Here is a 57399-nt window from a genome sequence, read left to right on the forward strand (position 1 = left end):
GCTACTGCTGTTCTGCTACATCCAGCTGCGATTCTGGGGCAAATTGGGTCCTCGCCCGCTTCCTGGGCAATTGATCGGGGAATTTCTCATCGCCTATTCAATAGTGCGCATTGGCTGCGAGTTTTTCCGCGAGCCGGATGCCTCGCTGATCCTGGGATTTTCCCGAGGTCAGTTCTATTCCATCGGAACCCTGATCGCAGGAGTGATCGTCATCGGCGTTCTTGTCATCCGCAAGCGATCAATCTCCGGTCAGTAGCCGCGCTGTCCTGCAGCAATGGGACGCTCAATGGGGTTCCACCCCCTCTCTCAGTCGCGGCTTTGACAGAGCAGGATGGGGATGCGACAGTCCCGAATAATGGATTTTCCAATGGGTGTACCCAACCCGTGAAACAAGTGACCACCCCGACTCGCACCAATGACAAGGAGATCTGCCCGGATTCGTTGAACAGCCTCAATGACCGTTTCATCTTTCGAACCCTGGAGTTTCTCAATCAGAACCTCGGCACCTGCCCGCTGCAACCCCGGAACACTGGCTTCGATTTCACCCGGAATCCCATCTTCGAAGGTGTGCATCAGGTGAACCTGAAGGCCAGTCGGATCGAGATCACGCTGAAACACATCCATTACAAATCTCCATTTCTGGTCATCGGCGAGCACACAGGCAACCTTACGAATGGGTTCCCATCGGCGTGATGAAAGCAGACAGGGTACCTGTGCATGCCGGAGAAAACGTCCCAGGTTTGCACCAAGGTGCTCCTGATCGTAGGAGAAACTGTCACCACGCTTGCCAAAAACCACATGAGAATAGCCTACTCCGCTGGGGTTCAATGCTTCCGAGGGACGTCCTCGCCCGACGACAAAATCAAATCGGTCCCGCCACGGGGTTTCCTGAAGCACCTGCTTCACACGTCGTTCCAACTCTTCCAGGAGATCCTGCTCCTGTTTGTGGATCTCACTGAACAATCCATTGCAAGGTTGCAAACCGATTCCAGCACCCAGCTCATTCACCACAGGAACTTGATACTTCGAAACATCCGCAATATGAGTCACGATCAGGCGCTGAGCACCCACCCTGTCTCCCAGCCAGACAGCATGCATGAGCGACGGTTCAGTGTAGTCGGACCCATCAACACAAACCAGGATGTTCGCAGCTTTGGAACTCGGCGGTTTCACAACAGGACGGGATTCGGCAGGGTTCTCAGAAGTGGGTGTTTGCGGGCACGATTGCGTCCTTCGCAACCATCAGAATGCCATCGCGAATGGTGATCCCATTCGGATATTGCCCATCATCTTTCCCCTCAGGACTCAATATCACATTATCCCCCAGTCGCGCATTTTTGTCGATGATCGCATTCGTGATCACACAGTTGTTGCCAACCCCCAGCCGAGGAATTCCGCGCACAGCCTTGCCTTCATAATCCGACTCGTCTTCATAGCTGTCATTGCCCATCATCACAACATTGGTGAACTTCACATTCTCCCCCACAATACTGCGAACACCGACTACACTGCGCCGAATCTCTGCACCACGGATGATGCAACCGTCTGCAATCATGGCTCGGTCCACAGTGCTGTTGATGATCACCGATGCAGGCAAAAACCGCGCACGTGTGAAAATGCGGTCATGCGGATCAAAAAAATCGAAAGGCGGATTTTCATCCGTAAGCTTGAGATTTGCCTCAAAAAACGCCGCTACAGTTCCGATGTCTTCCCAGTACCCATCAAAGATGAAACTCCGCAGTTTTTTCTTCCCCAACAGATCCGGGATGATTTCCTTCCCAAAATCCGTGTGCTCCGAGTCGAGTGCATCGATCAATACCGGAGCATTGAAGAGATAGATCCCCATTGAGGCCAGGCAAGCGCGCTCGGATGAATCCCGACCCACGGTTTGCAGTAATTTCTGGCTTACGAGATACTCATTGATCACTGCAGGATCGGTCGGTTTTTCGACAAATGAACTGATGCTGAAATCATCGTTCGATTTCATCAGGCCAAACCCCGATACTTCTGCTTCGGGAATCGGAGTTGCTGCGATCGTCGCATCCGCACCACATGCGCGGTGGTGTTCGATCAATTCGCGAAAATCCATGCGGTAGAGCTGGTCACCGGATAGAATCAGGATCAGGTCCTTCTTGCCCGCACCAAAGTGGATCAGATTCTGTCGCACCGCATCAGCTGTCCCTTGATACCAGTTGTCCCCCTTTTCCGTTTGCTCTGCCGACAGGATGTCCACCAAACCACCGCTAAACGGATCAAAGGAGTAGGTCGCCTGAATGTGACGGTGCAGCGAAGCCGTATTAAACTGCGTCAACACGTAAATTTCATTCAGTCCCGAGTTCAGGCAATTGCTGATCGGTATATCCACCAACCGGTATTTCCCGGCAAGCGGCACCGCAGGTTTACAACGGGGCTGGGTGAGAGGGTATAGCCGCGTGCCACGTCCGCCTCCAAGAACGATACTGATGATGCGAGATCTCATATTGGGATAATTGGGTTGATGGGTTTAAAGGAACCTCGGGGACCGCTGCCAACACCCGGCAGCCACATTCAAGCATGGGTCAAGCCTGGCAAATCTTCAACCCATTTTGTCGCGTTTGCAGTAACAATTGCTCTTCCGTTCCCCTCTTTCACATCTGGTGATTACGACACGGGGCAACGCCCTTCATCAACTTCATGTTCCACAGGGGCAAACAGTCCATTTATTCACAAAAATAGATTGCTTTAAACAAATGACAGGCAAAGAGTTAATGTCGTTCTTGACATTTTGCAATGCTACGACATTAGTGAACAACAAGCGGCAGAGCGACAGTGACGCTGCCATTCTTTTTTGGTCTCACCCGATTTCCCTACAATGCGCTTCGATCGACTCATTTCCCAAAACCGAATCATCGACATCAAATCCAAAGATTTGAGGGGAGCATTTACCGAGCTGATCGAGTCTTTCAACATACAGGAGTCCAAAACACTCACGAAGCGGCGCATCTTGAACGATCTGCTCGACCGCGAAAAAACACGCACCACCTATCTCGGTGATGGCGTCGCGATTCCCTACGCCCGCATTAACTGGACGCGCGGTTACGGCGTGGCAATCGGACGCTGTGCGGAGGGTCTCAGCCATGACAGTCCCAGTGAGTATGGAAAAGTCCGCATCATCGTACTCCTTCTCGTGCATGAAAAAGCGCGCAACTATGTGCGCGTTCTCTCAGACTTTGCCCAGATCATCCGAGAGGAATCCATCATCGATTCCCTGCTTTTTGCAGATTCGCTTCAGGAATTCCGCAAGGTCGTCAAACAAGTTTTCAGCGGAGTCACCAAACACCCGCAGATCGAATACTCGCGCATCAACCGCAACATCATGAAAGAAGCGGAAAAGATAGCGCAAATGTCACAGTGCACCTCGATCATGATTTTTGGAGATACCTTCAGTTCTTCCTTTTTTGAATTGGGTGTCGATATCAAGGGCCTCAAAACCGTGCTGATCTCACCCGGAAAATCCGACTACTCGGGAAATCTGCCAAAGATGGACCATATCATCCCCCTGAGAAGCTACTCCAATACCCGGCTTTCCCAGATGCGCAGTGCATTCATTATCGCGCTCGGAAAGGGTGTATTCAACACAGAGGAGGTCGTTTGCTGTGTTGGAGGAGTTCCTAAGAGCAATCTGCTCGATACCATCATTGTTGTGGATGTGGACAAGGAGTTTCAGACACTCATTCCAGGCAAGAGCAATGTGATCCCTCCCGGCGTACAGGTCGAGGTGCTTGAGCGCGTTCTCACCATCGCCACCGAATTGTCCATGGAAGGACGGGAGGGCAAACCTGTTGGCGCGCTATTTGTCATCGGGGATTCAGAGGTGGTCATGGAGCACGCTCAGCCCTTACTGCTCAATCCCTTTTTCGGCTACAGCGAAGACGAACGCAATGTGCTCAATCCGTTTATGGATGAAACCGTCAAGGAGCTTTCCAGTATTGATGGCGCCTTTGTGATTCGCGGAAATGGTGTGCTTGAATCCGCAGGCAGTTTACTGCGACCCACCAAATACCCGCAGAATCTGCCGAGCGGCCTCGGGTCACGCCATGCGGCTGCAGCCGGGATCACGCTCAGCTTCAAGTGTGTCGCGATCGTTGTGTCCTCAAGCACGGGTCACGTCAGTCTGTTCAGTGGCGGTGACATGATCACGCTCACTGAAAAGAAGATCGGAGGCAATTTTTAGATTGAAGTGAACTTGCGATCCCGCTTTTCTCGTTCCTTTTAACCAGAACACAACGATGCCAAGAGAACATGTCATTTTGGAATGCACTGAAGCGCGTGCCGAGGGAAAACCTCCCTCACGCTACATGAGCACCCGCAACAAAAAGCTGACGCCAAACCGGGTCGAAAAGAAGAAATACAACCCGCACCTGCGTCGCCACACGGTGCACAAGGAGATTAAATAACCCGCATTGCGGTTTCTCCACCCTCTCCGATTTTCAGATGAAAGGGCTCGGTTGTCTGCTGATCGATCTGCAGGATTGTTTTCTGAAAGCAATGCCGGATCGCTTCGAACTGACGAACCGGGCTGCTTTCGTTTTGCAGGCCTGCAAACTGCTCGAGATTCCCGTCTATCTATCGGAACAAGTTCCGGAAAAACTGGGCGGTACTTCTGAAGAACTGCTGCGCCACGCACCTGATGCGTATGTCTTTGCAAAGCAAACCTTCTCCTCGTGGACGGATGCAGGCTTTCAGGAGCGCCTTCAGTCCGACGAAATCTCTCATTTGCTGATCGGTGGGATCGAAACACCGATCTGCGTCTACCAGACAGTCATTGCTGCCAGGGCCGATGACATGCCCGTCACCCTGCTTAGTGATGTGATTTCCTGCCGACGCCCACAGGACGCCGCCCCTGTGATCCACACACTGGAACAGCACCATACGCTGCACCTCCCTAGCGAAACCCTGTTTTATTCAATACTGGCGCAGGCCAGCCATCCCGCATTTCGGGAATTTACGAAACTGGTCAAACAATACCAGTAACGAGTCTACCTGCAGAAGGCGCGTTTTGGGGTTTCGCGTCTCCACAGGATACGTTGAGACTCACATCAGCACATTCGTGTCAATAACCGCGCTTCTGTACCTTTTCGAAGTCGGCCTTGACCATGATTTCGCATAGGCGTTCCGCCTTGGTCTCGGCTACCCAGCCCAGTTTTTCCCTCGCCTTACTCGGGTTTCCCAGCAGTTGCTCCACTTCAGTCGGACGGAAATAGGAGGGACTGACCTGCACACGCAGTTTTCCGGTTGCCCGGTCGTAACCTTTTTCCTCCACTCCGCTGCCACGAAACTCAAGATCGATGCCGACGTGCTTGAAGGACCATCGCACAAAATCACGAACGGTGTGCATTTCTCCTGTCGCCAGCACAAAATCCTCCGGCGTATCATGCTGCAAAATCCGCCACATGCCCTCCGTATACTCTGGCGCGTAACCCCAGTCGCGCTGAGCGTCCAGATTGCCAAGCACCAGGGTTTCCTGTTTTCCCAAAGCAATGCGCGCAGCGGCACGTGTGATTTTGCGTGTGACAAAGGTTTCACCCCGACGTGGGGACTCGTGGTTGAAGAGGATCCCATTGACGGCATAGATGCCATAGGCTTCACGGTAATTGACAATGATCCAGTATCCGTAGAGCTTGGCTACCGCATAGGGAGAACGAGGGTAAAACGGAGTGGTTTCAGACTGCGGCACCTCCTGCACCTTTCCATAAAGTTCTGAAGTTGATGCCTGATACAGTCGTGTTTTTGATTTCAATCCAGTCTCCTTGATCGCATCCAAAAACCGCAGCGTGCCAATCGCATCAACCTCGGCCGTGTACTCCGGCACCTCAAACGACACCTTGACGTGACTCTGTGCGCCCAGATTGTAGATTTCGTCAGGCCCAATGTTTTCGAGCAGACGGTTCAGATTGCTCGAATCCGTTAAATCACCGTAGTGCAGGAAGAGCTTCGATCCATGGATCTCCGGGTTGTTGTAGAGGTGATCGATGCGCCCGGTATTGAAAGAACTTGATCGCCGGATCATGCCATGCACGACATACCCTTTTTCAATGAGCTGTTCAGCGAGGTAGGAACCATCCTGCCCGGTGATACCTGTGATAAGTGCGGTTTTCATATAGTTTAGTTAGTTGGATGGGAGAGGTTGAACGTGAGTCCAATCAGGTCCGAACAAGTTGAAGACGAAGGCATTTTTCAATCCCCCTTGGATTCAAGAAATTTCTGCATGATCGGTAGAAGCATTTTTGCCTGCTTCTGCCATGATCGCAGGCGCTTGAGCCGATCTTCCATGATGTCAGGGACCTCATCGGCAGAGGCTGCTACCAACTGTTCCAGATTGTGCAGTCGGTCTTCACCGCTTTCCAGATGTGGATAAATCTGATCCCTGAGGAAGCCTGAAACCAGACGCTTGAGGCTCACCTCCGGAAAGAAATGTTCCCGACGGTCTCCAGGCACAAAAGCCAAACGAACCGCACCCGCTTTACGCAAAAAATTCAGCCCCTGGCTGACTGTGCCTTTGCTCATACCCAGTCGTAGCATGATGGTATCCAGATGCACAGGGTCCTTCTGGCAAAACATAAACCCATAGATCGCACCCACCGATTTGCGGAACCCAAAAAGGTTGGCAACGCTGGTAAACAGCATGACCATCTCGCCCTCCCACGGTTGGATCGCAGGAGTATAAGGTGCATCGTCAATGTCGGTTCCGTTCATTCACAAAAGTAGAGTCAACCCAACCACAGCTGTTCATTTCGGTCAATAAGTTTTGAACAATCTGTGATTTACCGCAATCCCGCGATACACACCTCCAGTCAAAGCTTCAGATAGTGACCCGGAGATACCAGCAACTCCAGAAACGATGCTGCCTCCAGCGCCTGAACCCGCTGTTTGAGCAACTCCGGAGTGTCACTTTTGTCAACTGCACAGCGCTTCTGGATCAAAACCGGCCCACCATCGACTTCTTCGTTGACGAGATGAACACTGCATCCCGTTTCGGCGTCACCTGCGGACAGAACCGCCTCGTGAATCTGTATATCCATCATACCCGCATATTTGGGAAGCAGGGATGGGTGCACATTCACAACCCTGCCCTGCCACTGCTGCACAAACCACGGACTTAGGATGCGCATGTAACCAATCAAGAGGATGAAATCCATGGAGCGTTCTTCCATTTGCGCAGACACCTCGCGGTCATAGTCCTCCCGATCCCTGCCTTGCACGGGCAGCCAAAGCGTCTCAATCCCTGCATCCCGCCCTTTGTCCAATATCCCGGCAGATTTTCTGTTGGAGAACACCAACTCGGGACTGCATTGCAACCTTCCTTGCTTCCATGCAGCCAGAATCGGGACCAGTGACGATCCTCGGGTTGAACCCATGATCGCAAATCGAGGCAGGTTATTATTCATCGTTCATTCTGTTGTGTTGCATTCCCCTTCAACGACAGTTGCAAAATCGCTCAATCGTCAAGGTCCATCTCCCATTCTTCCAAGCTTCCCGATCCCGCAAGTTCCTGATCCAGAAAATCCTGCAGGATCAGTGCAGCTGCACTTGAATCGAGTTTTCCTGAGCGCCGTTGCTCCCGCTTCACCTTTTCGGACCATGCCTGTCCCGCAACCTGCGACGTCAATCGCTCATCCACCCGATGCACCGGCAACTGGGGGAACTGCTCCTTAAAGCTGGCAATGAACGCATCAACCTCCTTTGCCTTAAACCCCACCGATCCATCCATGTTGTAGGGATACCCCACCACGACAGTGTCGATGCGCCTTTGAGCGATGAGCTGCGCAAGCTTTTCCCATTTGGCTTCGCCAGTCGCGTCGGTGATTGCAGGCAGTGGCGTTGCAATGCCAATTTCATCGCCGTAACTCAGCCCCCAGCGTTTGCTTCCCCAATCGATTCCCAGACATCGCATCGCCACCCCTTTCGACGTTCGGCTTCTTCAAAGAAATCCGCGCGTGGAGTCACACTCGCCCAGAGCCTTCACAATGCCCTTGATCTCCTGTGCTTTGCTGCGGTGACACACGAGAGTTGCATCCTCCGTGTGCACGACGATGAGGTCATCCACCCCCAGCAGCGCAGTGATGCGTTTGCCGTCGTTATACACGATATTGTTTGAAGCCTGCTGCACGACTCCCAGCCCCGACAGGAGATTACCCTCGCCATCCTTCGCTCCATGGCGCTCGATGGCTGGCCATTCCCCCACATCATCCCAGTCAAAGGTGGATTGGATCGTGACGACATTCTTCGCCTTTTCCATCACCGCAAAATCGATGGAGATTTTTTCAAGAGTCGGATAAGTCGCCCCTAGCAACTCACTGAGTTCCCTACCGCCCCGAAGTCCTTGAGAAATGCTGTTCACTCCTTCAAGTAAAGCGGGATGGTGCAACTGAAAAGCCTCCGTAATGCTCTCCACGCTCCATACAAACATGCCAGCATTCCAGAAATACTCTCCACTGTGCACATATTCTCTGGCGCGTTCGATTGACGGTTTTTCCACAAACCGTTTCACATCATAGATCCCTTTACCCTCCTGACCGGGCCGCTCCGTTCCGCGATGAATGTAACCGTAGCCCGTCGCGGCATGCGTAGGGGTGATGCCGATGGTAACAAGCACCTTTTGACTCCGAGCCACTTCAAATCCCGAGCGAAGGCATGCTTGAAATTTCTCTGCGTCGTGAATCACATGATCCGCAGGAAGCAACGCAAACACCGCCTTGGGGTTGCGATGACGCACCAGTGCCATGGCCAGACCCACGGCGGGAGCAGTGTCCCTCCCGACTGGCTCGGCAACCACATTATCCGGCGGCAGGTCCGGGCACATTTCACGAATCGCGCTCTGCTGGCTGACATTCGTGATGATCAGAATGTGCTCCCTCGGAACCAAATCTCCAATGCGATCCAGAGTTTGGCGCAGCATCGGACTGGACCCAACGATGGGGAGCAGGTGCTTGGGCCGCTCGAGTCGGCTTTCGGGCCAAAACCGCTCGCCTTTACCTCCCGCCATTATGACAATGAATTGATCCTGCATGTCTACTGATTGCTACTATTGCGTGCTCCAAGGTCAACCCGGAATCCCATGATCAGGCAAATGCTTGCACGATGCAAACAACGGTCTCACACGATCTCCCAAACCGACTGCAACTCCACCGTTGAACCTGCCGGAAGTCCGGATACTGAAACTGCGGTTCGACTGTGGCGCCCCTTGTCTTCAAATACTTCCACAAACAGGTCCGATGCACCATTGATGACCGCAGGAGACTGAGAAAATCCATACACCCCCCAGACAAATCCGGCCAATGATACCATCTGCTTCACCCGGTCGAGTGAGCCTGCGGCTTTTTTGAGAATGGCAAGCTGATTGATCGCACATAGGCGCGCAGCCTCCACTGCTTCCTCTACCGTACGCTCGGCACCTACAGCACCTGTGTAGACCATGGCTCCGTCACGCATACAAATCGATCCCGCTAGGAATATCAGATTTCCGCTGATGCGGAAGGGCAGGTAATTGCCTACGGGGTCCGGTGCGACGGGCAGCGTCAGGTTGAGCGATGCAAGGCGGTTTTCAATGATGGAATCTTGATTCATGATGCAAGGGTAAGGGATTTCATTCAGATTTCATACCCGGTTCGCAGAATTCACAGCGTTCGAGTTTGGTAAAGGAATCCCAGATTAGTATTTCCAAATCCGGGAATTCGATGCATCATGAAACGCAAACCATGTCCGTTCAACAACTCATTCTTCGCGCAAACCGCTACCTGGCTGCATCCCTGCTCGAAAAACGACTCATTACCAGTGCAGATGTTGAGCGGGCCAATTCACGACTGCTTACCCTGCTTCAATCGCAGAGTAACCAGCGCATCTCGGTGCTCAGCATTCTGATCTATGACCTTCAGGCACTGGATGAAGACAGTCTCATCCGATACCTCGTTGAAAACCATCAGGTGGGACTCATGAATCTCGGACATTTTCGTATCGAGCAAGCTCCGCTTGACGACGTTTCCTTCGAAGAATGCAGTGCAACCATGAGCATTCCGTTCGACCGCATCGGAAATGCCGTATGCATCGCTACCTGTTACTTTCTCAGCAAACCCGTCATCGACTATTGGGAAAATCGATTTGACAAAGTTCTATGGTATACAACCTCCGTCGCGTCGCTGACCAACGCACTCGATCAGATTCCAAGGACGCAACCCGAATCGGATACTGGTGTCGACATGGAGTCGAATCCTGGTTAAGTTCCACACAACTTGTCCGATTAACAAAATGATCAATCCATCAAACTCAATTTCCCATGCCCAGCAAAATTCTCATTGTCGATGACGACGACGATTTCCGGGGACTGCTCACCGATGTGTTCTCCCAGGCCGGATATGATGTGACCGCCGTCAACAATCCTCACCAGGCCATCACTACCTTTTGCGAGCAGCCTTTCGACGCAGTGGTCACCGACCACAACATGCCCGAAATGACCGGAGAGGATCTGATCAAACAAATCCGCGAACACGAACCCAACATCCCGGTCATTCTCGTCTCCGGATACCTGAATCAGGATCTCATTCAGAACCTGAAAAACGTGAACACGGAGATCTTCCATAAACCGCTCAATGTGATTTCACTGTTGCGTAAAACTGAAGAGAAACTCAATGTCTCAGCCAAGTCTTAACCCTTGGTGAACACATGAACCATCGCATCCTTATCGTCGACGACGACGACGACTTTCGCTCGCTCCTGTCCGATTTGTACACGCAGGCGGAATATCAGGTCAAATCCGTCGGAAACCCGCTGGATGCGCTCCGTGTGCTTTCAGAAGAGACTTTTTCCCTCTGCGTAACAGATCAGAGCATGCCCGACCTCAAAGGCATCGACTTCATCGAACGATGCCGGGAATCCCGCCCGACGCTTCCCATCATCATGGTGTCAGCCTACCTGAGCGAAGATGTGGTCGCACGCCTGCGCACACACCGCGTCGAGGTTTTCCACAAGCCGCTCAACATCATGTCCCTGTTGCGCAAAACCTCCGAACTCATCAAGAATGCGCACGAGGATGCAAGGGATCCTGCAGATTCTCATACTGGAAGCATGTTTTCGGAAGAAGACAGCAATTCCTCGGTCAAAGCCCCAATCTCTTTATCCAGTCGGTTGCGCTCGTTTCCATTCAAATCCGATGCCAGCAAACGACTCAAAAAGGAAATTGAAGGCATCGGATCTGAAATGCCAAACATGGTATTGGTTGCCGACGAGGGAACCCACTTTGACAAAATCTGCGAAGACATTTCGACAGTGGTGGATACCGAAAACCACCACTTCATGCGCTTCACAAACAAGAAGATCAATGTCTTCGACCTCTCCAAGGCGATCACGGATGTTCCCCAGAACAAGACTCTGGTCTTTGCCCTGACGGAAGCTCAGCACATGGGCTTGGCACACAAGCAGGCACTGATGAAGTTGCACAAGCGGACCGGACCTTTTGTCGACGTCAGCAATGCGATCAAATTCATCTTCTGCCTGAATGAAGATCTCGATACCCAGTTTGCACGAGGAGCCATTGATCAGGATTTCTACCTGATCATGGGTCAGAAGGAGATTTACATCCCGCGCCTCGAGCTGTGTCGTGAGGACTTGCCTGACCTTGCCAAGGGAATCGCACGTGAGTTATGTGACCGTCACGCCAGTGCGGAAAGTTTCGGCGGATTTAGTGCTGATGCGACAGAATTGCTCATGCAAACCGAATGGCCACACAACTACGCCTCGCTCGAGGCTGTGGTGGCGAAGGCACTCAAGCTTGCCCAGGGATCAACGATCACACGGGATCACCTTGAAAAAGCTATTGCGGCACCGGAAGCACCCCAGCACTCAGAGTTCTCGGACATCCAACCCGTTGTTGCGAATATCCCATCCGATCCAGCCGGTGCAACATCCTCCGGCAAGGACGCTGAGCGTCTGTCTGAATCGGTGGATTCTTCACGTGAATCCGCCCTCTCCTCAACCCGACCTTCACCCCGTCCCACACCGACCAAGCTGGGCGAACCCATGATTCAAAGCTTCACCATGCTCGAGCACGAAGAATCGCTCGCGCGTTCCATCCTCTCAGCGCTCTCACAGCGCTAGAGCATTTGTGCAGGTTAATCGCTACGGAAATCTGGAGCATCCAACGCTGCCCAAGCGCATACAACTCCGGGATTAACCGGGCACCCGCCCTACTCGCTGTCGGATGCGGCTTCTTCGGCAGTTTGCCCCGAACGCGCTTCTGTCGGAAGGTTGCGGAAGAATCGCCTTGGATCGAGCAATTCGCGCTTGCGATTGAGGTAGTAGCCCATTTTGTCGGGATCCTCTGGATTGACAACGTCAATGCGTGCCGGACGTCCCGACAGGGGTTGGTTGGGGTTGAAACTGTTCACAACGAACTGATTTCCAACCACAGAAAACGTTTCCTTGACTCCATTTTCCCAATAAATCGAAGCACCATCCGATCCTGGATACCACGTGCCGCTTACACGTCCATAACGGTTGGTCCACGCACGACCAAAACGCTTGAGTTCGATACGGCTGTCCTCGGATGCAGCAGCCCCCACTAACCATGTTCCCCGGAAGAATTTTTTCACCACACTGGTTTGACGCAACACAATGATAGGCATCCGAGTCACATAGTCCGTGCGAAACTCGGTGGCCCACGCTTCGGGTAGATCGTCCTTTCCAATCGGCAAAATGCGACTGGTGTATCCTTTGGCCTCTTCCAGAATATCCCCCGCACGATAGGCAGTCTGCTCAATCCGACGGCCATTGGTCTCAATGTTCGTCATTCCACCATCGTTCCAGTAGATTTGCAGCTTCTCACCGTCTTTTTTCCAAAATCCTACAACATCGGTAAAACCCTCAAACTCATCCTTCATACCCGAAAAGCTGTGGCTAGTTCCCGCTGTGCGGTCTTCGTTAATCTGCAGATAAAACTTTTCGCCTGTGATAAGTTCGCCTTCCCACGCACCGAAGTAGCCTGAACGTTCCTCGTCTTCCTCAGCCGCCTTAGGATCGACGGTCAGGGCTCCGACTGCTTGCCTTTCCACCCGTTTGGCCAGCGAAACGGCCTCACCCGGTTCCACCTTGTGACCAGGAGCCATGATTGCGCGAACATCGGCAATACCAGGTTCAATTTCACCCACACTGAACTTCACGTCATTCTCAAACGTCAACTCAAGCCCCGTAGCAATTTGCTGCACGCTTCCCTCGTGAATGGTGGTATCAATCCCCTTCTCCAGAAAGTAAGTCGCACTGTTATCTGATTTTATCCGGAAAAATACGCCTCCGAGTTCAGGGTGTTCAAACCTCCACATCCCTTCCATTTCTGCATAAAGGGCGACAACACTGGTGGCAATAACAGATAAGATCAGCGAAAAACGGCGAAATTTGGGACAGATGAGCATAGCAAAGTTGGAAATGTGCAAACCTGAAAAGTCGATTCAGACTTGCCAATAATCTACTCGAATCGGGTTAGGCGGGTAAAGTCGATGGGAGCATAACTTATGTGTCCTTCCTTGAGACAATTCAAGTCCGTTTTCATTCGGGAATCCATGTTTTCTCCCAATTGGTACCGAAATTCAAAGACATTTGCCACCCCCCCTACTGCTTGGAAAAGCCCCGCAGCACGGGTCAATGCAACAAATGACCGCTGCACAGCGGTTGCTTCACTGGAATCCGGCGGAAAGTTGTAATTGTGCACCACGACGCGTTCTGGGTGATGCCTGTGTTCCTGCATCGCAGCATCGAGAAATCCGGCGATGCGCGCCCCATCAGTAAATAAACTGCAGCTCAAAGCTTCCGGTATTTCACTGCGATCCATCTGAATCGCTTCAAACCATTCTTTCGGCAACGATTTACTCAACGCGACAGCAGGTTTTCCCATTAGCGCCGCCTCGAGTGCAGCACCCACCGTTCCAGAACTGAGTACCGTGGCGAGCGATGCATTGTATCCGATGTTGATTCCAGATACGACCCCATCGATCTGCTCAGCATCAAACAGATTTCCAAGTGCAAGATTCACACAATCTGCAGGAGTTCCATGCACGGCCCAGGCCGGATGTCCCATGACCTCAGTCACTTCAACTTTCAAAGTCGCACGCCGACTGATTGCTTTTCCAATCCAGCTCTGCTCTGCGGCAGGAGCAACCACCCGAATCTCACAGCTGGCACTTAGCGCATTCACCACAACGGAAAGCAGGGGCGAGTCGATGCCATCGTCGTTGGTGATCAGCACCGTCGGCTTAGCTCCAGCTTTCACGTTGAGCAACTCCGGTTCAGGGGAAGAGCGGTTTCTTCAGCCGTCGCTTTTTTCACCTGATCATGTCGCTTGTGGCGGGCACCAAGGTGCCGCTCATTTCGTTCACGCGCGAGTTTCATCTGCAAATTGCGCTGACTCAGTCGCTCCCGTTTTTCGGATGTGATCTTGTCATGGCAATACGGACAAGACAAGCCCTCCGCATAGTGCGGCGAACGCAGATCATCCGGACTCAGAGGCATGCGACAGGCGTGACACATGGAGTAGCTTCCCGGCTCCAGGTCGTGATTGACGGTAACGCGCTCATCAAACACGAAGCATTCCCCCTTCCAGAGACTCTCCGATGCCGGAACCTGATGCAGATACTCCAAAATGCCTCCCTCCAGGTGGTAAACTTCCTTGAATCCCTTTTCCAAGAGAAATGAGGTCGCCTTTTCACAACGGATGCCACCCGTACAGAACATGGCCACTTTTGGAGTTTTATCGGGGTCTAGATGTTCCTTTACGTATTTGGGAAACTCGCGAAAACTTTGCGTTTTGGGGTTGAGCGCTCCCTCAAAAGTTCCCACCGCGTATTCATAGTCGTTTCGCGTATCCACGAGTACCACATCCTGCTGCCGGATGAGATCGTTCCACTCATCCGGTTTCACGTAGGTTCCCACCTTACGACTGGGATCCACGCCCTCCACTCCAAGTGTGACGATTTCACGTTTCAGGCGGACCTTCATTCGATGAAACGGACGAAAGGGAGCCTCGGCCACCTTGAAGGGCAAGGTTTCGATTCCAAGACATGAAGCCAGAAAATGCAGCAGGGCTTCCACCTCTTGCTCCGGACCGGACACCGTTCCATTGACCCCCTCCCGGGCCACCAAAATGGTGCCCAGCACAGAACGGGACTCCAGAAACGATTCCAGCTGCTGCTTCAGTTCGGCTGGGTCAGACACGGGAATAAATTTGTAAAATGCGGAGACGCGAAACGTCCCATCTTCAGGCCGGTGTTCCATGACGATGTGTATCAAAATGATCAGATGAGGCACACATCAATACAGGTCTGCCTCAAAGCACTACCCATAGTCATCGCCAAATCAGATTCAAGATATTCCAGTGCCCTGCCAAAAACCGAAACCCAAAACCAGAACAAATCCCCATAGGCATTTTTTTCCGAACACCCGCTCAATAAGAATATTTTTCATTGATTATCAACATCTTACAACTCCGGCATCCCCTTTGCTTAGCCCATGCGATCATGGCTGTGGTATCGCAACATTCCAACAAGACTGTTCAATGGGCAAAATTTGCAGCAGTAATCAATGTACGCCGACTGGCAGCTGCTGCCTGCATTGCTCTCACCGCCTGCATACTCCTGTTTCCCACAGGACTTGAAGCTCAAACCCAGCCAGCTTCCGCAACACCGGGAATCAATGTCACGCTTTCGGGTGTCGATGGCGAAGGAGACCTTGGCATCGCGATCCAAATTGTCTTTCTGATGACGTTGCTGACGCTTGCCCCTTCGATCCTGATGCTGATGACCGCGTTCACCCGCATCCTGATTGTCCTGGGATTTGTCCGTAATGCCATCGGCGTGCAGTCTGCCCCTTCGAATCAGATCATCATCGGCATTGCACTATTCCTTACGCTCTTTGTCATGGCGCCCATCCTCGACCGCATCAATGAGGACGCCTTACAACCCTATCTGGAGGAAAGCATTACCTCCACTGAAGCAATCAACGCAGCCACAGGCCACCTGAAGAGCTTCATGCTCGCCCAGACACGCCAAAGCGACATCGAGTTTTTCCTCGGACTATCCGGTATGGGTCCCACCCGTGTGGAGGAGGTACCGATGAAAGTCATGATCCCTTCATTCATTATCAGTGAACTTCGCACTGCCTTTCAGATGGGATTTCTCATCTACCTCCCCTTTGTGCTGATTGATTTCCTGGTCGCCACGACCCTCATGTCCATGGGCATGATGATGATGCCACCGGTCATCGTCTCCCTCCCCTTCAAGATTCTGCTCTTTGTGGTCGTGGATGGGTGGTATCTCGTGATCCGCTCTCTCGCTCAAAGCTTCACCCTGTAGTTCACATCCAACATCACGCATCCCATGAACCCTGAACTCACTCTCGAACTGCTGCACCATTTCATTCGAACAGCCCTGTTGCTGAGTGCACCCTTCCTGGGAACCGCAATCCTCATCGGCACTGGGGTCAGCCTGCTGCAATCCGTCACCAGCATCCAGGAACAAACCATTCCCTTTGTTGCAAAATTGTTTTCCGTCGGCGTGATGTTCCTGATCGCATCACCATGGCTGCTGCGAAGCCTCGTCGAGTTCACCGCGAGTCTCTACAACCAATTTCCGCTCATGGCACAATGAACCTCACGCTGCCATACATCCTGACGTTCTTCCTTGCGTCACTGCGACTCGGTGCCCTGCTGATGATGATTCCGGCGATGGGCGGCAACTTTGTACCCATGCAGATTCGCATCGCACTGGTCTTTGCCATCACGGTGCTCATGATTCCCGCCATTGAGGTCGTCGGCCTGCAAAACAACATCAACATCTGGGAATTATCATTCTGGGCCGTTGGAGAATTGCTGCTCGGCTTTTTCATGGGCATTTGCGTGCGGGCACTGTTTGCCATCATGGAGGTTGCGGGTCACCTGATCTCGCAGGAAATCGGCTTGATGATGGCTGAACAATTTGACCCTGCCAGTGGAGCCAACTCCAACTTGATCGGTGTGCTGCTCTTTTACTTCACGACCATCCTCTTTTTCATCATCGGGGGACACCTTCAGGTCATTCAGTCCCTGGCCACCAGCTTTCAAATCGTGCCCATCATCAAAAACGACTGGGAAGTGAGCAACTTTCAAACCGTAGCCTCCGTGCTCGGGCAGGTATTCTCGCTCGCCGTATCGATCGCAGCACCGTTCATCGCTGTGAACTTCATCATCACCCTGGGGTTTGGCGTTCTGGGAAAGGTGGCTCCCAAAATCAATGTGATGCTGCTGTCGTTCTCATTCCGCATCGTCGGCGGCATGCTTATCTTCTTCATTACCGCCAATCTCATTTTCAACTTCCTGCTGCACTACAGCGAAGAAGTTCCAGCCAGCATGCTCGAATTCCTCCTTCGCTAACCCATTAACGACATCATGGCTGATACCGACAAAGATCAAAAAACCGAGGATCCAACCTCCAAACGTCTCAGTGAAGCGTTCAAGGAGGGGAACTTCGCCAAGGCCGAGGAAATTCAGGTCGCACTGATGCTTGCAGCCTCATTTTTTGCGCTGCTGTTCTACGCGGGTAACGGAGCACGCAACCTCGGGCTGCTCGCCAGTGATATTTTTGCGCGCGTTGGCGAGGTTACCATCAACGCCGAAACTGCTGTCAGTTGGATGCGATTCGCCTATACCGAAGGTCTCGCCATCCTCATCCCGATCATGCTCCCCTGCACAGCTGCCGCTATCATCGGTGCCGGCCTTCAGAGCGGATTTAAGCTCACCCCAAAGGTTCTCGCTTGGAAACCGCAACGGCTGAACCCTGTCACGGGCTTCAAAAATTTGTTTTCCAAGGACAAACTGCGGGCATTCCTGATCGAATTCCTGAAGTTTGCTGCCGTATTGGCGATCATCCTCAACGGCATCATCGCCCTGCTGGAAGACCCGATTTTTCACCATCCGGTCACGGCCATCTATACGCTGATGTTCATTCACCGACTCTTTCTGGTGGTCTTCATTCGCCTGGTCATCGCCATCGGCATCATCGCCGCGATCAACTACTTCTTTCAAAAACGCAAAAACTTTGAAGACCTGAAAATGACCAAGCAGGAGGTCAAGGACGAGCGGAAGAATCAGGAAGGTGACCCCGCCGTGAAAGGTCGCCAGCGCGCACTTGCCCGCAGTCTTCTGCAACGCCAGATGTTTGGCGCAGTACCGGATGCCGATGTGGTGGTCACCAACCCAACCCACTTCGCCATCGCCCTGAAATACGAACGGGGGCAGGATGATGCGCCAGTCATTCTCGCCAAGGGACAAAACCTCATTGCTCAGAAAATCAAGGCCATCGCCCGGGAAAACGATGTGCCCATGGTTGAAAACAAACCCGTCGCTCAGATGCTGTTCAAGATGGGCAAGGTTGGCAGCCCCGTCCCTTACGAACTCTATCAGGTCGTCGCCGAAATCCTCGCACACGTCTACAAGACCCACCGCTACTACTTTCATCAACTGCACGCCCGCCGTCGCGCAAAGAATGGCCAAACGACTGATTCCAAACGTACCCGCTGATTTCCATGTCCCGATTCCCTGCCATTTCCGCACGCGGCAATTCCGCCGCACAACTGTTCAGCAAAAACCCGGACCTGCTCTTTGTCGCCGGACTGTTTGGAGCCATCTTCATTCTGGTACTTCCCATTGCTCCGGGCTTTCTCGATGGACTCCTTTCCATCTCCATCGGCAGCTCCCTGCTCGTGATGCTGCTGATCATCTACATCAGATACCCGCCCGATTTTTCCGTCTTTCCCACGATTCTGCTGTCCATGACCCTGTTCCGCCTGGGGCTGAATGTTGCCTCCACACGGCTCATTCTTCTGGATGGATATGCAGGAAACGTCATCAACTCCTTCGGCGAGTTTGTGGTACGCGGCAATTACGTGGTGGGAGCCGTGGTTTTCCTGATCCTGGTCATTGTCAACTTCATGGTCATCACCAAGGGTGCCGGGCGCATTGCCGAAGTCGCCGCACGCTTTACACTCGATGCCATGCCTGGCAAGCAAATGTCCATCGATGCCGAACTCAATGCAGGAATTATCGACGAACGCACCGCCAGCCAGCGTCGGGAAAAAATCCAGCGTGAGGCCGACTTTTACGGTGCAATGGACGGTGCCAGCAAATTCGTCCGAGGCGATGCGGTAGCAGGGATTCTGATCACCCTGATCAACATCATCGGCGGTTTTGCAATCGGGGTGATGCAAAAACAAATGAGTCTGGTAGAAGCCCTGCAGACCTATACCCTACTCTCGGTTGGTGATGGACTGGTCTCACAGATTCCATCCCTCATCGTTTCGTTTGCCGCCGGCATTCTGGTCACCCGCACAAATGAAACCGCCGACTTGGGTCAGAGCATCAGTCAAACCATCGTTACCCAGCCCCGGGCACTCGGAGTTTCCGCCGCCCTCATCAGCACATTTGCCATTATTCCAGGCATGCCGGTTCTGCCATTTCTGCTGCTGGGAGGGGTGACGGGAACCGCAGCTTGGTGGATCCATCGCAAACAACAAGCTGAAGCCGAAGAACTCGCCCAACTCCCGGGTAGTCGACCTAGGTCCAAGGCACTTCCCGACGGTCGAGCAGGTGAACCTGAAGGTGGAGGCGATGGTCAGGGAGCCAGTGAAGGGGCACAAAGTTTTGAAAACCTGATTTCGACTGACACTTTCAGCATTGAGCTGGGATACGGTTTGCTCTCACTCGCGAACAAAGGCAATGGCGGCGATTTGCTTGAACGCATCACCGGACTTCGCAAAAGCCTTGCCAAGGAACTGGGTATCATCGTGCCTCCCGTTGCGGTGAGGGACAATCTGGAACTCGATGCCAATCACTACCGCTTCCTGCTACGGGGAAAACAGGTCGCAGAGGGACAGATCATGCCTGAACGTTGGCTGGCCATGAATGTATCCAACAGTTCCGTTTCCCTCAAAGGAACCGTTACCAAAGAACCCGTTTTTGGACTCGACGCCGTCTGGGTGACCGAAGCAGTCAAAAAGACTGCCGAAATCAATGGCTACACCGTCGTGGATGCCACGTCCGTCCTCATCACCCATCTCTCTGAAACCCTGAAAAAGGTATCGGAACAAATCCTCGACCGCGAGGATGTCCAGAAGTTGATCGACCTGGTCAAGGAAAAGAATCCCACGCTGATCAATGAACTCATGCCCGATCTCGCCTCCGTCGGCTTGATCCAACGGGTTCTGCGCAACCTGCTCAAGGAGGGCATTCCGATTCGCAATCTCACCGTCATTCTTGAAACGATAGCAGACTTCGCACCTTTCACCAAAAACCCCGATGATCTCTCAGAGCAGGTGCGCAAGCGCATTGGAACCTATTTCATGCATCAATATGAAGGCGAAGAGGGTATTGTGCACGCCATGACACTTGAACCCAGGCTTGACCAGCTCATTGCCTCTCAGGTGAAACGCACGCAGACGGATATCGGCATCATGCTCGATCCCAGTCTCACCCAACACCTGCTGCATGAACTCAATCACCGCATCAACGACATGTCCGAGCAGGGCTATCAACCCATCCTCATCACCAGTGCCGAGGTACGTTTGCCGTTCCGACGGTTTTTCGAGCCTTCCTTCCCTCAACTGATTGTGCTATCTTATCAGGAGTTTCCCAATGATATTCAGATTCAGACTTTCTCCATCATCACCATGCCCGGTGAGATCTCTGGCATGAAAACCGACGAACCCGAGCCTTCCTATGCAAGAGCCAGCTAGTCCCACCGTTCAGGAACCCCGTGTGTTTCGGCTGATTGTTGCCAATGCCTCTGAGGCGGTACAGCTGATACAGAAAAAATTCGGCACACACGCTACCGTTCAGTCTGTCAAACAGCATCAACCGAAAGGGGTCAGTAAACTCTGGTCGAATCCAAAACTGGAAATCATTGTTTCAGTTCCACGCCAGGGCGAAGTCAAGGCACCGTTTCAGTTGCCACCCTCCCCCGAATCCGAGTCCGAAGAAGCAACAAAAAAACCAAAACCAAGCGAGACATCCGACGAGGCCGCAATGCCTGATATCGAAGAGGTTACCCAATCCGGAAGAGATACCCCCGTAAACGAGCCGAAAGATACGCCCGAACCAGAGCCACCAAACGAGTCAGATGGTACTGCAACATCCATTTCCATCGAAGAACTGCTCCTCCAGTCCGGCTTTGACAAAACACTCGTACAACGGCTCAAAAATCTGCCCCAGTGGACCAGCATCCGCCAGCGCTCCACCAAGCAGGGTCTCACCGAACTGATCTCCCTGCTTCGCGCCGAATTCTCTGCTGCCCAAACCGAACAGCCAGGTCCACATGTCGCCTTCATCGGCACACCAGGAGTCGGCAAATCCACGGTGCTGCAAAAAACCATCGCCAATCGCATCTTTGTTCACGGCAAGCAGGTACAGGTGCTCAAGCTCGACGATGAAGATCCAAACCCCGATGACCTGCTCACGGTATTCTGTGAGGTCGTCGGTGCACGGCTGGTCAGGGATCCCAACGACCTCCAACTGGGGAAATCGACCGAGATTTACGTGGATCTACCCGGTGTTACACTGCAACACCCCGAGCGTATCCGCCACTTCAAATCCGCACTTGACGAATTGAAGATCCAGTCACGCGTGCTTGTGATGAACAGCCTCTACGACGCCCACTCCCTGACCCGGAGCTATGAAATCGCCCGCCACATGGGTGTCACCCATCAAACCTTCACCCACCTTGATGAACTCGAACATTGGGCAAAGCTTTGGAAATTCGTTCTCACCGGCAGCTACCCGCTCATCTTCATCAACACTGGCATGTCAACTGCCACCCATGCCAGCGAGTCCTTTCTTCCCTTACTCATTTCGAAGACTTTTCCAAAAATTTTACTGAATTAATCCTTAACGACTTTTACAATTCAACGATTATCAAATCAGCGGCGATCCGCTGCCGATTGTCTCTACTTCAGTTCGCAATACCATGAAAACCGCCTGTGAATACGTCAAATTCGGAGGATGTCTGGGATTTACCACCGTTTTTCTCTGGGTCCTGCTGAGGGATCGTGACGTCGTATCCGCAGTCTTTGACGCATCCATTGCATGTGTAGTGATGGCGTTTGCATTCAAGCTCTTGCATCGCTACACTCGCATGTTACACATGGAAGTGGTGCGCTCCAGGCAGGCTGCATTGGCCGAACAGGATGAAGAAGAGTCTGGACATGGCTCGAATCTCAAGGCCATATCGGATCGCAGCATCACAACCTGACGATCCGCAACCGCTCACGATCCACATCCACCATGACTCAGACAAGCACCAACTCTGCTCAGAGAAAATCGGCCGCCAATGCCTATGGTGAAGTGACCCGACGACAGGAGAGCGTCGAAGAAATCGTGACCCGCCACCTGCCGCTGGTGAAGTCCATCGTCGGCAAAATCAAGATGCGGCTGCCCGATCACATTGATTTTAACGATCTCTACAGCGTCGGCGTGACCGGACTCATCTCTGCCGTACAGAAATACGATCCACAGCGCAATCGCTCATTTTCAAGTTTTGCGTTCATCCGCATTCGTGGAGCTATTCTCGACGAGCTGCGACGCTTGGACTGGATGCCTCGCGGAAACCGTGCACAGGCAAAAATGCTGCAGGAGACCATTTCAAATCTTGAAACACGACTCAAGCGCCCGGTTGAGGAACACGAAATTCGTAAGGAACTCGGCATGTCCGTACAGGAATACGGCAAACTCATGAAAAAAGTTCGCCCGATTTCCGTGATTTCACTCGACCAAAGCATGGACGGTGGATCAGACGAAAGCCCACCTCTCAAAGAAGCGATTGCCGATTCAAGCCAGGCTCCCATTCAGGAAAAAGTGGAAACCAAGGAAATGATCGGTCTGCTCAAGCGTCGCATTGCCACCCTTCCCGATGCGTCCCGCAAAGTTCTGGCGATGTACTATTTCGAAGGCATGCGACTTTCGGAAATTGCCCAAGTCTTTAACCTCACGGAATCCCGGATTTGCCAAATCCACGCTCAGGCCATCGCATCCCTGAGGGCTTACGTTGACAAAGTCAGTCAATAAACAAAGCGCGTCATGTTCATCATTATTGGATTTGCCATTGTTCTGGGTGCCACACTTGGAGGATTCATGCTTGCAGGCGGAAAACCGATCCTGCTGCTGCACCTCTCCGAAATCACTGTCATCTTTGGCATAACCTTGGGATTGACCGTCGTGGGAAGTCCTCTGCCGACCTTGATTGCCACAGTCAAGAGCATCGCAGGCATGCTCAAGGGCGACGGTCCGAAGCAAGAGGATTTTATCGAACTCCTCAAGATGCTGTATGAGATGTTCACGTTGGGACGTCGCAATGGCTTGATAGCACTCGATGAACACGTTGAAGAACCTTTGCAGAGTGCCATCATGTCGAAATACCCAACCTTTGTCCGGAATGAGGAACGCACGGAATTCCTGATCAACAACCTGCGCCCGCTCATTGATGGAAAGATCAAACCAGAGCAGATCGGAACCCTCATGAACAGTGAGATCAAGAATAAGCACGAAGAAGGCGCGGGTCCCGTGCATGTGCTGCACCTCGCTGCGGACTCACTCCCCGGTATTGGCATCTGCGCCGCCGTTCTGGGGATCATCATCACCATGGGAGTCATTGATCAGGGTGCTGGAGCTGTGGGATACAAAGTATCTGCCGCACTGACGGGTTCCTTTCTTGGCGTCTGGCTTGCTTATGGATTTGCCGCCCCGCTCGCATCCCGGCTCCACTTGGTACAGGAAAACGAACTGACCTATTTTAAGATTTTGTCCGAAGCCCTAAGCGGTTTTGCCAAAGGGCTGGCACCCGCAATGGCCATCGAAGTGGCACGGCGTGCCGTTCCCAGTGATGTGCGCCCATCTGCCACTGATCTCGAGGCCATGCTCAAGGAAATCACCTTCAAGGGCTGACCCGTTGTTTTGATCGATGACCGAACCGGCACAGGACCCTCAACAAACGCCATCAGCCCTGCCGGGCACTGAGGTCGGAGAAACTGTACATCACGGTGGTGCGTGGAAGGTTGCTGCAGCAGATTTTTTTTGCTCCATGATGGCATTTTTCATGGTGCTCTGGATTCTGTCTCAGGATGACGAATTGCTGGCCCAGACCGCCTACTATTTCAACAACCCCTATGTTGCCATGGGGGACGAAAACCGAAAGACCCAATCCCCCATTGACCTCGGAGGCAGTTCATCTCTCTCCACCGACCGTCTGGATGACAGCTACCGTCAAGGTGAAAAACGGGACTTTGTAGAACAGCTCGCCGAGCAGTTTGTCAAGCACCTCGCCATCGATGCCGAGGACGAAGAATCTCCCTTCGCCATCAGCACCAACTCGGATGGTGTCATGCTCACGGTATTCAATCGTTCCCGGAATTCGATGTTCGAAAAAGAATCTGCCGAATTCACGCCCTGGGGGAATTTGGTCATGCGCAATATTTCCTGGTTGATCGACCGATACGATCTCAAGGTGCGCATCGAATCCCATACGGTTCCGGGCTTCGTCGGAAATGAAGACTATTCCCAATGGGAACTCAGCGCCGATCAGGCCAATGCCGTGCGCAGAGCCATGGTATATTATGCTCTGGACCCCCAGAAACTCTCACGGGTTACTGCGTTTGCCGACTCTCATCCACTTCCCAATATTCCACTGGGTGCCCAGGAGCAGCAACGCATTGTGATCAGCCTTGAACCGGAGAAATAATCTCTCTCAGCAGCATTTGTTCGATGGAAAACTATCTCAAAGGAAAAAAAAAGTTGGAGCATTCGTGCAACCATCTCGAAAGCGTAAAACGCAGCCTCTTGATCGAATCAGGACTTCCCGACAAAAAATCCAATCGGATTGAAATCTCGGGGCAGGCAGGCGAGCCCTTGATCGAATGTGTCACTCGGGATGGGCGCATCACCAAAATCCTGATCACCTGCACCTGCGGCAAACAGATCGAACTGAATTGTCAGTATTCCTGAGCATCTGCGAACACTGCCACGCATTTGAAACTCATCAGGGAAAACCTCCACCCAAGGGCTTGACAAAGGTGCTCATTTCCAACAACACAGTAACAGTCTTGATGTCGCAAATTCATCGGCAACTTGCTTGTTCTTCTCGCAGAGAAACCCGAACCGCTGGAGGCTTTGGACACCGCCAGCACCCCTATCCGATCCCATGATCACCCTAGCCCATCCATGAATATCAAACTATCTTCGGTTCTCATCTTCACCGCCGTTGGTCTTGCCAGTCATGTGACAGCGCAGTCCAATGCCATCAAACAATCCACTCCGGAACACATTTATCCGACCTTTAGGGATGTGCTCAAGCTAGCAGAGGAACACTCGTTGCGGTATGAAAAACTCGACATCAACCTCCTCAATGCGCAATACAGCCGAGAGATTTCCCTCTCGAACAAGCGCCCTAGCATTAACCTTTCCACCGGATTGGGTGCCTATTGGTCCAACTACGAAGACAGCAGAGGGGAAACTGAAGGGGTGCAATTCGGTGTGAATGACCTGAGTCTCTCCACCAGCTACAGCCTCTACACCTGGGGAGCAAAATCTGCCGGACATCGCGCTACAGAACGGAATTTCGAACGCTTTCTGATCGAATATGAGCGACAGATGTCGTCCATCGCAAGAGACCTGAGAACCCGGTTTCTGCAACTGATCATGGATAAGTTCGCGATCAAAACACTCGAACTTGAGGTTGCCATCAATCAGGCCAACATCAATGAGGATACGATTCGTTACGAACAGGGTCGCCTCTCGGCTGAAAATTATGAGCGATCCATGAATTCCCGCAAATCACGCATGCTTGATCTCGAAAACATGCGGCGCAACATTGATCGGGCAATCGAAGACTTCAACATCGCCATCGGAGTCGACAACGCGCTCACTCTTGACGATATCCCCACTTCCGTTCCATCCATCGGCAATATCAATGATCAACTCATTGCGATGGCCCGTCAGAGTGAGAACCAACGTTACATGGACATCCCACGTGTCCTACAGGCGCAAATTGATGTCGACAATGCGGAAGAAGGAATCATTCAGGCCAAATCACGCACTCGCCCCTCCATCTGGTTATCTGGAGGTGTAAACCTCGACGTGGAACCCACACAAGGAAATCAACGCGTCATCGCCTTCCGCGGAGGTCTCGGAGTGAACTGGAACATTTACAGCGGTGGTGCCAATACACGCTACGTGCTTCGAGCACTCAATGACCGCACCGTTCAGCTTGCGGATTACCACGATCTGATCCGCCGAACCAAAATCGATCTCGACCGCAATGTCGAAGATCTGCTTTACAACTACAACAAGCTCGAAATTGCTGAGTCCGAATACCAGCTGGCCCTGCAATCCTACGAAAAATCCAAGGATGAATATGAACGCGGACGCGTTTCCGATCTCCAATTCATGCATGTAGAGTTGAACCGACTTTATCAGGAGCGTGCGATCTACAATACTCGTCGACAGTATATGATTGCCGTCACCGATTTTTTGGCGACGCTCGGAAAAGATCCGGTGTTGGAAATTCTCACGCGGCCCGAAGAAAAGGACTTGTCCCACCTGACGGCAAAACACTAAGCCTTATTTCAGAACGAATCTCCAACAACCGACTCGTCGCAGTCGGTTGTTGTTTTTACAGACATGAGCACATCCGTTTCCTTCAAAACCATCCGAAAGAAGAGTCCGTCCCAGCAGGCGAAGGATCTTTTGCTTTCCTTTCGCTTCTGGCGTTGGGTCATCGTGATTGCCGCCGTCATCGGCACGGGGCTGTATCTCTTTTGGATGTCTGTGCCAGAAGCCTACGTTACCCGGGCCGAACGCGGACCCGCCAAAGACATCGTTCTCGGAACGGTCGAAGTGAACGAGTATCACCTACTCCAACTGCGCAGCGAACGCAGTGGTATTGTGCTCGAAAACTCTGTGGAAATCGGTGATGAAGTAACCGAAGGTCAAGTGCTCATGCGTCTCGACGCAGAAGAACGTCGCATCGACCTCGAAAAACTGCTCATCGAACAGGAAAACTACAAACAATCCCTGGAGATTACCCGCCAATCCGAATACACGCTGACAAAAACGCTCGAAGATCTCGATGATCTACGCCAAGACGTGGAACGCGGCGTGCGTCCAGAACGCGATCTGCAGCTCGCTGAAAGAAATTTACAACAATTGAGGGATGATATCACCCGTCAGGATCTCAATGAAAAACTGTCACTCGATACCAAGGAAAACGCCATCAAACGGCTCCGCCTCGATATCGAAAAAATGACGGTTCGTTCACCAACCAGCGGGACCGTCACCAATATTTTTGCCCGTGAAGGTGATCTCGTCACCCAAAATGAAGTCGTATTTAATATCATCGACTCGCGCCGACTGGTCACTGCAGAAATTTCAGAGGAAGATTTCGACAAGGTCAGTGAGGGCCTATCCGCTCTCGTTCGCTTTCTGGCCTATCCCGACGAAGTCTTCGAAGCCACAGTAGTGCAAATCCTGCCAACCGCAGACCCGGTCACCCAGCGATACCAGATTTACCTGAATGTTCAGATCGAAAATGAACGTCTAAAGCCGGGACTGACTGGTGAGGTGAGCATCATTGTCGCAGAGCGTAGCGATTCCATCCTGATCCCAAGTCAGGCGCTGATCGGCAACAACGTGCTGAGAGTAAATGGATCTCGCATCGAACACGTCAAGGTGGAACCGGGTTACCGCAGTCTGCTAACCGTTGAAATTCTCAGTGGCATCCGTGAGGGAGAGATTGTGGTCACCGAAGAACTCACCCGTTACCGTGATGGAGAACTGGTGCGCACGACCTGGGAGTAAGCACACCCCGTTTTGTCATTCTCCAACGACTGATTCTATTCCACGATGTCGCCAAATTTCAAAATCGCCGTTCGCTTTTTGATTTCAAAAAAACGATCCATGCTGATGAGTCTAGCCGGTATCGTATTGGGCGTGGGTCTCTTCATTGTGGCCCAGGCAAATACAACTGGATTCGAAAAGCTCTTCATCAAAACCCTGCTCGGTGCCAACGGAGCCGTGCGCATTGAGGACCGTTTTCAGGAAACACTGACCAGTATCCAGATCCAACAGGAGAACACAGGACGTTCCTTCGAATTTGGACGTGCGCGCGGACGAAAATATCGACCCGGCGTCGAGCATGCCGACAAGGTGATTGAAGCCATCTACCAATTTCGCAATGTCATTGCTGCCTCCAAGGTCATCCGTGGCGGTGTCGAGGTCTCCAACAATTTCAAGGAAGAACCCGCACAACTCTACGGTATTGAGAAAGAAACCCACCTATTGGTGTCTGATCTGGAGGAGCAAATCGTTTTTGGAAGCATGGTGGACTTTCAGCGCGACCCTCGTGCTGTGCTGATCGGGTCCGAGCTGGCCCGACGCATGATGATCGAACCTGGAGACTCCATCATCATGAAGGAGGCAAATGAATCCCACCGTTTCATGGTACGTGCCATTTTTGAAACCGGGGTTCGCGAAATCGACAAGGAACGCATTTTTATCGACATCGGGCAAGCACGCATGGTGTTCAAGCGTCCGCATGAAACATCCTATATCCAGGTCAGTCTGTTCGATGCCGACAAGGCACTGGATGATAAATATCTTATGGAAGGAGTGGTGCAACACATTGTTGCACCCTGGCAGGAGCGTGAAAAGGTCTGGTTGGGGGTTTTCCGCGCCATCCGCATCACGGCAATGGTGAGCCTCTCTTCCATCATTTTCATTTCCGGATTGGGCATGTTCAGCACACTGGCGATCATCGTGATGGAAAAAACCCGGGAGATCGCCATCCTTCGATCCATGGGTTATACCCGCAAGGACGTGACAAACATTTTCATTTGGCAGGGCTTCATTGTGACCACCATCGGAATTCTGGTCGGGTGGATCACTGGTGCATTTCTAACCTTCACCATCTCCCGACTTCCCATTCGCATTCGAGGAATTTTTTCAGCTGACAGCTTTGTCGTCGACTGGTCCATCTGGCACTACATTCTGGCTGCGGTGATTGCCGCAATCTTTGTCATGACCGCGAGCATCATTCCCTCCCGCCGAGCTGCAAAGCTCGAACCTGGCGACGTCGTCCGTGGAACCAGTTCCTAACCCATTTTTTCATTCATGGCCAATCACCAGGATCAACCCGTTCTGCAATGTCGTGGACTCCATCGCTACCTCGGAGATCCCCAACAACGTGTGCATGTACTCAAAGGAGTGGACATTGACCTCTATCGCGGAAATACCTACGCGATTGTAGGCCCGTCAGGGTGTGGAAAATCGACCCTTCTCTACACGCTTGGGCTGCTCGACCGACAGAATGAAGGAAGTATCATCATCGACGGCATGGATGTGTCCAAAGCGGACGACGAGGAACGCACAGCCATCCGCAATGAAAAAATCGGCTTTGTTTTCCAGTTTCACTTCCTGCTTCCCGAGTTCACTGCTGCAGAAAACATCATCATTCCCATGTGGAAGCGTGGGAATCGCAAGGCACTTAGCATGGAACGGCGCGCACACATGTTGCTGCAATCCGTCGGACTTGGAGATAAGACCCACCGCCTGGCCAACCGCCTCTCAGGTGGAGAGCAACAGCGCGTTGCCGTTGCGCGATCCCTCGCAAACGATCCTCCGATCGTGCTTGCGGACGAGCCCACAGGAAATCTTGATGTGAAAAATTCGAATATCGTGTTTGAGTTGCTCTATCAACTTTCCAAGAAAAACAATCAGGCCGTTCTCATTGTCACCCACAATCCTGACATCGCGCGCAAATGTGATTTCATTCTTAAAATGAGGGATGGCCTCTTTACTCGAGGAGATTGACCTGTCACGACAGCAGCCTTCCACTCTGTGCTGACAGCAGCAGGTTTGCTTCCGATTTGACAGCTCCCCCATTTGCGAATTGGGTTTCGCTATGGAGAGTGATATCTGTGACATTCTGGTTTCGGAAGATGCAATCAAAGCACGTGTGGCGGAGTTGGGCCAGGAAATCTCAGATTACTACCGAAACGAAGAACTCTTCATCATCTGGATCATGAACGGCGCGTTGCTGTTTACAGCCGACTTGATCCGCAACATTACCATCCCAGTCAAAATCGACTGCATTCGAGTCGAGAATCGTCGAAACAATCGGGACTCAGAATATCAGCCTGATTTTCGATGGAACATGAATCTCGACATCGAAGACCAATGCGTGCTGTTGGTAGACGACATTTTTGATACTGGAAAAACTCTTCTGCGCGTCGTTCGAGGTCTCAAGGAACTTCGACCCAAGAGTATTGAAACATGCGTGCTTCTCGACAAACAAACGGATCGTCCCATCCTGGAAACACCCAACTATGTCGGGTTCCAGATTGAAGACCAGTTTGTGGTGGGATATGGACTCGACTTTGCAGAACAGTACCGTCACTTGCCCTACATTGGTGTGCTTCACCCAGAACTCCAAAATCCTCCGGAATGGGTCTGATCGGTTCGACTTCCAAGCGACCCGCTACTGCCCAGTGGATGGTCATGTTCATCGGCATCGTGCTTTCGATGCTGACCCTCTCGTGCACAAACGAGCGCGAAACTCCCGCTGCAGCAGCCGCGCGGCAGAAAATCCTCCTGCTAGGCAATGGTTCGGAACCCAAAGGACTCGATCCTCATTTGGCAACTGGTGTGCCCGAAAACCAGATCATCAGCACGTTGATTGAGGGCCTGGTCAGCCATCACCCCAGCGATGATTTCATCGACGCCCCAGGGGTCGCACAGCGATGGGAAAGCGACTTGGAATCCAGGGTTTGGACCTTTTTCCTGCGCTCTGACGCAAAGTGGACCAATGGAGATCCAGTCACTGCCCATGATTTTGTCTATGCCTATCGACGCATGCTGACAGCTTCACTCGGTGCCCGCTATGCCGATATGCTCTATATCATCAAAAACGCCGAATCCTACCACCAGGGGAAGATTCAGGACTTCAGCGAAGTTGGCGTGCGGGCAATCGATTCCCACACCCTGCGCATCGAGCTGATCGGGCCTACGCCCTACTTCCCCTCAATGCTCAAACACTACTCCTGGTTTCCCGTCAATCCGTCCGTCATCGAAGCCCATGGAGGCATTGATGACCGGGATGCCTCATGGACCCAGGTGGAGCATTTTGTTGGCAATGGCCCCTTCCGGCTCAAAATATGGAAGACCAACAGTTTCATCGAAGTTGAACGAAGTCCAACCTACTGGGATCGGGATCATGTCATTCCCAACGGTATTCGTTTTTTCCCCATCGAACGGCTCAGCACCGAGGAGTCGGCATTCAGGGCAGGTCAGCTGCACTACGCCTACCAGATACCGCTGGATCGCATCGAATACTACAAAAAACATGAGCCAGACCGTATTCGATTTGACGACTATCTGGGCACCTACTTCTACCGCTTCAATGTCACCAAGCCCCCGTTTGACAATGTGCTCGTGCGAAAGGCACTGTCCGCTGCAATCGACCGCGAGAGCATCGTCACTCACATCACACGCGGTGGGGAGCGGCCCGCAACCGGATACGTCTACGCCGGAATGAAGGGATACGAGTCCCCCGGCGACCTTCACTTCGACCCCGAACAGGCGAGATCGTGGCTCGCCGAAGCTGGATACCCGGACGGTAACGGATTTCCCGACGCAGAAATCCTGATCAACACAGCGGAGTCCCACAAGGTCATCGCTGAGGCCATTCAGGCGATGTGGAGGGAACATCTCAACATTGAGGTGGGGTTGATCAATCAGGAATGGAAGGTCTACCTCGACAGTCAGTACAACCTCCGCTATCAGATCTCACGCTCTGGCTGGATCGGTGATTTCATGGATCCCATCACCTTTCTTCTCATTTTCACCTCGGGCAGTGGAAACAATAACACGGGATGGAGTAACGCCAAATACGATGCCCTTTACCAGTCATTGCTTTCCACTGGTGACCGCGAACGTCGTTATCAGATCATGCAGGAAATGGAATCCATTCTGCTCGAAGATTTGCCCATCGCTCCCATCTACTGGTATACGCGTAAGTTCCTTCTCCACCCAGGCATCAAGGACTGGCACCCCAAACTTCTCGACAACCGACCGCTCAAATCCGTTGATTTCCATCCACAATGATCCGATTTCTGCTCATTCGACTGGCCCAGACCATTGGGGTGCTCTACGCCATCGCAACCATGGTCTTTTTCATGATGAAGGCCGTTCCCGGCGGACCGTTCTCAGATGAACGCAACGTCTCCGACTATATTCTCGAGCAACTCGAGCAGCAATACGGACTCAACGACCCCCTGCACGTTCAGTATGTCAACTACTTGTGGAATATCACCCCCAAACGACTGAATCCAGTTGCCCTGCTCGATTTTGACCTCAAGGAAGGACTCGGCATTGATTTTGGATACTCCTTTCGATACGAGGGACGAACGGTCAATCAGCTGATCAAGGAGTCTTTTCCGGTATCGCTCGAACTCGGTCTGTATGCCCTGGCGTTTGCAGGGTTCCTCGGGATCAGCGCGGGCACAGTGGCTGCGCTCAAGCAGAACACCAGATGGGATTACATACCGATGAGCATGATGATGGCAGGCATCTGCATCCCCACTTTTGTCATGGGTCCGCTCCTGATCCTACTGTTCGGATTCTGGGTTCCAGAACCCTTGCGACTGCCCATCCTGTTCTGGGATCCCCCTTACGAAACCGATTTTATTGGAGCATTGCGATACAAGATCCTGCCGACACTCACCCTTGGACTCTACTATGCTGCAGGGGTTTCCCGACTGACCCGTGGGAGCATGCTCGAAGTCATGATGCAGGACTATATCCGAACCGCTCGCGCAAAGGGATTGAGTGAAGGAACCCTTGTCCTTAAACACGGGCTTCGCGCTGCCATGATTCCGGTGGTCTCCTACCTGGGTCCGGTTGCTGCCCACCTCATTACCGGCTCCTTCATCGTAGAGTACATTTTCATGTTGCCCGGACTCGGACGCCACCTGATCAATGCCGCACTCAATCGTGACTATACCCTGATCATGGGAACCGTTTTACTTTATGCCAACATTCTCATCCTTTTCAATCTGCTGGTAGACATCATCGTAGTGGCATTAAATCCCAAACTCAAATTTTCGAACGCATGAGCAATTCCGCTAGTTCCGACTCCCAGGCACTTGCATCTACCCATTCCACAGAGGTCTTTTCCCCCTGGAAAGAGGCGTGGATTCGGCTCTCCCGGAACAAACTAGCCCTTTTTGGACTCTACACCTTCCTCACGGTCACTGTGCTTTCGCTCTTCGCTCCCCTGATCAGCCCCTACGATCCCAATGCTCAGGACATTCTCAAGGGTCCTTCTGCTCCCAGTTTCTCCCATTGGTTTGGAACCGACACACTTGGGCGCGATGTGCTCAGCCGTATTCTGCACGGTGGACGCATTTCAATCGCGGTTGGTTTTGCAGCCACTCTGGTGGCCATGACCATCGGAATCTCATGGGGTGCTGTTTCAGGCTTTGTCGGCGGATGGGTGGATGCCGTCATGATGCGCATTGTAGATATCCTCTACAGTCTTCCGTTCATGATTTTCGTGATTCTTCTGATGACGCTATTCGAGCGCAGCCTGCTGCTGTTGTTTGTCGCCATCGGGTTTGTGGAGTGGCTGACACTTGCCCGCATTGTCAGGGGACAGGTGCTACACCTCAAAACAATGCCTTACATCGATGCAGCCCGGTGCTTGGGTGTGCGCCAGTTCGCCCTCATCTTTCGGCACATCATTCCCAATCTCATCGGCCCCGTAATCATCTACGCCACCTTAACTGTACCTGCAGTGATGTTATTGGAATCTGCCCTGAGTTTTCTCGGCTTGGGGGTACAACCTCCCGACAGTTCGTGGGGATCCCTGATCAATGACGGTGCAGAAAAAATGGTTTCCTATCCGTGGCTGTTGATTTTCCCTTCGCTGTTCTTTTCCGTGACGCTTTTCTCACTCAATTTTCTGGGAGATGGTCTCAGGGATGCATTGGATCCCAAAGCAATTGAATGATCACTGATCGGTCTTGATGATCGCAACTGCAAGAATGGACTGCCCCCGTGTCTTGAAATGATAAAGGGACCGGGAGCAACCGGACACCGTTTCAACGGAGATGCCCTTACCACGAAGGATCGAAGGAATCGTCAGATCGCAGGGATACCCCATGTAAGTGAGCTGATTTTTGAATCCACCGATCGTGATGTTTGTGAACTCGCCCACCGCATCATTGGCAATCTCGCTGTCCGACTCATCCCCCTCCAGAGAATGGAGCATGCGACCTGCAAGAAAAGAAGCCGTTTCGGACTTCATGTAAACATACACATAACCAAATACTTGCCCGCCAAATCCAATGTTTGCCACCACCAATGTAGTCTCCAGACCAAAGATGTCGTCAATTTTGGATCGCAGCGTTCCCGTCTGTTCAATGGCGTGCTGTTTCACCGATGATTTCATCATCATGGAGAAAACATCCCGGACGGACGCTTCCATCATTCCCGACAAATCCTGATATGATAAACCAAAGCTCTGAGGCATAATGGGTTATATTCGGAACAACCCGTCGCAAGTGAAGGAAAAAAACCGATGGATCTGCATTCCATCCGAATATTGCCATTTCCTCCTGTATTGCAGAGGAAATTATCTGCCAACATCAGCCCTTCTCTTCGCAAACCCGGCGATGCGCAGCCGCCACCTGGATGTATTTCAGTGCCCAGTTGCGGATCGATTCACGGGTTTCAGTATCGAGGCTCTTCACCACGCGTGCAGGGGTTCCCATGATTAAACTGCCCGGTGCTGCCTTGAACCCTTTGGTGACAAGGGAGTGCGCACCCACAATGCATTGATCGCCGATTTCAGCACCATCCATGACGGTTGCCCGCATTCCGATCAGACACTCATTGCCTATGGTGCATGCATGAATAATCGCACCATGGCCCACCGTTGTGTATGAACCAATGCTTACGCCAAGATCATCGGCCAAATGCACAATGCTTCCATCCTGGATGTTGCTGCCTCGCCCCACAAATATCGACTCGATATCCCCCCGCAATACACACCCCGGCCAGACACTGCTCTCCGGTTCAAGCGTCACATCACCGATGATCACAGCACTGTCAGCAACATAGGCAGACGCTGCAATCACAGGTTTTTTGCTCAGGTGTCGGTTCAGGCGATCATGCACGTCCATGCCTCATTTCACAACAAACTCGTGCTGACCGTCAATCCTACCATCACAATGCTGACCATGCTCATGAGTTTGATCAGAATGTTCAGACTTGGTCCCGAAGTATCCTTAAAAGGATCGCCAACCGTATCTCCGATCACGGCCGCTTTGTGCGCATCGCTTCCTTTTCCCCCTTCGTGCCCTTCTTCGATATATTTCTTGGCATTATCCCAGGCACCTCCGGAATTCGCCATGAAGACCGCGAGCACAAAACCCGAGGAAAGGGCACCTGCCAACAAGCCAATAACCCCAGCCACTCCAAACACCACACCTGTGAGGATGGGCACTGCGACAGCAATCAGTGACGGTAACAGCATCTCGCGCTGCGCACCCTTGGTCGAAATCGCAACACAGGTCGCATATTCCGGCTCTTCTTCCCCTTTCAAAATACCCGGGAATTCCCGAAACTGGCGACGCACTTCGTCCACCATGCTCTGAGCGGCACGGCCCACAGCCTGCATGGTCAGTCCACAGAAAAGAAACGACATCATGGCTCCAATGAACAATCCAATCAGGAGCTTGGGATTCATCAAATTGACCTGAAAATGGTTCACCAGCGCATACAGATCCATGCCTTGCAGTTCCTCTACGGATCGAACCGTCAGATTGTCAGGAAACACAAAAACCTCACGTTGCAGCACCACCCGCTGGAGTGACATTTTCAACTCCTCCATAAAGGAAGCCAGCAGTGCCAATCCTGTCAGTGCCGCAGATCCGATCGCAAAGCCTTTGCCCGTGGCAGCCGTCGTATTTCCCAGAGCATCCAGCGCATCGGTTCGCCTGCGCACCTCCGGCCCGAGGCCACTCATCTCAGCATTGCCACCAGCGTTGTCCGCGATCGGTCCATACGCATCTGTTGCGAGAGTTAGCCCCAGCGTTGACAACATGCCAACCGCCGCGATTCCAATGCCATAAAGTCCATGCGACAGGTTTGCGAAGTCCCAGCCAGACGCAAAAAGAAAGGAAAGACTGATGCCCAACACAATCGCGATGACAGGAATCGCCGTTGAAAGCATGCCAATGCCCATTCCCGAAATGATGACCGTCGCCGGACCCGTCATCGCACTCTGAGCGATGCTCTGTGTCGGGCGATACGCATGCGAAGTATAATATTCCGTCGATGTACCAATCACAATTCCGGTGAGCAATCCCGTCACGATGGCTGCCCAGATTCCCCACAGGTTCTCAATTCCCAGCAGATAGAGCACCCCCAGCGAACCCACTACGATCATGAGCGAACTCAAGTTGATTGCACGAGAGAGCGCTGCACCCAGCTCTCTCTGACTCGCACCCGCCTTGACGCGTACGAAATACACTCCAAGAATCGAAAGCAATGTGCCAAGCGCACCAATCAGCATCGGTGCCAATACGGCCTTAAATTGACCCGATACATCGGAATAATAAGCCGCTGCCCCCAATGCAGAAGTTGCGAGTATGGAGCCACAGTAGGATTCATACAAATCCGCTCCCATGCCAGCCACGTCCCCGACATTGTCACCCACATTGTCGGCAATCGTTGCAGGATTGCGTGGATCATCTTCAGGAATTCCAGCTTCCACTTTTCCAACTAAATCCGCTCCCACATCCGCAGCCTTCGTAAAAATGCCCCCACCGACCCGGGCAAAGAGTGCCTGTAGCGATGCACCCATTCCAAAGGTCAGCATTGTTGTGGTGATCACAACCAGTTTGTGTCCGCCCTCACCTTCAATAAAATGGTTAAGCACTAAAAACCAGACAGAAATATCAAGCAGTGCCAACCCCACGACAACCAGTCCCATTACCGCACCACTTCGAAATGCGACCACCAGTGCAGAATTTAACGATTCCCGGGCTGCTGCAGCCGCTCTCGATGAGGCATAGGTTGCGGTTCGCATCCCAAAATATCCCGCCAGTCCCGAGAAAAACCCGCCCGTAATAAACGCAAACGGCACCCATGGATTCTGAACCTTCATGCCGTAGGCCATGAATGCAAAAACCAGGCCCAGTGCAGCAAAAACAAAGATGACAACCTTGTACTGCTGGTTCAGGTAAGCCTTGGCACCCGCTCGCACATGGGCTGCGATACGCACCATGGTTTCATTGCCTTCGTCTTTCGCCATCATCCAGCGAAAGAAATGCCAGGCAAAAAGGAGAGCCATACAGGCGGTCACCGGGACCATCCAAAAAATGGGTGTGATGTCAGTCATAGAGAATGTGTTCAAAGTTGTCGTTGCAGAATTTGCTTCAGCTGCAGGTATCAGAACTGCGCCGAACGCCACCAGTCGTAGTGCGTGCTTTCCAATTCTTCGAGTGAGGGAAAGGCGTAGTGAACCATGGATTTCTGGTTCCCCATGTAAAAACCACTGCGAATCATGCGGTAGTGAATCTGCGTGCGAATGCGACGGCTCACCACCTTCACGTCTTTGGTGCCCTTCCGCCATACCGCCGAAAGACAGTCCCGCATGTGGGCGATATCCCGATAGGGCAAGTTGTCACCCAGACCCCGAATCGGATCGTCTGCCAGTTCATCCAGCTTGAGATCACAGAAAGCCACTTTCTCCACGGACACTGGCTGGTTTCGGTCCGTAATGAAGTTGCAGAACTTCCTCGGATCGAGCGAACTCGCGACAAGTGGCTGCATGGGTGCCAACTCTTGATAGAGGTGCAGTGTTGGATGTACCTGCGGTAAGATGTCGCTTCGCTCAAGCTCCAGTACTTTGCCGTCATCGGTCACCAGATACAGCGACTTCAGCGCATCCAGCGGGATGTGTTCCAATACCCGGTAAATACTCAGGTAACTCGATTTGCGAGGGGCTCCGTCAGGATGCGGTTTGCAGATTCCCTCAAGATCGAACGCATTCAGCCACGGGTCGCTGTATTCTGGATCCAACTCCACAAAAATCGCCTGATCGTTCGTGCGATGATGCAGGCCCAGTGCCATGTATTTGCCATAGTCCTCAGGAGACAACATCGAGACAACAAGGGATTCAGGGGTGAGATTCAGGTACAGGTAACGTTTCATAGCAGCAGAAAATGGCTGATTTAAATTAATATCTCTTATCAAAGTCAACAAACAATCAGCAATACTAATGCTGTATAAGTAAATTACCTCTCTGTTGTGTTTTGCATGTCCACAATGATTCCAGGATCAGCATCAGCTCTTCATGTCATTCGATCACCCGGGGAGCATCTGAACCCGAAAACCTCATCGTCTCCAACTTCCAACCCCAAATTTCCCTTGCGCGGAGTTGCATCTTTTCGGAATTGCTGGCAAATCACTAAGGTGACAATACAAGATATTGATGATGCACCCGTTTCGATCTCATGCTCGACCTACTCAAAGATGAGGCATTCCTGAAACCAGCTGCCGCCATCCTTGCCCTGATTCTGATGCTGGGCATGTTGCGTCGCATCAACAAGATTCTTCTCGTGGTCGGCATTGCCGTCATCACCATCTTGTATTTCCTCTACAATCGTCCACCGTGGCTCGAATCCATCTGGCGAAATTTTCAAATTTAAATCGGAAGGCCTGCTCCTCCCGCATTCCTGTATCGCATTCCCTTGCGACCCACCAAACCGTGTCTAATTCCATACCACCCATTCTGCAAATCGAACACGTCAGCAAGTCCTACGGCAGGCTTCAGGCGCTGAGCGATACTTCATTTGAAGTTAACCCCGGAGAGATTTTTGCACTTCTGGGTCCCAATGGTGCCGGGAAAACCACGCTGATCGGCTGCATCACCGGCCTGATCTTGCGCTTTACAGGTTCAATCCGCGTAGCCGGACACGATGTACGCCGGGATGCACGCATCACACGTCAGCTGATTGGTCTCGTACCGCAGGAACTCAATTTTGATCCGTTCTTTAATGTTGAACAGGTCCTGCACTACCAGTCGGGATTCTACAACGTGCCACCCAGTCAGGACAAAATCGAAACCATTTTACGCGATTTTGGTCTCTGGGAAAAACGCAAAGCCAACACCCGCTCCCTTTCCGGTGGCATGAAACGAAGGCTCATGATCTGCAAGGCACTGATGCACGACCCGGTTCTACTCTTTTTGGATGAACCCACCGCCGGGGTAGATGTCGAGTTGCGTGATGAACTCTGGAAATATGTGCGTCGACTCAAGGAACGTGGTGTCACGATTTTTCTTACCACCCATTACCTTGAGGAAGCCGAACAACTCGCCGACCGCATTGGATTCATTGATCAAGGAAGCATCCTGCTCGTACACGACCGCGAAGATCTGCTCAACCGCTTCGCGCAACGCTGGAACCGAATCACGCTGCGCCACCCGGTGACCGATTCCTTGCAGGCGACGCTCGAACGCATCGGCACCCAAATTGCAGATCCCCACACGGTGCTAATCAACACCGACAAAACCCCTTCCAACCCAACTTCTGCAACACTGCCATTACACACCGTGCTTCAGGAGATACAGCATCACGGCAATGAAATTGTGCACATCGATGGAGGTCGCAATTCACTCGAAAGCATCTTCCGGGAGGTACTCAAAACTCGAGTTCCGGAAAAACACAGTTGATCCCTTTCCCATGCCAACCCAACCCACAGATCCCAGCAGAGCCATCGCTCATCAGCTCATCCAGAAAGCCGTTGAAAATGCGCAAATACACCGTGCATGGTACGGCACCTGGATGCTCTTTCGCCGTGAAATCAAGCGCTTCCTTGGCATCATTGGACAAACCGTCATCAGCCCGGTGCTGAGCACGTTGCTCTATTTTCTCGTCTTTGGCTTTTCGCTTGGACAACGCATTGATACCGTACAGGGAATTCCCTATGTCGATTTCATCGCGCCTGGACTGGTCACCATGGCCCTGATCAATAATGCGTTTTTCAACTCGTCCTTTTCCTTCTTTCTCGGAAAAATTCATGGTTCCATTGTCGACCTGCTCGCCTCCCCCATTGGTTCTGTCCAGATACTGCTCGCCTACTGCGGTGCGGCGGTGATCCGGGGCATGATGACAGGTGGCATCATCTGGCTGTTGTCAGGCATTTTTGGTGCCCAAACCCTGCACGCTCCGCTGACGACGCTGGCGTTTATGATGGGATCATCCTTTGTATTTGGGCTGTTTGGACTCACCACAGCCATCCTCGCCACCGAATTTGAACACATCAACTTCATTCCCAGCTTCGTGATGCTACCGCTCAGTTTTCTCGGCGGTGTGTTCTACTCCATCACCATGCTCCCCGAATTCTGGGCCAATGTCTCGCTGTTCAATCCCATTCTCTACGTCGTCAACGGTATCCGTCACGGTATGACTGGTGTCAGCGACGTGCCCGTATGGCAAGGCGCACTGTTTCTGACACTCACAGGCCTATTCCTGCTTCTCTTTACGGTCTATTTGCTGAAATCGGGCAAAAAAGTGAGAGAATAAATCCCAACCCCAGTGCCCGTCCCTCATTGTCGATTCGGGGGAAGGGAAACCACGTGCATGGGTATACCATTCAATTGAATGTGGCCCATCTTTTCCGCCTTCGTGCGCAGATACTGCTGGTTGTGCGGGTTTTCATTTCCAATCGACGGAATCACTTCATCCACCGCAATGCCGCCATCCAGAAGCGCCTGCAGCTTATCCGGATTGTTGGTGTTCAGGCGAATGCGTTCAACTCCCATCGTGCGCAGGATTTCAGCCGCCATTTCAAAATCTCGCAGGTCTCCCGCAAAGCCAAGTAAATGATTCGCCTCAAGCGTGTCGGCACCCCGCTCCTGCAAACTGTAGGCCTTTACTTTGTTTCCCAACCCAATGCCACGCCCTTCCTGCGGCAAATAGATGATGATGCCCGGACTCTCCCGTGTACCGATCTGTTCCAGTGCGTAGACCAGCTGTTCCCTGCAGTCGCATTTCATCGATCCGAGCACTTCCGCAGTGAAACACTGCGAATGAATTCTGACAAATGGAACGCTTGTTCCGTCAAAATGCTCGCTCACCAGCACCGCGATTTCTTCGTCCTTCGCCGACCGGTAGATCACCAGGTCAAATTGGCCATAGAGCGTTGGAAGTTTGCATCGCGAATATTCGCTTACCCTGGGATTTGTGCTCTCACTCATCGCAAAAACAACAACCTATCGCATTTCATCCCACCGGAAAAGCCCAATGTGCGAAATCTCGGCCTCAAGTCCCCGGGCCTGACGGACGACGGAGTAGAATGGATTCCTACTTTGAACGAAAAATCACGGCTCCACCACCCATGACCATCAGGAATAATCCTCCCACGATTTTCATCAGCGAACGCTCCGGTGGGGATCCTGTAAGTGCTTCGGATAGTTCACCTACCGGACTCGAACCTTCGCTCAAACCGTAATAGACCAGAATCGCCCCCACAACAATCAACCCAATTCCCAAGATCTTTTTCATGCGCAAATTTTCCTTTCATTTTTCATACTGTCATGCCCCAAAGTCAGACTTCAAAGCGGGGGTGATTTTCCTTTGAGCGCACGCACCAACAAGGAGAGAATCAGTAAGACCAGGAAGATGAAGAAAATAATCTGAGCAATGCCTGATGCTGCCTGCGCAACGCCCGTGAATCCAAGAAATGCCGCAATCACAGCGACGACCAAAAATATCAATGACCAGCCTAACATGAGTTTTCCTTCCGTTTATGAGGTTTTGAAGTAATGCAGAATGCTATACTTTTTTCGATTTTACGAAATACGCAAACCGAAGGACGATTTCATACTCAGTCATGGTGCGGGCAGACGGGATCGAACCGACGATTCAAGCTTGGGAAGCTCACGTATTACCACTATACTATGCCCGCAATCACGCGCATTGGCTACCGACCATACCGACACAGGAAGGCACTGTTGGCAAGTTCAGAGTCGTGCAATAAAACTTGAGTCGACTCTGTCTGTCGCAGCTCAATTCGCTGGATTCAGACGCACGATGCGGCTGCCGCTGCTGGGGCCGCCATTGAGCACCAGGTAGAGCCGCCCATCCGGGCCAGATGCCACATCCCGTACTCGTCCTTCGTTTTTGAGAATGATCTCCTCGTGCACGACTTCACCCTCTTCAATGACGAGCCGATGCACTTGTTCTGATGCAAGTCCGCCGACAAACAGGTTGTGTTTCCACTCCGGAAACACATCACCCTCATAAAAATCAATGCCACACACTGCAATGGAAGGCGTCCAATAAAGCTTTGGCTGCTCCATTCCATCCATCTCGGTTTTATCTGTGATCGGCGTACCATTGTAGTTCATTCCGTATGTGATGACTGGCCACCCATAGTTGAGGCCTGGTTTCACCAGATTGGTCTCATCTCCTCCCCTCGGACCATGCTCAGTGATCCAGAGGCGCCCATCACGCGGATCCAGATCAATGCCCTGCGGGTTGCGATGTCCATAGCTCCAAATTGAGGGAAAGCTCCCATCCATATCGGCAAAGGGGTTATCCTCCGGGATGCGACCGTCATCATGGATGCGGTGCATTTTTCCATTGGGCAGTGTGAGATCCTGAGCAGTTTCCATGTCACCCCGATCACCGATGCTGAAAAACAGGTACCCGTCCGAAAACACCAGCCGAGTGCCAAAATGATGACGCGCACTGGTGTGGAACTCTGGAGAAGGATCAAAAATCATCTGGCTGTCCACCCATGCTCCCTCACGGATCCGCCCTCGCTGTATGCTCGTCAGTCCAGTATCGCCGTTGTCATGAGATCGCGAATACGCGAGGTATATCCATCCGTTTTCCGCATAATTCGGATGCAACTGCACTTCAAGCATTCCTCCCTGTCCACGATCCCAGACCGCCGGAGTTCCTTCAATGGTTTGTACCCTTCCATCTGCCATCACATGCAGCAGGGAGCCACTCTTTTCCGTGATCAGCATGCTGCCGTCCGGAAGCCAGTCTAATGACCAAAACGTTCCACTCCCATCAAACACAGTATCGACTTCAAACGGGTGATGCTCGCTGGTAATCACGCCTTCCTGGGGAGTTATTTTCTCCAACAAGTTCCCCTGCTCGTGCAGCAGACGATTCTCACGAATATAAATTACGAGTGAACGAATCTGATCCTCCGACAACAGCGCTTTGTATGCGACCATTTCCGTACCGGGGATTCCTTCCCGAATCGCAGAGGCAATGGAGGCATCATCGCCACCCACCAGCCATGTATCATCCAACAATGATGGTGCCGATCCTCCTTCCATCTGCTTCCCATGACAGGTCGCACACAGGACCTGGAAAAGCTCATCTACCTTGCCACTGCCAATGCTGAACTGGGCATGCGCTGGTATTACAGACAAGGCCAGTATTGCCGCCATCCACCAGCGGATTGTGTTTCGATTGCCATTCCCTAACATGCGTGTGCTCAACATGCCCCTCCCGATACACAGCTTTGCAAATTCCTCAAGCCAGAGTACTGATTTCGCACACCCGAAGCCTTGTCAGTCAATGAAGTGTCGCAGTTCAAGCCTCGCGGTAGATCAGCGCTACAATCAACCCCAGAATCATGTAGATGAACAACAGCCCCATGAACCAACCCAGCGCCAGTTGTACCGGGATCTCCAGCAACACATATTTCTGAATGGCCGAACTGGTTGCAATCGCAGCTCCAAAGATCAAACCGAAGCGAACGCCTTCCGCCCATCCTTTATTGCGATACCCGCGCACAAACAGTGCCACAAAGATGAAGCTGATGAACAGATAGTTCAAAAATGCCAAGGGATAAAGCGCTTCCTGCGCGGAACGGCTGCGCCAGACTCCTTTGCTGATTTCATACAATTCAGCCAATACGACCACATTGAGAAGCCAGTCGAAAACTGCCATCAGCACAAATGCCGCCAGCCCGGCGATAATGAAGAGTCTGCGGTTCATAGGAAAGCGAGAGAAACAAGACTCTATACCCATACCCGAAACCGACCCAAAGCTCAAGTGCATTGTGTACGATTCGCATTTCCCAAACAGCAGTCCATGGCACTTTTGAACTGCCGTAAATCTGTCCGGCTGCGTTCTGCACGCTTTTGCATTGAACTCCCCACCTTCCCTGCACTCCAATACACAGCAAACGGTCACTCATGACACTCCACTCCATCGACATTCCCCTGACACTTCCAGACCTCTGGCAACAGGACGCAGTTCGCCAGATTCTGGAAGGAAGGGATGTGGTTGTGGATGCCCCGACAGGTGCGGGAAAAACCTACATTTTTGAAATGCTGGTGGAGTCCCGAAAGCTGCAGGGTCAGCTGATTTTCACAGTTCCCACCCGTGCTCTCGCCAATGACAAACTACTCGAATGGCGACACAAGGGCTGGAATGTCGGCATCGCTACCGGTGATATCACCGACAATCTGAATGCACCCGTACTTGTGGCAACCCTCGAAACTCAAAAGGCCCGCTTACTGCAGGGTGCCCAACCCCGCCTGATCGTCATCGACGAATACCAGATGATCCAGGACCCCTCCCGCGGCACCAACTACGAAATGACCATCGCCGTCGCCGCTCCCAACACTCAACTGCTTCTGTTGAGCGGCAGTGTTCAAAACCCCGCAGACGTCGTTGACTGGCTCCGGCGCATCGGGAGGAAGGCACATCTCATCTCCCACCGGGAACGCCCGGTTCCACAGGAACAACTCTATCTCGAAGCCCTTCCCGACCGTGCCCCCAAATCCATCTATGGATTCTGGCCACGTTTCCTCTATAGGGCCCTGCAGGCGGAGCTGGATCCCATCCTCATATTCGCTCCCCAGCGCAAGGATGCCGAACGCATTGCACGTCAGGTTGCGGCTTCACTGCCCGAAGACGATCCGCTCGAACTCAGTCCCGAGCAACGAAACCTCGCGGGTGAGGCTCTCGCAAAATTGCTGAAATCCCGGGTTGCCTTTCACCACAGCGGTTTGAGCTACCGGCAACGGGCCGGTGTCATCGAACCACTCGCCAAGGCAGGACAGTTGCGCATCGTCGTGGCCACCACAGGTCTCGGAGCTGGCATCAATTTTTCCATGCGTTCCGTCATTGTGACCGAGCGCGATTATCGACAACGGGATCAGGTATCCCAGGTCCGTCCGGATGAATTGCTCCAAATGTTTGGTCGTGCAGGTCGTCGCGGTCTCGATGATCGAGGATATGTGCTTGTTCTGCCTCAGAAACCTCGCCTCGAGGATGCAGCACCCATCACGGTTCGACGCATCCATCAACTCGACTGGCCAAGTTTCCTCGGTCTGATGCAACAGGCCCATCAACTGGGACAGGATCCGCGAAAGGCAGCACTCAAGCTGGCAGCATCCCTGTTCACACACTCCCCTCTTCCACTTGGTTTTGAATCGGGCAGCACCCCACTAACGACTCCAACCGTTCACAAACAACTTTCGCCTGCTGCCACTTCCCATTCTTCTGCGCTCAACGCCAAGGATACGCTGATCGAGATCCTGAATTCCCAGGGAACATGGGAACGCCGCCGTGGCCCCCACGAAGTTCAACTGCAGCACACCCTCAGCTTCCATCGCAATCACTGGAAACCTTCAACACAGGTCGCGGGAACACTCTCCCGCTTCCCACACGGGAACACCTGCAAAATTCAACACAAGGGAAAGCGACAGTATGCCAAAGAATGGGTCGTCGCTCATTTTCCAACCCAATCCGACCACCACAGTCTGCTGCTGAACAAAAAATACCGCAAAGCGGCCGTACAGGCATTTGCCAATACCAGCGCTAAGGCTCCGTCCATCCCAAAGCGCATGGATCTCGCCCAACTCGAATCCCACCTCCGCAAAGCGCTTCCGTTGATCACCCAAGGTGGACAATTGATCGATCTTCTCGAACGCAACAGCAGCGTTATTGCCCGAGTTGACATGGCAGCCGCCAGTATCACCGCTCGCAAGGACTCCCATGGAAACTTCCTTGTCGACCCTCCTGAACGCGAGGTCACCCGAGCTTACGAAAATTTTTCACTCAAGGATCATGCACTCGCTGGATCGTCCCGCTCCGATGCCAGTCCGGCGAAGATCTGGCTCCAGCTTGGTCTGATCAATGCCCGGGGCATTCCCACCCGCCGTGGAGTCCTCTTCAGTTATTTCAATCATGGAGAGGGGCTTGCCGTTGCCGCTGCACTGGAAGATGCGGACTACCCCATTGAACAACTGGTCTGGGATTTGGCAAACCTGCGAACGGGTCACCGCTTTGACGAACTCGGAGATCTTGGCAGTCGGCTCAGTTATGTCTGCCGCGAGAGCTATGGCAGTGTCTCCCACCCCGGATACCTTCATCGTGGATTGCCCGAGGAATACGGAGAGGGAGGTTCTGAACTCGTCTTCAACTTGAGCAAATCCGCTCGCTGGAAATACGAAATCATCGGAGGTGAAATCAGCGAAGGCGACGTTGAGCGGGTCTGGCTCGAATGGAAAAGCGTGCTGCGGCAAATCGCAAATGCCCCTGAATTTCCCTGGTCGCGTTGGCAGGAGCTTCAGGCTCAGGCACGCGAGCGCATCCAGATTGCAACTACCTCCCACAACCTGCTCGACTTGCCAGCACTGACCGTGCGCCAGCGTTCCCGCAAGCCAATGCCGTTTCGAGCCAGACGTTCCTGAGATATCGTGACGCGCCAAGAAGCAGAATGAGCATCGGTGTTGTCTGTTTGGGGATAGCGGCTTTGAGCATGCCATCGAGCCATTCCGCAAAAAAACTCCTTCGCCCTTGCCTTTTCCGGCTCCAGCTGCAGGGTTAACATTCATCCGATATCGGTTCATCCGATGCCAGATTTCCTCCTTCCGGTCCTTCACCGGAATTACAGACCAACCTACTCACTTCCAGATATCATGCGCCTCCTGCTTCCTGCCCTTGCATGCGGCTGCCTCGTTGCTGCAACCGCACTTCACTCCCAAATTGTTTTCAGCTTTGATGATGGCTCCCTCATACCGGAAAACGACTACGATCCTATCACCATCGGGAATGCCGAAACCGAGAGCCATTTCAATTCATTTACGAACTCAACCGGATGGGACTCCGCGCTGCAGGTCAGCGGAGCCAACGGATTTTTTTCCACCCCACAGAATCAGGCGACCGCAGGCGATGCTTTCTTTTTTAGCATCGACGTCGCATCGGGCTATGTCTTCACCGTTTCCGAGATCAGTTTTCAGGTGCGGGGTACTGGAGGATCTCCCCAGCAGGTGGGTTTTTCGCTTGGCAGCCTAAGCCACAACTTTGGAGCGCTCTTCAGCAACGATTCGGAAATCAAAACCCTTTCCCAAAGTTCGCTTTCGATTCAGCTCACGGGGGCTGATCGATTTGCGATTCAGGGATGGGGTTCTTCAGGTGCATCAGCACTGCAACTGGACAATATCCGAATCACGGGTTCCCTTACCGCCATTCCCGAACCCTCCACGTATGCGGCAATTCTGGGAGCGGTAGCGTTGGGCATCGTCTTCTACCAGCGACGCAAATCCCGATACACAACGCAAAACAACCCCACGAAGTTGCCCTGAAGCTGAATCACCCCGCATTCCGGCGTGTTTCAATCACCGCCTGAAATTGTTTCGACGCTGCGGCCCAGTCCAGTTCGCTTTGTGGCAGAAAACGGCACAGCTCAAAGGATTCCGCAATGATGGAACGTCCATCCCGGATGCGCTCGATCTTACCGTCTGCCTTCAGCTGTGCGAGCACGTTGCCAAGACTGCTCCCCTCAAGCGGTCCCGCCAGCACTTTGCAGCCCGTCGCATCCGCTGCGAGTTGATTGAGAAAATCATTCTGTGATCCGCCACCAAGGATGTGAATCGTATCGTAGCCTTTCCCGGTCACTCGCTCTATTCCTTCTTTCACGGAGCGGTAACTGAGTGCCAGTCCCTCAAAAATGGATCGGCAGATCAGGGCCGGCGTCGCCTCCACTTGCTGTCCGGTTGTTTCGAAAAACGCCTTCACGCGCTCAACCATGGGACCGGGCGCTTCAAACAAGGCATCGTTGGGGTCCAGCCAAGCCTGGAACGGTGGCGCTTTTGCTGCGAGTTCCCGAAGGGCATCATAGCTCAGCCCCAGGCCCTGCTCATCCCAGTCGCGTTTGCACTGTTGAAAGATCCAGAATCCGCTGATGTTTTTGAGCAGGCGAATCGTCCCTTCCACCCCTCGCTCATGCGTAAGTCCCATCGCATTGGCAACGGCGGTCGTGTGGCAGGTTTCCGATTCCACCCCCATCAGAGACCAGGTACCGGAACTAATGTAAATCGAGTCGGACGAACTCAGCGGACAGGCCGCCACAGCCGCCGCCGTATCATGAGAGGGCGTGGTCACGACAACCATACGATCACTTCCCACTTCCGCCGCCACATCAGGTTGCAATTTGCCCAGGAGCGTTCCCGGTTCCACCAGCTCCCCAAACAGCGAGCGGGGAAATGCAAAACGCTCGATCAGTGTATCCGACCACTCTCCACTCTGCGCATCGAGCAATTCACTGGTCGAAGCAATCGTCATTTCGTTCGTTGCGACACCACAAAGCCAGTAGTTCAGCAAATCAGGAACAAACAACAGTTGATTTGCATGCTCCAGCAAAGAACCTGCCTGCCGCGACTCTGCAAGGAGCTGATAGATGGAGTTGAAGTGAAGGTGCTGAATGCCCGCAATGGCATAGCGCTCCGACTGCGGCACAATCTGCTCGGATACCGCGTCCATGCCATTGGTGCGGGAGTCCCGATAACAGTAGGGAATGCCCAGCAGGCGACCAGTCTTGTCTATCAGTGCAAAATCCACTCCCCAGGTATCCACACCGATGCTCACGACATCGTCGCCATAGCGCTGTACTGCCTCACGCATGCCCGCCTTGATCGACGCAAAAATGTGGGTGATCTGCCAGTACAGCGAACCCCGGATCGAGATCGGTTGATTGTCAAAGCGGCACACTTCTTCCAGACGAATACGCTGGTTTTCAAAAATTGCAGCCAGCACCCTCCCGCTGCCAGCACCTACGTCCGCCGCTAAATATACGTTTCGTTTTCGCATGATCTGCGCTTTGGTCAACTCCGTGAAGCAAGCACCTGGGATTCGTAGGTCTTGACCTCCTTCAACCAGTCCGTTCCGGTCGGAACCTCATTGCGCCGACAGAACTCCTCCCATACCAGCCCCCAGGGCAGATTCTTGTATTCTTCAAGAAGCGCCAGTCGCGAGGTGAAGTCTCCTTCCCGCTCCAGCTGCTGCAGGCTCACTGAGGGTTCGAGCAGGGCCTTCAGCAATGAGCGCTGCGCCGAACGCGTGCCAATTACCCAGGCCGCAATGCGGTTGATGCTGGCATCAAAAAAATCGAGTCCGATACGCGTGCTGCCAAGAAAATTTCCGCGAACCAGCTCTTCCATGACCGCCGTCGTTGCGTCATCACAGAGCACCACATGATCCGAATCCCAGCGAACACCGCGGCTCACATGCAACAGGGTGCCGGGAACAAACTGCTGCACCGCACTGAGTTTGTCGGCAATCTGCTCAGTCGGATGAAAATGCCCCATGTCCAGACACAGCCACTTCTGGTTCTTCACCGCATAACCCAGATAAAACTCATGTGATCCGATCACGCAGCTTTCGGAACCGATGCCAAACAACTTGCACTCCACTGCGTCGATGTTAAAGGGGCTGGTATCTTCGGCAAACACCACATCCAGCGCACTTTCCAGGCGTTCGCGATACCCCTTTCGATCCACCGGAGTATCCTTGAATCCGTCTGGAATCCACACGTTGGTCACGACCGGATTGTCGAGCGCTTTGCCCATTTCGGAAGCAATTTGACGCGAACGCTTGCAGTGCTCGATCCAGAACTCTCGAATTCCAGAATCCGGGTGGGACAACGTAAACCCATCATCCGATTTGTCATGGGAAAAGCAGGTCGGGTTGAAATCGAGTCCCAGGCCCTGTTCCCTGCAATACTGGACCCATGATTCAAAGTGAGTATACTCGATGGCATCCCGGTCCACAACCCCGCTTCGAAAGTCGCCGTAGATGGCGTGCAGGTTCAGGCGCTTTGCTCCCGGAATCAGGCGTGTCGCGAAACTGAAGTCCTGACGCAGCTCATCCAGCGTTCGCGCCTTGCCCGGATAATTTCCTGTCACCTGTATGCCACCGGTCAGGGAACCCGCACGTTCAAATCCTCCCACATCATCTCCCTGCCAGCAATGCATGGAAATGGGGATCGTTTGCAGGGTGTCGATCACGGCATCGGTGTCCACACCGATCCCCGCATAGCGTTCTTTAGCGATCGAATAAGTAGCATTCATAGTCAGATTCCTTGAAGTTGGGTAGTCGAATGATCACAGATAGGCTGAGATCGAAGCCGGCCCCGATGCAGGGGGCCGACTCCTGAGTGTAAACTGGAAACAGGAGCTGTGCCACACAATTCCTGAGTTCCGGAAAATGGGATAACGCATGGTCACACGGATCATGCCTCAGATCACCTTGTTCCAGGTGTCCTTGAGGGTGTGGGCTGACTTGAGCAGGGCCTGTTTCTCCTTGGGCCAAAGCTCAATTTCAAGGTGTCCTTCAACGCCTCTCTTGCCCACCACGGTTGGCACGCTGAGAGAAATGTCACGAATACCATAACACCCCTTCTGCACGCTCGACACTGGCAGGATTTGCTTCTTGTCCAACAGCACCGAGTGTATCGTTTCGGCAATCGTTGCTCCAACGGCCCATCCCGCACCACCTTTGCGCTTGATGACTTCGGCTCCGCTACCACGGGTGCGCTCGAAGATCTGATTTTCAAAATTGGGTCGAAGCGACGGATAACCCTTAAGGGCAAGTCCTGCCGCGGTAGCACTGCTCCAGATCGGAACCATCGTATCCCCATGTTCCCCGAGTATCAAGGCCTTGACCTGCGAGGTGGGGATACCCATGTCCTGCGCGATCAGTGAGCGAAAGCGCGCAGTGTCCAGCATCGTGCCCAATCCATAGACCTGCCGCACATCCACGTTGAGGGTCTGAGCGGCAAGGTGGGTGAGAATGTCGACCGGATTCGAGACCACAAAAAACTGTGCATCCGAGCGGTATCCCGCGTCCTGTATACTGCCGAGTATCTGCTTGAACAGCAAAACGTTGCGATTGATCAGGTCCAGCCGCGACTCATCCGGCTTTCGCCGCAATCCCGCCGTAATCACAAACAGGTCAGAATCGGCCGCACGCGCATAGTCACCCGCATAGATGCGCTGATCGCCAAGGGATGAAGCTCCGTGCAGCAGGTCCAGCGCCTCCCCTTCGGCAAGCTCCTGATTGGCATCGAGGATCTGAATGTCGCTCACCAATCCTGCACACTGCAGGGCAAAGGCTGCGTTGGAGCCGACTCTGCCGCCTCCTCCAATAATGGTTACTTTCATAGACAAAATTTTCGGATTGATGGGGGGTTCTGTTTGGACCGTATTTCGATGCGTTCAGCTCGTTCCACTCTGTTCAACCGTTGCCACAGGAGCACACGTCACTGCCCAGCTGACTGAAAATCTCTCGCGTGATGGCGCGTACAAGGTCTTCGGCATCCGCATCTTCACTCTGAGCACGGTTGTCCCCAGGCATCGGACACTGCCCCATCATGTGGCTGATGAATCCCGGACGAAAGTCGGAGTTGTCGCAGAGTTCACACTCGCGCAGATTCTCCCGTTTGTCCTCCATGCCCAGATTCTTGCGGATCGCAATCAATTCCTTGGCTTCGTTTCCACTGATGGGAGTCAGTTCCTTTCCAAGCATGGAAGCGACCCAAACCGTCTTGCAGTATGACTCAGTGTTTTCCATCTTCCAGTAGGCATCTTCGATATCCTTGCCCCAGGTGATCACGCCGTGGTTGAGCATGAGCACAGCCATGTGTTCCACTGCGACACGACCCACTTCATCCGCATTTGCGGGAGAACCGGGTGTGCGGTATTGCGCCAGTCCGATCTCCCCGAGAAATACTTCCGCTTCGGGGATCAGGCATGTCGGCGGTCGCACTTTCGCTACGGCAAAGGCCGTTGCGTGCGGCGGGTGGGCATGGCAACACGCTTTGGCTTTGGGTTGACGCTTCATGATTGCCAGGTGAGTCATCGCTTCACTGGTACGCTTGAGCCGACCCGCAATCTGATTTCCCTCAAGATCGATCAGCGCCATGTCATCCGCCTGCATGAAGCCCTTGCAAATCAGGGTCGGGGTGCAGAGCACAAGGTTGTCCCCCACACGAACCGTAAGGTTGCCCCCGTTCCCATCGGTGTATTCCCGCTGCCACATGCGCTGCCCCATCAGTGCCATTTGCTCGCGAACACGGGTGACTTCAGGCGAATAATAAAATGCGCGGATTTCTTCACGGGTCTGGGGATCCTTGCCCGGCTCCCAGCTGAATTCATTGTCGGGCAACACAGGATCACCAAAGAGATCATCCCCATCCGCCCGCTTTACCGCCGCAGAAACGCGCTTGCGCGAACCCGCCTGGTGCTGGTTGAGCAAATCCTTGGCAGATGGTGTCAAAATCGCCTCTGCCGGAATCGATTCAATGCCCTTTCCTTCCTTGAGCAGGCTCTCCACCGTGCTCGCTGTAATCACTCGTTTCATAAAGGTTGTTTCGTTAAAATGATAAAATCCAAATTTGCTCACGGCGCCCACTGCATCTGATCCACAATGACCGCATTGGTGGCATCCACCGGAATCGGTTGGGGGAAGGGCAACATGGCTTCTCCCCCTTCGGTAAATCCAATCACATCTCCTTCCCTGGCTCCAAGATTGTCATAGACAACCGTGCTCGGCTCCTCCCAGGGAATTGTCGTACCTCCGGCATGAGCAGCAATCTGCGCACGCCCCATTGGCGCAACAATCAACCACCTCGCCCCGGAAAGGGAGGGTTCGTGCTGACTGAGCACCACGCGTCCAATCACCTTGCCGAACCTCATGATGCCGTCCTTTCGTTGCTGTGGGAATCCACTATGCCCACGACCACATTGCGCAGGGGCGTTTTGGGATCCTTGAGCCATACCTGGCAGGCGTCACCATCTGCATCCACCAGCACCGTATTGCCAATGCCCGCTCCAAGCCAATCCCCGGCACCGACAATGCGTCCGGTGCCATTACCATCATGCCCGAGCACCTCGCAGAGCAGCAGGCGGACCCCGCGAAGTCCGGGATGACAGGCGGCCTGTGTCACGTTGCCAACGATGCGTGCGAGAATCATGCGTTTGAGTTCCGGTTTGGTTTCAATCAGGCGATGATGTTCAACTGGTCCACCATCACACAGCGGCGCTTGCGCGTGAAGGTCAGGGTGGTGACGATTCCCTCCCCAGTCGTCGTTGCGATCGAGTAGTTGAGATAGCCCTCTCCACCGAGTCCAAGGCCGGCAACGCTGGGTCCATTCTTCACAAAGAGCGTGCAATCCATGCGACGCCCCATCTGCGTCAGGTTGTCCAGATTTTTGGAGTGCATGATCGCGGAATGCCGATACTGATGCTCACTCTGATAGGCGAACTCAATGGCTTCATTCACGTCCCGTGCACGCACAACCGGGATCACTGGCATCATCTGTTCCTCCTGCACAAAGGGGCACTCCATCGAGCACTCGGCAAACAATACTTCGGTCGAGTCGGGACAACTTGCTCCAGCAACCTTTGCCAGCACTGTCGCGTCCTTGCCCACGTAGTCCCGGTTGAGCACAGGGTGCGAACATCCGCCTCCGTCTTCGCGGTAAGTAAACACTTCTCCTGCCAGACGACTCATTTGCTCCGGTTTGAGCAAGTGTGCCCCCGCGCGCTGGAAGGCCTGCAAAAACTCGCGATACACCTTGTCCACGACGATCACTTGCTTTTCACCAATGCAAAGCAGGTTGTTGTCATACCCACCACCCTGTATGATGCAGCGCGCCGCAAGATCCAGATCCGCCGACTCATCAACCACCACTGGTGGGTTGCCAGGTCCCGCGCAGATCGCCCGCTTGCCGCTCTTCATCGCAGCCGCCACCACAGCCGGTCCACCTGTGATGCAGAGCAGGTCGATATTGTCCGAAGCACACAGCTCGTTAAAGGATTCAATTGAGGGCTTTTCGATGATCGTAACCAGGTTCTCAATTCCGGTTTTGTGAAAGATCGCATCATTGATAAACGCAATTGCCTCCGCAGCGCAGCCCGCTCCTCCGGGGTGTGCGTTGAAAACAATGCCATTGCCCGCAGATACCATGCTCACGATGTTGCCCGCTATCGTGGGAATCGAATGCGTCACGGGCGTGATGCCCGCAATCACACCAAAGGGTGCATACTCTTCGAGCGTGATGCCGTGGTCTCCGCTAAGTCCGTTCGGTGCCAACCACTCGATGCCCGGCACCAGCTTCACAATCTGAAGTTTTTCAATCTTGTGGTCGAGGCGGCCTATGCCTGTTTCCGCAAACTCCAGTTTCCCCCACTCAACCGCTTTGCTCTCGCAGATCTGCTTGACGAGATTGACAATCTCCACTCGTGCGGCAATGCCTTTTGCCCGAAGCTGGGACTGCCCTTTAGCCGCTGCTGCGGCCGCTTCGGCGGCCGTTTCAAAGACGCCCCTGCGGCGGGCTGAGGTCGTGCGAACCGTTGGTGCTGCAGGCTTGGATGCCGCTGTGCTTCCACTTTCCTGCAACTTGGCAAGCACTTCTGCAACCACGGTTGAAATGAGTTGTTTATCCATTCGAAGAACTACTTTGATAAGTTGATTTGCCGAGAACCTTCACGGAGTCGACAATGCCGACCACGGACGCATCCACGGGAACCCCTTTGAGTCCAGTCACCTGGCGGGCAGAACTGCCTTGAACAAACAGCACCACTTCGCCCGTTCCCGCTCCCATCGTGTCCACCGCGACGATTGTATTTGCCCCATCCCTGAACTTGGCGGGGTCTGCCGGGTCCACCAATAGCGGACGGAGCATCACCAGGCGCCTGCCCTGAAGGCTGGACTCCTTCTTGGTAGCAACCACCTGGCCTATGACTTTGGCTACAAACATGTTTTGTGCGGATTCGTTGCCGAATCGCGTTCGGGGTTATTTCGCAGCGGGCTTGCGCGCAGCACTGGCTTTGGGCAACACCGTAGCGATGCCATCACTGGGACGCGCAATCACATGTGCACTGAGCACCTCACCGATTGCCTGCGCGGCTTCCACTCCCGCATCTATCGCAGCCTTGACCGCAGCGACGTTGCCAGAAACGGTGACACTGACCATCGCGCTTCCCACGTTTTTCATGGGGCCGACTACTTCAACGTCAGCAGCCTTGAGCATCGCATCAGTGCCAATGATCAGCGCTGACATACCTTTGGTTTCGAGAAGTCCAATTGCTTGTTGCATGTTTTTCCTTGGTTTGGTTTTTGAAAGGGATTCTGCCATCCGGGGATCCTCATCAGGCAGGTTTAGGTGGGTTGGAACCCAAAAATCTTGCAGTTTCGCGCGCCACTACGAGTTCCTCATTCGCGGGTATCACAAAAACTTTCACAGGACTGTCGCTTTGACTGATGCAGGCTTCCACTCCCCGCACCTCCGCGTTGCGCCGCGCATCGAGCCGTATTCCATATGCCTCAAGTCCTTCACAGACTGCCGCTCTCAGGAAGTCGGCATTTTCCCCGATGCCCGCGGTAAAGACCAGCGCATCCAACCCGCCCATCTGAAAGGCGTAGGCTCCGAGGTAGCTGCGAATACTGTAGACCAGGGAATCCATCGCAAGGCGCGCTCGTGCATGTCCGTTCGAAGCGTGTTCCCAGATGTCCCGCACATCATTGCTCACCCCCGAAAGTCCCAGCAGTCCCGACTCCCGGGTCAGCTGGAGTTCCACTTCTTCCATGCTCAGCCCCAGCGTCTTCATCACATAAGTGGCCGCCATGGAGTCCAGTTCGCCCACTCGGTTATTCTGCGGCAATCCACTCTGGGGACTCAGTCCCATACTCGTGTCGATCGCACAGCCATTGAGAATTCCCGTGACCGAGCTGCTTCCGCCCAAGTGACAGGAAACAACCCGTAGTGGCGAGTCCGCCACTGGTGCAAGTTCACCATGATACAGATTCTGCACGCGCTGTGCCACATCGTCACGCCCCATCAGTTGTGCAGAACGTTCGGCAATATACTTGTGGCTCGCTCCATGAAATCCATGACGCCGCACGCCAATCGCCTCCCAACTCTCCGGTACCGCGTAGTGCCGACTCGCAGGAATGGCCCACTGATAAAATGCGGTTTCATACAATGCTACCAGTCGCGCGCGGGGCAGCGCCCTGGCAAATTGCTCAATCCCGTTGGCATAGGCCGGATTGTGCGCTGGTGCAAGCGGTGCTGATTTGCGCAGGTCTGCAATCACATGCGCATCAGCAGCCACACAACCCGTGACCTCAAAACCGAGCACCGTCTTAAATCCCACCGCATCAATGGCCTCCGGTCCCGTCAAGTGCCCTTCGGATTGCATCTGTGCAAGCGCATCCCGAATGCACACCGCATAGTCGGCCACCCGCTCGTACCCACCCTTGGTGAGCAGCTTGAGCGCGTCCGTATTCCCTTCAAACAAGCGATATTTGAAGGAGGTCGAACCGAGGTTTGCAACCAGGATGTGCATGGATGAAATACGTGTGTACGAGCGACAGGCAGAGGGGTATTTTCCCAGTTGATGCCTTATCCAATGAAGCTGCCGAGCTTTCCGAGATCGTCATGCGGACGCGCAATGACCTGCACAGCGACGATTTCTCCGACACGACTGCCTGCCTCCGCTCCCGCATCAACAGCTGCTTTCACCGATGCAACATCACCGGTGAAAAGTCCGCAGACCAGTCCGCTTCCGACTTTTTCCCAGCCGGTCATGGTGACGTCTGCCGCCTTGAGTGCTGCATCCGCAGCTTCGATCAGGGTCACGAGACCCTTGGTTTCAATCATTCCGAGTGCTTGTGAAGCCATATTCGTTTCTTTCGTAAAGGTTTTGATTTGGAAAAAGTTACTGCCTCAGACTCCGAATTGCTTCAGGATGTCCCCGTGTGGTCGGGCAATGACATTGGAGGATACAAGCTCACCCACTTTCTGGGCTGCTTCTGCGCCGGCTTCCACCGCCGCTTTTACGCTTCCCACATCCCCTTTAACGATGACTGTGAGAAAGCCTCCACCGATCTGGACTTGTTTCAACAACTCCACACCAGCTGCTTTGGACATCGCGTCGCTGGCTTCAACACTGCCAACAAATCCGCGGGTTTCGATCATTC

At 53.1% G+C, this 57399-nt stretch carries 62 protein-coding genes and 1 tRNA gene (2 of these 63 running past the window's edge); 30 read left to right on the top strand and 33 right to left on the bottom strand.

Features of this window, described 5'->3' with window-relative positions; translation table 11 throughout:
* A protein-coding gene (gene lgt / locus ABQ298_04320) for a prolipoprotein diacylglyceryl transferase (GenBank protein ID MEQ9823589.1) crosses the window boundary here: on the top strand, positions 1-256 show its 3' end. It extends 599 nt beyond the left edge of the window; the window shows 256 of its 855 coding nt (coding positions 600-855); its start codon lies beyond the left edge, outside the window; the stop codon is at positions 254-256.
* Positions 257-306: 50 nt separating this feature from the next.
* On the opposite strand, the gene ABQ298_04325 is transcribed toward lgt, so the two are convergent.
* Entirely contained in the window at positions 307-1098 is a 792-nt protein-coding gene (locus ABQ298_04325; protein MEQ9823590.1) for a universal stress protein, read from the bottom strand.
* Positions 1099-1198: 100 nt separating this feature from the next.
* The gene (locus ABQ298_04330; protein MEQ9823591.1) at positions 1199-2479 is read right to left on the bottom strand and encodes a glucose-1-phosphate adenylyltransferase; all 1281 of its coding nucleotides are present in this window, start codon (positions 2477-2479) and stop codon (positions 1199-1201) included.
* 372 nt (positions 2480-2851) lie between these two features.
* On the opposite strand from ABQ298_04330, the gene ABQ298_04335 reads away from it, so the two are divergent.
* The 3 genes from ABQ298_04335 to ABQ298_04345 are packed head-to-tail and all read left to right on the top strand — an operon-like array spanning position 2852 to position 5013.
* On the top strand, positions 2852-4213 hold the full coding sequence (locus tag ABQ298_04335; GenBank protein MEQ9823592.1) for a diadenylate cyclase: 1362 nt from the start codon (positions 2852-2854) through the stop codon (positions 4211-4213).
* A 55-nt stretch (positions 4214-4268) separates the two neighbouring features.
* Positions 4269-4436 carry a 50S ribosomal protein L33 gene (gene rpmG, locus ABQ298_04340; protein MEQ9823593.1) on the top strand — a complete coding sequence of 56 codons (168 nt, stop codon included), beginning with the start codon at positions 4269-4271 and terminating at the stop codon, positions 4434-4436.
* Positions 4437-4473: 37 nt separating this feature from the next.
* Positions 4474-5013, top strand: coding sequence for an isochorismatase family protein (locus tag ABQ298_04345; protein MEQ9823594.1), 540 nt, complete (start codon positions 4474-4476; stop codon positions 5011-5013).
* Between the two features lie 79 nt (positions 5014-5092).
* On the opposite strand, the gene gmd is transcribed toward ABQ298_04345, so the two are convergent.
* From gmd to ABQ298_04375, 6 genes are all read right to left on the bottom strand, one after another.
* Positions 5093-6139: a GDP-mannose 4,6-dehydratase gene (gene gmd, locus ABQ298_04350; GenBank protein MEQ9823595.1), complete on the bottom strand. Its 1047-nt coding sequence runs from the start codon at positions 6137-6139 to the stop codon at positions 5093-5095.
* A gap of 77 nt (positions 6140-6216) precedes the next feature.
* Positions 6217-6735, bottom strand: coding sequence for a hypothetical protein (locus tag ABQ298_04355; protein MEQ9823596.1), 519 nt, complete (start codon positions 6733-6735; stop codon positions 6217-6219).
* Between the two features lie 98 nt (positions 6736-6833).
* The gene (purN, locus tag ABQ298_04360) at positions 6834-7397 is read right to left on the bottom strand and encodes a phosphoribosylglycinamide formyltransferase (GenBank protein MEQ9823597.1); all 564 of its coding nucleotides are present in this window, start codon (positions 7395-7397) and stop codon (positions 6834-6836) included.
* 80 nt (positions 7398-7477) lie between these two features.
* The gene (ruvX, locus tag ABQ298_04365) at positions 7478-7933 is read right to left on the bottom strand and encodes a Holliday junction resolvase RuvX (protein ID MEQ9823598.1); all 456 of its coding nucleotides are present in this window, start codon (positions 7931-7933) and stop codon (positions 7478-7480) included.
* A gap of 27 nt (positions 7934-7960) precedes the next feature.
* On the bottom strand, positions 7961-9049 hold the full coding sequence (locus tag ABQ298_04370; GenBank protein MEQ9823599.1) for a mannose-1-phosphate guanylyltransferase: 1089 nt from the start codon (positions 9047-9049) through the stop codon (positions 7961-7963).
* A gap of 86 nt (positions 9050-9135) precedes the next feature.
* On the bottom strand, positions 9136-9606 hold the full coding sequence (locus tag ABQ298_04375) for a RidA family protein (protein ID MEQ9823600.1): 471 nt from the start codon (positions 9604-9606) through the stop codon (positions 9136-9138).
* A 131-nt stretch (positions 9607-9737) separates the two neighbouring features.
* On the opposite strand from ABQ298_04375, the gene ABQ298_04380 reads away from it, so the two are divergent.
* From ABQ298_04380 to ABQ298_04390, 3 genes are read left to right on the top strand one after another with little or no spacing between them, the layout of a single operon-like run.
* On the top strand, positions 9738-10256 hold the full coding sequence (locus ABQ298_04380; protein ID MEQ9823601.1) for a hypothetical protein: 519 nt from the start codon (positions 9738-9740) through the stop codon (positions 10254-10256).
* A 56-nt stretch (positions 10257-10312) separates the two neighbouring features.
* A complete protein-coding gene (locus tag ABQ298_04385; protein ID MEQ9823602.1) occupies positions 10313-10684 on the top strand; it encodes a response regulator in 372 nt (123 codons plus the stop codon).
* Between the two features lie 14 nt (positions 10685-10698).
* On the top strand, positions 10699-12129 hold the full coding sequence (locus ABQ298_04390; GenBank protein ID MEQ9823603.1) for a response regulator: 1431 nt from the start codon (positions 10699-10701) through the stop codon (positions 12127-12129).
* An 89-nt stretch (positions 12130-12218) separates the two neighbouring features.
* Here ABQ298_04390 and ABQ298_04395 read toward each other — a convergent pair whose 3' ends face one another.
* The 3 genes from ABQ298_04395 to ABQ298_04405 all read right to left on the bottom strand — a co-directional run bounded on the left by ABQ298_04395 (position 12219) and on the right by ABQ298_04405 (position 15294).
* On the bottom strand, positions 12219-13349 hold the full coding sequence (locus ABQ298_04395; GenBank protein MEQ9823604.1) for a hypothetical protein: 1131 nt from the start codon (positions 13347-13349) through the stop codon (positions 12219-12221).
* A 143-nt stretch (positions 13350-13492) separates the two neighbouring features.
* Positions 13493-14293, bottom strand: a complete 801-nt coding sequence (surE, locus tag ABQ298_04400) for a 5'/3'-nucleotidase SurE (protein MEQ9823605.1) — start codon at positions 14291-14293, stop codon at positions 13493-13495.
* Complete coding sequence (locus tag ABQ298_04405; protein ID MEQ9823606.1) at positions 14290-15294, bottom strand: rhodanese-related sulfurtransferase; 1005 nt, start codon at positions 15292-15294, stop codon at positions 14290-14292. The genes surE and ABQ298_04405 overlap by 4 nt, the downstream gene beginning before the upstream one ends.
* Positions 15295-15536: 242 nt before the next feature.
* On the opposite strand from ABQ298_04405, the gene fliP reads away from it, so the two are divergent.
* The 18 genes from fliP (at position 15537) to ABQ298_04495 (ending at position 34094) form a co-directional block, all read left to right on the top strand.
* Positions 15537-16370, top strand: a complete 834-nt coding sequence (gene fliP / locus ABQ298_04410; protein MEQ9823607.1) for a flagellar type III secretion system pore protein FliP — start codon at positions 15537-15539, stop codon at positions 16368-16370.
* Between the two features lie 24 nt (positions 16371-16394).
* Positions 16395-16664 (top strand): flagellar biosynthetic protein FliQ, encoded by a 270-nt coding sequence (locus ABQ298_04415; protein MEQ9823608.1) that lies wholly within the window; start codon positions 16395-16397, stop codon positions 16662-16664.
* A complete protein-coding gene (gene fliR, locus ABQ298_04420; GenBank protein MEQ9823609.1) occupies positions 16661-17425 on the top strand; it encodes a flagellar biosynthetic protein FliR in 765 nt (254 codons plus the stop codon). The genes ABQ298_04415 and fliR overlap by 4 nt, the downstream gene beginning before the upstream one ends.
* A 15-nt stretch (positions 17426-17440) precedes the next feature.
* A complete protein-coding gene (locus ABQ298_04425; protein MEQ9823610.1) occupies positions 17441-18571 on the top strand; it encodes a flagellar type III secretion system protein FlhB in 1131 nt (376 codons plus the stop codon).
* Positions 18572-18576: 5 nt separating this feature from the next.
* Positions 18577-20781 (top strand): flagellar biosynthesis protein FlhA, encoded by a 2205-nt coding sequence (gene flhA, locus ABQ298_04430; protein ID MEQ9823611.1) that lies wholly within the window; start codon positions 18577-18579, stop codon positions 20779-20781.
* Positions 20765-21925 carry a hypothetical protein gene (locus tag ABQ298_04435; GenBank protein ID MEQ9823612.1) on the top strand — a complete coding sequence of 387 codons (1161 nt, stop codon included), beginning with the start codon at positions 20765-20767 and terminating at the stop codon, positions 21923-21925. The genes flhA and ABQ298_04435 overlap by 17 nt, the downstream gene beginning before the upstream one ends.
* A gap of 82 nt (positions 21926-22007) precedes the next feature.
* The gene (locus ABQ298_04440) at positions 22008-22292 is read left to right on the top strand and encodes a hypothetical protein (protein MEQ9823613.1); all 285 of its coding nucleotides are present in this window, start codon (positions 22008-22010) and stop codon (positions 22290-22292) included.
* Between the two features lie 32 nt (positions 22293-22324).
* A complete protein-coding gene (locus ABQ298_04445; protein MEQ9823614.1) occupies positions 22325-23104 on the top strand; it encodes a FliA/WhiG family RNA polymerase sigma factor in 780 nt (259 codons plus the stop codon).
* A 12-nt stretch (positions 23105-23116) separates the two neighbouring features.
* Positions 23117-23980 carry a motility-associated protein gene (locus ABQ298_04450; GenBank protein ID MEQ9823615.1) on the top strand — a complete coding sequence of 288 codons (864 nt, stop codon included), beginning with the start codon at positions 23117-23119 and terminating at the stop codon, positions 23978-23980.
* A gap of 16 nt (positions 23981-23996) precedes the next feature.
* A complete protein-coding gene (locus ABQ298_04455; protein ID MEQ9823616.1) occupies positions 23997-24773 on the top strand; it encodes a flagellar motor protein MotB in 777 nt (258 codons plus the stop codon).
* Between the two features lie 479 nt (positions 24774-25252).
* The gene (locus ABQ298_04460; protein ID MEQ9823617.1) at positions 25253-26647 is read left to right on the top strand and encodes a TolC family protein; all 1395 of its coding nucleotides are present in this window, start codon (positions 25253-25255) and stop codon (positions 26645-26647) included.
* A gap of 63 nt (positions 26648-26710) precedes the next feature.
* The gene (locus ABQ298_04465; GenBank protein ID MEQ9823618.1) at positions 26711-27886 is read left to right on the top strand and encodes an efflux RND transporter periplasmic adaptor subunit; all 1176 of its coding nucleotides are present in this window, start codon (positions 26711-26713) and stop codon (positions 27884-27886) included.
* Positions 27887-27985: 99 nt separating this feature from the next.
* Positions 27986-29182, top strand: coding sequence for an FtsX-like permease family protein (locus ABQ298_04470; GenBank protein ID MEQ9823619.1), 1197 nt, complete (start codon positions 27986-27988; stop codon positions 29180-29182).
* A 15-nt stretch (positions 29183-29197) separates the two neighbouring features.
* Positions 29198-29896, top strand: coding sequence for an ABC transporter ATP-binding protein (locus ABQ298_04475; GenBank protein MEQ9823620.1), 699 nt, complete (start codon positions 29198-29200; stop codon positions 29894-29896).
* Positions 29897-29987: 91 nt separating this feature from the next.
* A complete protein-coding gene (gene hpt / locus ABQ298_04480) occupies positions 29988-30539 on the top strand; it encodes a hypoxanthine phosphoribosyltransferase (protein ID MEQ9823621.1) in 552 nt (183 codons plus the stop codon).
* On the top strand, positions 30530-32188 hold the full coding sequence (locus tag ABQ298_04485) for a peptide ABC transporter substrate-binding protein (protein ID MEQ9823622.1): 1659 nt from the start codon (positions 30530-30532) through the stop codon (positions 32186-32188). Before hpt ends, ABQ298_04485 begins: the two co-directional genes overlap by 10 nt.
* Positions 32185-33198: an ABC transporter permease gene (locus ABQ298_04490; protein MEQ9823623.1), complete on the top strand. Its 1014-nt coding sequence runs from the start codon at positions 32185-32187 to the stop codon at positions 33196-33198. The genes ABQ298_04485 and ABQ298_04490 overlap by 4 nt, the downstream gene beginning before the upstream one ends.
* Positions 33195-34094 carry an ABC transporter permease gene (locus tag ABQ298_04495; protein MEQ9823624.1) on the top strand — a complete coding sequence of 300 codons (900 nt, stop codon included), beginning with the start codon at positions 33195-33197 and terminating at the stop codon, positions 34092-34094. The genes ABQ298_04490 and ABQ298_04495 overlap by 4 nt, the downstream gene beginning before the upstream one ends.
* Here ABQ298_04495 and ABQ298_04500 read toward each other — a convergent pair whose 3' ends face one another.
* The 4 genes from ABQ298_04500 to ABQ298_04515 all read right to left on the bottom strand — a co-directional run bounded on the left by ABQ298_04500 (position 34095) and on the right by ABQ298_04515 (position 38305).
* The gene (locus ABQ298_04500) at positions 34095-34574 is read right to left on the bottom strand and encodes a chemotaxis protein CheX (protein ID MEQ9823625.1); all 480 of its coding nucleotides are present in this window, start codon (positions 34572-34574) and stop codon (positions 34095-34097) included.
* 157 nt (positions 34575-34731) lie between these two features.
* A complete protein-coding gene (locus ABQ298_04505; GenBank protein MEQ9823626.1) occupies positions 34732-35268 on the bottom strand; it encodes a gamma carbonic anhydrase family protein in 537 nt (178 codons plus the stop codon).
* 8 nt (positions 35269-35276) lie between these two features.
* Positions 35277-37490, bottom strand: coding sequence for a sodium-translocating pyrophosphatase (locus ABQ298_04510; GenBank protein MEQ9823627.1), 2214 nt, complete (start codon positions 37488-37490; stop codon positions 35277-35279).
* 50 nt (positions 37491-37540) lie between these two features.
* Positions 37541-38305: a hypothetical protein gene (locus tag ABQ298_04515; protein MEQ9823628.1), complete on the bottom strand. Its 765-nt coding sequence runs from the start codon at positions 38303-38305 to the stop codon at positions 37541-37543.
* Positions 38306-38607: 302 nt separating this feature from the next.
* Between ABQ298_04515 and ABQ298_04520 the strand changes: the two genes are divergently transcribed.
* From ABQ298_04520 to ABQ298_04530, 3 genes are read left to right on the top strand one after another with little or no spacing between them, the layout of a single operon-like run.
* Entirely contained in the window at positions 38608-38802 is a 195-nt protein-coding gene (locus ABQ298_04520) for a hypothetical protein (GenBank protein MEQ9823629.1), read from the top strand.
* A 59-nt stretch (positions 38803-38861) separates the two neighbouring features.
* Entirely contained in the window at positions 38862-39827 is a 966-nt protein-coding gene (locus ABQ298_04525) for an ABC transporter ATP-binding protein (protein ID MEQ9823630.1), read from the top strand.
* Between the two features lie 10 nt (positions 39828-39837).
* The gene (locus ABQ298_04530; GenBank protein ID MEQ9823631.1) at positions 39838-40680 is read left to right on the top strand and encodes an ABC transporter permease; all 843 of its coding nucleotides are present in this window, start codon (positions 39838-39840) and stop codon (positions 40678-40680) included.
* A 23-nt stretch (positions 40681-40703) separates the two neighbouring features.
* On the opposite strand, the gene ribA is transcribed toward ABQ298_04530, so the two are convergent.
* From ribA to ABQ298_04560, 6 genes are all read right to left on the bottom strand, one after another.
* Positions 40704-41354, bottom strand: a complete 651-nt coding sequence (ribA, locus tag ABQ298_04535; protein MEQ9823632.1) for a GTP cyclohydrolase II — start codon at positions 41352-41354, stop codon at positions 40704-40706.
* 106 nt (positions 41355-41460) lie between these two features.
* Positions 41461-41661 (bottom strand): DUF3185 family protein, encoded by a 201-nt coding sequence (locus tag ABQ298_04540; protein MEQ9823633.1) that lies wholly within the window; start codon positions 41659-41661, stop codon positions 41461-41463.
* Between the two features lie 50 nt (positions 41662-41711).
* Positions 41712-41888 (bottom strand): DUF1328 domain-containing protein, encoded by a 177-nt coding sequence (locus tag ABQ298_04545; GenBank protein ID MEQ9823634.1) that lies wholly within the window; start codon positions 41886-41888, stop codon positions 41712-41714.
* A 102-nt stretch (positions 41889-41990) separates the two neighbouring features.
* Positions 41991-42064 (bottom strand) — tRNA-Gly (locus ABQ298_04550).
* Positions 42065-42164: 100 nt separating this feature from the next.
* Entirely contained in the window at positions 42165-43568 is a 1404-nt protein-coding gene (locus tag ABQ298_04555; GenBank protein MEQ9823635.1) for a PQQ-dependent sugar dehydrogenase, read from the bottom strand.
* A 145-nt stretch (positions 43569-43713) separates the two neighbouring features.
* Entirely contained in the window at positions 43714-44121 is a 408-nt protein-coding gene (locus ABQ298_04560) for a hypothetical protein (protein ID MEQ9823636.1), read from the bottom strand.
* Between the two features lie 200 nt (positions 44122-44321).
* On the opposite strand from ABQ298_04560, the gene ABQ298_04565 reads away from it, so the two are divergent.
* Both ABQ298_04565 and ABQ298_04570 read left to right on the top strand, forming a co-directional pair.
* Complete coding sequence (locus ABQ298_04565; protein MEQ9823637.1) at positions 44322-46829, top strand: DEAD/DEAH box helicase; 2508 nt, start codon at positions 44322-44324, stop codon at positions 46827-46829.
* A gap of 228 nt (positions 46830-47057) precedes the next feature.
* Entirely contained in the window at positions 47058-47723 is a 666-nt protein-coding gene (locus ABQ298_04570; protein MEQ9823638.1) for a hypothetical protein, read from the top strand.
* A 7-nt stretch (positions 47724-47730) separates the two neighbouring features.
* Here ABQ298_04570 and ABQ298_04575 read toward each other — a convergent pair whose 3' ends face one another.
* From ABQ298_04575 to ABQ298_04630, 12 genes are all read right to left on the bottom strand, one after another.
* Complete coding sequence (locus ABQ298_04575; GenBank protein MEQ9823639.1) at positions 47731-49227, bottom strand: rhamnulokinase family protein; 1497 nt, start codon at positions 49225-49227, stop codon at positions 47731-47733.
* Positions 49228-49241: 14 nt separating this feature from the next.
* Positions 49242-50486, bottom strand: a complete 1245-nt coding sequence (locus ABQ298_04580) for an L-rhamnose isomerase (protein ID MEQ9823640.1) — start codon at positions 50484-50486, stop codon at positions 49242-49244.
* A 168-nt stretch (positions 50487-50654) separates the two neighbouring features.
* Positions 50655-51578, bottom strand: a complete 924-nt coding sequence (locus ABQ298_04585) for a lactate/malate dehydrogenase family protein (GenBank protein MEQ9823641.1) — start codon at positions 51576-51578, stop codon at positions 50655-50657.
* Positions 51579-51651: 73 nt separating this feature from the next.
* Positions 51652-52776: a class II aldolase/adducin family protein gene (locus ABQ298_04590; GenBank protein ID MEQ9823642.1), complete on the bottom strand. Its 1125-nt coding sequence runs from the start codon at positions 52774-52776 to the stop codon at positions 51652-51654.
* 38 nt (positions 52777-52814) lie between these two features.
* Entirely contained in the window at positions 52815-53111 is a 297-nt protein-coding gene (locus tag ABQ298_04595) for a EutN/CcmL family microcompartment protein (protein MEQ9823643.1), read from the bottom strand.
* Positions 53108-53389: a EutN/CcmL family microcompartment protein gene (locus tag ABQ298_04600; protein MEQ9823644.1), complete on the bottom strand. Its 282-nt coding sequence runs from the start codon at positions 53387-53389 to the stop codon at positions 53108-53110. Before ABQ298_04600 ends, ABQ298_04595 begins: the two co-directional genes overlap by 4 nt.
* Positions 53390-53415: 26 nt before the next feature.
* Positions 53416-54864, bottom strand: a complete 1449-nt coding sequence (locus ABQ298_04605; GenBank protein MEQ9823645.1) for an aldehyde dehydrogenase — start codon at positions 54862-54864, stop codon at positions 53416-53418.
* A complete protein-coding gene (locus tag ABQ298_04610) occupies positions 54857-55177 on the bottom strand; it encodes a EutN/CcmL family microcompartment protein (protein ID MEQ9823646.1) in 321 nt (106 codons plus the stop codon). The genes ABQ298_04605 and ABQ298_04610 overlap by 8 nt, the downstream gene beginning before the upstream one ends.
* 36 nt (positions 55178-55213) lie before the next feature.
* Positions 55214-55516: a BMC domain-containing protein gene (locus tag ABQ298_04615; protein ID MEQ9823647.1), complete on the bottom strand. Its 303-nt coding sequence runs from the start codon at positions 55514-55516 to the stop codon at positions 55214-55216.
* A gap of 52 nt (positions 55517-55568) precedes the next feature.
* On the bottom strand, positions 55569-56765 hold the full coding sequence (locus ABQ298_04620) for an acetate kinase (protein ID MEQ9823648.1): 1197 nt from the start codon (positions 56763-56765) through the stop codon (positions 55569-55571).
* 56 nt (positions 56766-56821) lie between these two features.
* Entirely contained in the window at positions 56822-57100 is a 279-nt protein-coding gene (locus tag ABQ298_04625) for a BMC domain-containing protein (GenBank protein ID MEQ9823649.1), read from the bottom strand.
* Between the two features lie 45 nt (positions 57101-57145).
* Positions 57146-57399, bottom strand: the 3' portion of a protein-coding gene (locus ABQ298_04630) for a BMC domain-containing protein (GenBank protein MEQ9823650.1). Its footprint extends 16 nt past the window's final position; only the last 254 of its 270 coding nucleotides appear in the window; its start codon lies off the right edge, out of view; it ends in the stop codon at positions 57146-57148.

The sequence above is a fragment of the Puniceicoccaceae bacterium genome (assembly GCA_040224245.1).
GTDB lineage: Bacteria > Verrucomicrobiota > Verrucomicrobiia > Opitutales > JAFGAQ01 > JAKSBQ01.

Coding starts and splice junctions, on each gene's coding strand:
- ABQ298_04325 (MEQ9823590.1), bottom strand. CDS start 1,098: ATGCATGCTGTCTGGCTGGGAGACAGGGTGGGTGCTCAGCGCCTGATC.
- ABQ298_04580 (MEQ9823640.1), bottom strand. CDS start 50,486: ATGAATGCTACTTATTCGATCGCTAAAGAACGCTATGCGGGGATCGGT.
- ABQ298_04380 (MEQ9823601.1), top strand. CDS start 9,738: ATGTCCGTTCAACAACTCATTCTTCGCGCAAACCGCTACCTGGCTGCA.
- ABQ298_04575 (MEQ9823639.1), bottom strand. CDS start 49,227: ATGCGAAAACGAAACGTATATTTAGCGGCGGACGTAGGTGCTGGCAGC.
- ABQ298_04445 (MEQ9823614.1), top strand. CDS start 22,325: ATGACTCAGACAAGCACCAACTCTGCTCAGAGAAAATCGGCCGCCAAT.
- ABQ298_04470 (MEQ9823619.1), top strand. CDS start 27,986: ATGCTGATGAGTCTAGCCGGTATCGTATTGGGCGTGGGTCTCTTCATT.
- ABQ298_04570 (MEQ9823638.1), top strand. CDS start 47,058: ATGCGCCTCCTGCTTCCTGCCCTTGCATGCGGCTGCCTCGTTGCTGCA.
- ABQ298_04520 (MEQ9823629.1), top strand. CDS start 38,608: ATGCTCGACCTACTCAAAGATGAGGCATTCCTGAAACCAGCTGCCGCC.
- ABQ298_04465 (MEQ9823618.1), top strand. CDS start 26,711: ATGAGCACATCCGTTTCCTTCAAAACCATCCGAAAGAAGAGTCCGTCC.
- ABQ298_04405 (MEQ9823606.1), bottom strand. CDS start 15,294: ATGGAACACCGGCCTGAAGATGGGACGTTTCGCGTCTCCGCATTTTAC.
- ABQ298_04530 (MEQ9823631.1), top strand. CDS start 39,838: ATGCCAACCCAACCCACAGATCCCAGCAGAGCCATCGCTCATCAGCTC.
- ABQ298_04415 (MEQ9823608.1), top strand. CDS start 16,395: ATGAACCCTGAACTCACTCTCGAACTGCTGCACCATTTCATTCGAACA.
- ABQ298_04625 (MEQ9823649.1), bottom strand. CDS start 57,100: ATGGCTTCACAAGCACTCGGAATGATTGAAACCAAGGGTCTCGTGACC.
- purN (MEQ9823597.1), bottom strand. CDS start 7,397: ATGGGTTCAACCCGAGGATCGTCACTGGTCCCGATTCTGGCTGCATGG.
- fliP (MEQ9823607.1), top strand. CDS start 15,537: ATGGCTGTGGTATCGCAACATTCCAACAAGACTGTTCAATGGGCAAAA.
- ABQ298_04435 (MEQ9823612.1), top strand. CDS start 20,765: ATGCAAGAGCCAGCTAGTCCCACCGTTCAGGAACCCCGTGTGTTTCGG.
- ABQ298_04510 (MEQ9823627.1), bottom strand. CDS start 37,490: ATGACTGACATCACACCCATTTTTTGGATGGTCCCGGTGACCGCCTGT.
- ABQ298_04375 (MEQ9823600.1), bottom strand. CDS start 9,606: ATGAATCAAGATTCCATCATTGAAAACCGCCTTGCATCGCTCAACCTG.
- ribA (MEQ9823632.1), bottom strand. CDS start 41,354: ATGAGTGAGAGCACAAATCCCAGGGTAAGCGAATATTCGCGATGCAAA.
- ABQ298_04540 (MEQ9823633.1), bottom strand. CDS start 41,661: ATGAAAAAGATCTTGGGAATTGGGTTGATTGTTGTGGGGGCGATTCTG.
- ABQ298_04500 (MEQ9823625.1), bottom strand. CDS start 34,574: ATGATGGAAGCGTCCGTCCGGGATGTTTTCTCCATGATGATGAAATCA.
- ABQ298_04450 (MEQ9823615.1), top strand. CDS start 23,117: ATGTTCATCATTATTGGATTTGCCATTGTTCTGGGTGCCACACTTGGA.
- ABQ298_04355 (MEQ9823596.1), bottom strand. CDS start 6,735: ATGAACGGAACCGACATTGACGATGCACCTTATACTCCTGCGATCCAA.
- ABQ298_04475 (MEQ9823620.1), top strand. CDS start 29,198: ATGGCCAATCACCAGGATCAACCCGTTCTGCAATGTCGTGGACTCCAT.
- ABQ298_04560 (MEQ9823636.1), bottom strand. CDS start 44,121: ATGAACCGCAGACTCTTCATTATCGCCGGGCTGGCGGCATTTGTGCTG.
- ABQ298_04545 (MEQ9823634.1), bottom strand. CDS start 41,888: ATGTTAGGCTGGTCATTGATATTTTTGGTCGTCGCTGTGATTGCGGCA.
- flhA (MEQ9823611.1), top strand. CDS start 18,577: ATGTCCCGATTCCCTGCCATTTCCGCACGCGGCAATTCCGCCGCACAA.
- ABQ298_04390 (MEQ9823603.1), top strand. CDS start 10,699: ATGAACCATCGCATCCTTATCGTCGACGACGACGACGACTTTCGCTCG.
- ABQ298_04460 (MEQ9823617.1), top strand. CDS start 25,253: ATGAATATCAAACTATCTTCGGTTCTCATCTTCACCGCCGTTGGTCTT.
- ABQ298_04425 (MEQ9823610.1), top strand. CDS start 17,441: ATGGCTGATACCGACAAAGATCAAAAAACCGAGGATCCAACCTCCAAA.
- fliR (MEQ9823609.1), top strand. CDS start 16,661: ATGAACCTCACGCTGCCATACATCCTGACGTTCTTCCTTGCGTCACTG.
- ABQ298_04490 (MEQ9823623.1), top strand. CDS start 32,185: ATGATCCGATTTCTGCTCATTCGACTGGCCCAGACCATTGGGGTGCTC.
- ABQ298_04395 (MEQ9823604.1), bottom strand. CDS start 13,349: ATGTGGAGGTTTGAACACCCTGAACTCGGAGGCGTATTTTTCCGGATA.
- ABQ298_04495 (MEQ9823624.1), top strand. CDS start 33,195: ATGAGCAATTCCGCTAGTTCCGACTCCCAGGCACTTGCATCTACCCAT.
- ABQ298_04555 (MEQ9823635.1), bottom strand. CDS start 43,568: ATGGCGGCAATACTGGCCTTGTCTGTAATACCAGCGCATGCCCAGTTC.
- ABQ298_04620 (MEQ9823648.1), bottom strand. CDS start 56,765: ATGCACATCCTGGTTGCAAACCTCGGTTCGACCTCCTTCAAATATCGC.
- ABQ298_04595 (MEQ9823643.1), bottom strand. CDS start 53,111: ATGAGGTTCGGCAAGGTGATTGGACGCGTGGTGCTCAGTCAGCACGAA.
- ABQ298_04385 (MEQ9823602.1), top strand. CDS start 10,313: ATGCCCAGCAAAATTCTCATTGTCGATGACGACGACGATTTCCGGGGA.
- ABQ298_04440 (MEQ9823613.1), top strand. CDS start 22,008: ATGAAAACCGCCTGTGAATACGTCAAATTCGGAGGATGTCTGGGATTT.
- hpt (MEQ9823621.1), top strand. CDS start 29,988: ATGGAGAGTGATATCTGTGACATTCTGGTTTCGGAAGATGCAATCAAA.
- ruvX (MEQ9823598.1), bottom strand. CDS start 7,933: ATGCGATGTCTGGGAATCGATTGGGGAAGCAAACGCTGGGGGCTGAGT.
- ABQ298_04345 (MEQ9823594.1), top strand. CDS start 4,474: ATGAAAGGGCTCGGTTGTCTGCTGATCGATCTGCAGGATTGTTTTCTG.
- ABQ298_04330 (MEQ9823591.1), bottom strand. CDS start 2,479: ATGAGATCTCGCATCATCAGTATCGTTCTTGGAGGCGGACGTGGCACG.
- ABQ298_04335 (MEQ9823592.1), top strand. CDS start 2,852: ATGCGCTTCGATCGACTCATTTCCCAAAACCGAATCATCGACATCAAA.
- ABQ298_04565 (MEQ9823637.1), top strand. CDS start 44,322: ATGACACTCCACTCCATCGACATTCCCCTGACACTTCCAGACCTCTGG.
- ABQ298_04485 (MEQ9823622.1), top strand. CDS start 30,530: ATGGGTCTGATCGGTTCGACTTCCAAGCGACCCGCTACTGCCCAGTGG.
- ABQ298_04505 (MEQ9823626.1), bottom strand. CDS start 35,268: ATGGACGTGCATGATCGCCTGAACCGACACCTGAGCAAAAAACCTGTG.
- ABQ298_04605 (MEQ9823645.1), bottom strand. CDS start 54,864: ATGGATAAACAACTCATTTCAACCGTGGTTGCAGAAGTGCTTGCCAAG.
- ABQ298_04370 (MEQ9823599.1), bottom strand. CDS start 9,049: ATGCAGGATCAATTCATTGTCATAATGGCGGGAGGTAAAGGCGAGCGG.
- ABQ298_04585 (MEQ9823641.1), bottom strand. CDS start 51,578: ATGAAAGTAACCATTATTGGAGGAGGCGGCAGAGTCGGCTCCAACGCA.
- ABQ298_04600 (MEQ9823644.1), bottom strand. CDS start 53,389: ATGATTCTCGCACGCATCGTTGGCAACGTGACACAGGCCGCCTGTCAT.
- rpmG (MEQ9823593.1), top strand. CDS start 4,269: ATGCCAAGAGAACATGTCATTTTGGAATGCACTGAAGCGCGTGCCGAG.
- gmd (MEQ9823595.1), bottom strand. CDS start 6,139: ATGAAAACCGCACTTATCACAGGTATCACCGGGCAGGATGGTTCCTAC.
- ABQ298_04590 (MEQ9823642.1), bottom strand. CDS start 52,776: ATGAAACGAGTGATTACAGCGAGCACGGTGGAGAGCCTGCTCAAGGAA.
- ABQ298_04615 (MEQ9823647.1), bottom strand. CDS start 55,516: ATGCAACAAGCAATTGGACTTCTCGAAACCAAAGGTATGTCAGCGCTG.
- ABQ298_04515 (MEQ9823628.1), bottom strand. CDS start 38,305: ATGAAACGTTACCTGTACCTGAATCTCACCCCTGAATCCCTTGTTGTC.
- ABQ298_04455 (MEQ9823616.1), top strand. CDS start 23,997: ATGACCGAACCGGCACAGGACCCTCAACAAACGCCATCAGCCCTGCCG.
- ABQ298_04610 (MEQ9823646.1), bottom strand. CDS start 55,177: ATGTTTGTAGCCAAAGTCATAGGCCAGGTGGTTGCTACCAAGAAGGAG.